At 70.7% G+C, this 45288-nt stretch carries 43 protein-coding genes; 16 read left to right on the top strand and 27 right to left on the bottom strand.

Features of this window, described 5'->3' with window-relative positions:
* Window positions 1-1130 precede the first annotated feature (1130 nt).
* From ABT245_RS39635 to ABT245_RS39620, 4 genes are all read left to right on the top strand, one after another.
* A complete protein-coding gene (locus tag ABT245_RS39635; protein ID WP_351744016.1) occupies window positions 1131-2528 on the top strand; it encodes a class II fumarate hydratase in 1398 nt (465 codons plus the stop codon).
* A 72-nt stretch (window positions 2529-2600) separates the two neighbouring features.
* Window positions 2601-3302: a cytidylyl-2-hydroxypropylphosphonate hydrolase gene (fomD, locus tag ABT245_RS39630; RefSeq protein WP_351744014.1), complete on the top strand. Its 702-nt coding sequence runs from the start codon at window positions 2601-2603 to the stop codon at window positions 3300-3302.
* A 280-nt stretch (window positions 3303-3582) separates the two neighbouring features.
* Window positions 3583-5676 (top strand): ATP-binding SpoIIE family protein phosphatase, encoded by a 2094-nt coding sequence (locus tag ABT245_RS39625; protein ID WP_351744011.1) that lies wholly within the window; start codon window positions 3583-3585, stop codon window positions 5674-5676.
* A gap of 98 nt (window positions 5677-5774) precedes the next feature.
* Complete coding sequence (locus tag ABT245_RS39620) at window positions 5775-7235, top strand: catalase (RefSeq protein ID WP_351744008.1); 1461 nt, start codon at window positions 5775-5777, stop codon at window positions 7233-7235.
* 163 nt (window positions 7236-7398) lie between these two features.
* Here ABT245_RS39620 and ABT245_RS39615 read toward each other — a convergent pair whose 3' ends face one another.
* Window positions 7399-9687: a transglycosylase domain-containing protein gene (locus tag ABT245_RS39615; protein WP_351744006.1), complete on the bottom strand. Its 2289-nt coding sequence runs from the start codon at window positions 9685-9687 to the stop codon at window positions 7399-7401.
* 215 nt (window positions 9688-9902) lie between these two features.
* On the opposite strand from ABT245_RS39615, the gene ABT245_RS39610 reads away from it, so the two are divergent.
* The 5 genes from ABT245_RS39610 (at window position 9903) to ABT245_RS39590 (ending at window position 14748) form a co-directional block, all read left to right on the top strand.
* Window positions 9903-10838 carry an SPFH domain-containing protein gene (locus ABT245_RS39610; RefSeq protein ID WP_351744004.1) on the top strand — a complete coding sequence of 312 codons (936 nt, stop codon included), beginning with the start codon at window positions 9903-9905 and terminating at the stop codon, window positions 10836-10838.
* Window positions 10835-11068: a type II toxin-antitoxin system antitoxin gene (locus ABT245_RS39605; protein ID WP_351744001.1), complete on the top strand. Its 234-nt coding sequence runs from the start codon at window positions 10835-10837 to the stop codon at window positions 11066-11068. The genes ABT245_RS39610 and ABT245_RS39605 overlap by 4 nt, the downstream gene beginning before the upstream one ends.
* A 94-nt stretch (window positions 11069-11162) precedes the next feature.
* Window positions 11163-11687, top strand: coding sequence for a PadR family transcriptional regulator (locus tag ABT245_RS39600; protein WP_351743999.1), 525 nt, complete (start codon window positions 11163-11165; stop codon window positions 11685-11687).
* A complete protein-coding gene (locus ABT245_RS39595; RefSeq protein ID WP_351743997.1) occupies window positions 11684-12373 on the top strand; it encodes an ABC transporter ATP-binding protein in 690 nt (229 codons plus the stop codon). Before ABT245_RS39600 ends, ABT245_RS39595 begins: the two co-directional genes overlap by 4 nt.
* On the top strand, window positions 12370-14748 hold the full coding sequence (locus ABT245_RS39590) for an ABC transporter permease (RefSeq protein ID WP_351743996.1): 2379 nt from the start codon (window positions 12370-12372) through the stop codon (window positions 14746-14748). Before ABT245_RS39595 ends, ABT245_RS39590 begins: the two co-directional genes overlap by 4 nt.
* Window positions 14749-14966: 218 nt before the next feature.
* Here ABT245_RS39590 and ABT245_RS39585 read toward each other — a convergent pair whose 3' ends face one another.
* Window positions 14967-15908, bottom strand: coding sequence for a LysR substrate-binding domain-containing protein (locus ABT245_RS39585; RefSeq protein ID WP_351744026.1), 942 nt, complete (start codon window positions 15906-15908; stop codon window positions 14967-14969).
* A 136-nt stretch (window positions 15909-16044) separates the two neighbouring features.
* Here ABT245_RS39585 and ABT245_RS39580 point away from each other — a divergent pair, with 136 nt between their 5' ends.
* Both ABT245_RS39580 and ABT245_RS39575 read left to right on the top strand, forming a co-directional pair.
* Window positions 16045-16599 carry a peroxiredoxin gene (locus ABT245_RS39580; protein ID WP_351743994.1) on the top strand — a complete coding sequence of 185 codons (555 nt, stop codon included), beginning with the start codon at window positions 16045-16047 and terminating at the stop codon, window positions 16597-16599.
* Between the two features lie 4 nt (window positions 16600-16603).
* Window positions 16604-17137, top strand: coding sequence for an alkyl hydroperoxide reductase (locus tag ABT245_RS39575; RefSeq protein ID WP_351743992.1), 534 nt, complete (start codon window positions 16604-16606; stop codon window positions 17135-17137).
* A 58-nt stretch (window positions 17138-17195) separates the two neighbouring features.
* Here the strand turns inward: ABT245_RS39575 and ABT245_RS39570 are convergent, their stop codons facing one another.
* The 7 genes from ABT245_RS39570 to ABT245_RS39540 all read right to left on the bottom strand — a co-directional run bounded on the left by ABT245_RS39570 (window position 17196) and on the right by ABT245_RS39540 (window position 25451).
* Entirely contained in the window at window positions 17196-18524 is a 1329-nt protein-coding gene (locus ABT245_RS39570; protein ID WP_351743990.1) for an AI-2E family transporter, read from the bottom strand.
* A 148-nt stretch (window positions 18525-18672) separates the two neighbouring features.
* Entirely contained in the window at window positions 18673-19380 is a 708-nt protein-coding gene (locus tag ABT245_RS39565; protein WP_351743987.1) for an aggregation-promoting factor C-terminal-like domain-containing protein, read from the bottom strand.
* 417 nt (window positions 19381-19797) lie between these two features.
* Window positions 19798-21123 carry an RNA 5'-3' helicase PhoH2 gene (gene phoH2 / locus ABT245_RS39560; protein WP_351743984.1) on the bottom strand — a complete coding sequence of 442 codons (1326 nt, stop codon included), beginning with the start codon at window positions 21121-21123 and terminating at the stop codon, window positions 19798-19800.
* A gap of 378 nt (window positions 21124-21501) precedes the next feature.
* Entirely contained in the window at window positions 21502-22275 is a 774-nt protein-coding gene (locus ABT245_RS39555) for an isoprenyl transferase (RefSeq protein WP_351743982.1), read from the bottom strand.
* Window positions 22276-23090: 815 nt separating this feature from the next.
* Window positions 23091-23891: a methyltransferase domain-containing protein gene (locus tag ABT245_RS39550; protein ID WP_351743979.1), complete on the bottom strand. Its 801-nt coding sequence runs from the start codon at window positions 23889-23891 to the stop codon at window positions 23091-23093.
* A 46-nt stretch (window positions 23892-23937) separates the two neighbouring features.
* Complete coding sequence (locus ABT245_RS39545) at window positions 23938-24474, bottom strand: GNAT family N-acetyltransferase (RefSeq protein ID WP_351743977.1); 537 nt, start codon at window positions 24472-24474, stop codon at window positions 23938-23940.
* A gap of 104 nt (window positions 24475-24578) precedes the next feature.
* Window positions 24579-25451 (bottom strand): LLM class flavin-dependent oxidoreductase, encoded by an 873-nt coding sequence (locus ABT245_RS39540; RefSeq protein WP_351743974.1) that lies wholly within the window; start codon window positions 25449-25451, stop codon window positions 24579-24581.
* Between the two features lie 125 nt (window positions 25452-25576).
* Here ABT245_RS39540 and ABT245_RS39535 point away from each other — a divergent pair, with 125 nt between their 5' ends.
* Window positions 25577-25954, top strand: coding sequence for a DUF192 domain-containing protein (locus ABT245_RS39535; RefSeq protein ID WP_351743972.1), 378 nt, complete (start codon window positions 25577-25579; stop codon window positions 25952-25954).
* A gap of 16 nt (window positions 25955-25970) precedes the next feature.
* Here the strand turns inward: ABT245_RS39535 and ABT245_RS39530 are convergent, their stop codons facing one another.
* From ABT245_RS39530 to ABT245_RS39465, 14 genes are all read right to left on the bottom strand, one after another.
* Window positions 25971-26603, bottom strand: coding sequence for an OmpA family protein (locus tag ABT245_RS39530; protein WP_502982279.1), 633 nt, complete (start codon window positions 26601-26603; stop codon window positions 25971-25973).
* A gap of 7 nt (window positions 26604-26610) precedes the next feature.
* On the bottom strand, window positions 26611-27192 hold the full coding sequence (locus tag ABT245_RS39525) for a hypothetical protein (protein ID WP_351743969.1): 582 nt from the start codon (window positions 27190-27192) through the stop codon (window positions 26611-26613).
* Window positions 27193-27224: 32 nt separating this feature from the next.
* A complete protein-coding gene (locus tag ABT245_RS39520; RefSeq protein ID WP_351744021.1) occupies window positions 27225-27824 on the bottom strand; it encodes a pilus assembly protein TadG-related protein in 600 nt (199 codons plus the stop codon).
* Window positions 27821-28051, bottom strand: coding sequence for a hypothetical protein (locus ABT245_RS39515; RefSeq protein ID WP_351743967.1), 231 nt, complete (start codon window positions 28049-28051; stop codon window positions 27821-27823). The genes ABT245_RS39520 and ABT245_RS39515 overlap by 4 nt, the downstream gene beginning before the upstream one ends.
* 113 nt (window positions 28052-28164) lie before the next feature.
* A complete protein-coding gene (locus ABT245_RS39510) occupies window positions 28165-28923 on the bottom strand; it encodes a response regulator (protein WP_351743964.1) in 759 nt (252 codons plus the stop codon).
* A gap of 14 nt (window positions 28924-28937) precedes the next feature.
* A complete protein-coding gene (locus ABT245_RS39505) occupies window positions 28938-30383 on the bottom strand; it encodes a sensor histidine kinase (protein ID WP_502982278.1) in 1446 nt (481 codons plus the stop codon).
* 33 nt (window positions 30384-30416) lie between these two features.
* Window positions 30417-31304 (bottom strand): DUF5936 domain-containing protein, encoded by an 888-nt coding sequence (locus ABT245_RS39500; RefSeq protein ID WP_351743959.1) that lies wholly within the window; start codon window positions 31302-31304, stop codon window positions 30417-30419.
* Window positions 31305-31356: 52 nt separating this feature from the next.
* Window positions 31357-32301, bottom strand: a complete 945-nt coding sequence (locus ABT245_RS39495; RefSeq protein WP_351743956.1) for a type II secretion system F family protein — start codon at window positions 32299-32301, stop codon at window positions 31357-31359.
* A 10-nt stretch (window positions 32302-32311) separates the two neighbouring features.
* Entirely contained in the window at window positions 32312-33649 is a 1338-nt protein-coding gene (locus tag ABT245_RS39490; RefSeq protein WP_351743954.1) for a TadA family conjugal transfer-associated ATPase, read from the bottom strand.
* An 18-nt stretch (window positions 33650-33667) separates the two neighbouring features.
* Window positions 33668-33985 carry a TadE/TadG family type IV pilus assembly protein gene (locus tag ABT245_RS39485; RefSeq protein ID WP_351743952.1) on the bottom strand — a complete coding sequence of 106 codons (318 nt, stop codon included), beginning with the start codon at window positions 33983-33985 and terminating at the stop codon, window positions 33668-33670.
* 673 nt (window positions 33986-34658) lie between these two features.
* Window positions 34659-35036 carry a TadE/TadG family type IV pilus assembly protein gene (locus tag ABT245_RS39480; protein WP_351743950.1) on the bottom strand — a complete coding sequence of 126 codons (378 nt, stop codon included), beginning with the start codon at window positions 35034-35036 and terminating at the stop codon, window positions 34659-34661.
* A 5-nt stretch (window positions 35037-35041) separates the two neighbouring features.
* The gene (locus tag ABT245_RS39475; protein ID WP_351743947.1) at window positions 35042-36286 is read right to left on the bottom strand and encodes a CpaE/TadZ family protein; all 1245 of its coding nucleotides are present in this window, start codon (window positions 36284-36286) and stop codon (window positions 35042-35044) included.
* Between the two features lie 12 nt (window positions 36287-36298).
* Entirely contained in the window at window positions 36299-37000 is a 702-nt protein-coding gene (gene cpaB, locus ABT245_RS39470; RefSeq protein ID WP_351743945.1) for a Flp pilus assembly protein CpaB, read from the bottom strand.
* Between the two features lie 73 nt (window positions 37001-37073).
* A complete protein-coding gene (locus ABT245_RS39465) occupies window positions 37074-37901 on the bottom strand; it encodes a hypothetical protein (protein WP_351744018.1) in 828 nt (275 codons plus the stop codon).
* A gap of 369 nt (window positions 37902-38270) precedes the next feature.
* On the opposite strand from ABT245_RS39465, the gene ABT245_RS39460 reads away from it, so the two are divergent.
* Entirely contained in the window at window positions 38271-39965 is a 1695-nt protein-coding gene (locus ABT245_RS39460; protein ID WP_351743943.1) for a chitinase, read from the top strand.
* 240 nt (window positions 39966-40205) lie between these two features.
* On the opposite strand, the gene ABT245_RS39455 is transcribed toward ABT245_RS39460, so the two are convergent.
* Together ABT245_RS39455 and ABT245_RS39450 are read right to left on the bottom strand one after the other, a co-directional pair.
* Entirely contained in the window at window positions 40206-40742 is a 537-nt protein-coding gene (locus ABT245_RS39455; protein WP_351743941.1) for an NUDIX hydrolase, read from the bottom strand.
* A gap of 46 nt (window positions 40743-40788) precedes the next feature.
* On the bottom strand, window positions 40789-42126 hold the full coding sequence (locus ABT245_RS39450) for an NsdA family TPR-like regulatory protein (protein ID WP_351743938.1): 1338 nt from the start codon (window positions 42124-42126) through the stop codon (window positions 40789-40791).
* A gap of 212 nt (window positions 42127-42338) precedes the next feature.
* On the opposite strand from ABT245_RS39450, the gene ABT245_RS39445 reads away from it, so the two are divergent.
* From ABT245_RS39445 to ABT245_RS39435, 3 genes are all read left to right on the top strand, one after another.
* Entirely contained in the window at window positions 42339-42671 is a 333-nt protein-coding gene (locus ABT245_RS39445; RefSeq protein ID WP_351743935.1) for a hypothetical protein, read from the top strand.
* The gene (locus ABT245_RS39440) at window positions 42668-42859 is read left to right on the top strand and encodes a hypothetical protein (protein ID WP_351743933.1); all 192 of its coding nucleotides are present in this window, start codon (window positions 42668-42670) and stop codon (window positions 42857-42859) included. Before ABT245_RS39445 ends, ABT245_RS39440 begins: the two co-directional genes overlap by 4 nt.
* Window positions 42860-43175: 316 nt before the next feature.
* Window positions 43176-43772, top strand: coding sequence for a hypothetical protein (locus ABT245_RS39435; protein WP_351743930.1), 597 nt, complete (start codon window positions 43176-43178; stop codon window positions 43770-43772).
* Between the two features lie 242 nt (window positions 43773-44014).
* Here the strand turns inward: ABT245_RS39435 and cyaB are convergent, their stop codons facing one another.
* Window positions 44015-44569, bottom strand: a complete 555-nt coding sequence (cyaB, locus tag ABT245_RS39430) for a class IV adenylate cyclase (RefSeq protein ID WP_351743928.1) — start codon at window positions 44567-44569, stop codon at window positions 44015-44017.
* Window positions 44570-44587: 18 nt separating this feature from the next.
* Window positions 44588-45193, bottom strand: coding sequence for an XRE family transcriptional regulator (locus tag ABT245_RS39425; RefSeq protein WP_351743926.1), 606 nt, complete (start codon window positions 45191-45193; stop codon window positions 44588-44590).
* Between the last annotated feature and the right edge of the window lie 95 nt (window positions 45194-45288).

Genomic DNA, 45288 nt, shown 5'->3' with positions numbered 1-45288 from the left:
GGACCTTCGACAAGCCCTATCGTCCCAGCTCAGAGGCACTCCTCGCTTATTTGATCAACACTCGGACGGTCCCCCTCGTGAAAGCCCGAGGTTAGAGATCACGGCGCAGATCGTACGAGGGTCCACGCAAGCTGAACAAGTCGAACGATTTCTTCCAGGATCCCGCGCCCAGCCGACGTTCACGTCGATTCCGGTACGGGGGCCTGGGCTGGCGTAGCCCCTCCGACACACGGCGGGGACGAACGCCGCCCCCGCCACCCCACCCGTCCCCTCCCCGGGGGCTCCGCCCCCTGGACCCGTTCGGCCCCGCACGGTCCTCGTCCTCAACCGCCGGACAGGCTGAGTGACACCATCGGACGAACAAGCCATCGAGGCACGCGGGGCCTCGACGGGCGCGCGTCACCGGCAAGGGGTGCTTTCCTCCACGCACGCGTGCGGCCGTCGGCGCCCGGCAGCTCCGCCGCCCCACCCGTCCCTCGCGTGCGGGGACGTCGCCTGCACGGCCGGCACCCGCACCCGGCGGAAGCCGCCCGCCCCCGCGCGCGGAGACGCCCGCGATCGGCAGCGTTGCTGTCCGGGCCGCCCGTCTCCCCCGGTCAGGACGTCCGTGATCGGTGACTCCCCGTCCGTCCCACCGTCATCCACACGGGGAGACGTCGCCTCGACGGCCGGCACCCGCACCCGGCCGAAACCACCCGCACACGCGCGCGGAGCCACACCCCGCCGAAACCACCCGGCACACGCGCGTGGAGACGCACACGGCGGGAGCCGCCCGTCGCCCGGGAGGGGAGACGCACACGGCGGGAGCCGCCCGTCGCCCCGGCGGGGGGACGCACACGGCGGGAGCCGGGCGTCGCCCCCGCGGGGGGACGCCCGTGTGGGCGCGAAGGGGGCGGCCCCCGGTCGTCGCGCACACGGCGGGAGCCGCCCGTCGCCCCGGCGTGGAAACGCACACGGTGGGAGCTGGCGTCGCCCCCGCGGGGGGAGGTCCGTGGGGGCGGCGAAGGGGGCGGCCCCCGGTCGTCGCCCGTTGGCGCGCTCCCGGGGCCCGGCGGAACGGTTGGGGGCATTCGTCGGGGTGGGAACAGGTGCCGTGTCGGGGGTGCTGTGACTGACGGAGGTGATCGGCAGTGGCCGACAAGGAGCAGGAGTACCGGATCGAGCACGATTCCATGGGGGAGGTGCGGGTTCCCGCCGAGGCGAAGTGGCGGGCGCAGACGCAGCGCGCCGTGGAGAACTTCCCGGTGTCCGGGCAGCGCATCGAGCGCGCCCACATCGAGGCGCTCGCCCGGATCAAGGCGGCGGCGGCGAAGGTGAACGCCGAGCTGGGCGTGCTCGACAAGGAGGTCGCCGGGGCGATCCAGGACGCGGCCCGCGAGGTCGCCGAGGGCAGATGGGACGGGCACTTCCCCGTCGACGTGTTCCAGACCGGGTCCGGGACGTCGTCCAACATGAACGCCAACGAGGTCATCGCCACCCTGGCGAGCGAGCGGCTCGGCCGGGACGTGCATCCCAACGACCACGTCAACGCCTCACAGTCGTCCAACGACGTCTTCCCCTCCAGCATCCACATCGCGGCCACCGCGGCCGTCACACACGACCTGATCCCCGCCCTCGATCATCTTGCGGACGCGCTGGCCCGCAAGTCCGCGGAGTTCGCCGATGTGGTGAAGTCGGGGCGGACGCACCTGATGGACGCCACCCCGGTGACCCTCGGTCAGGAGTTCGGCGGGTACGCGGCGCAGGTCCGCTACGGCGTCGAGCGGCTGCGCGCCACCCTGCCCCGGCTCGCCGAGCTGCCGCTGGGCGGCACCGCCGTCGGCACCGGCATCAACACCCCGCCGGGTTTCTCCGCCGCCGTCATCGAGGAGGTCGCCCGGGCCACCGGGCTGCCGCTCACCGAGGCCCGCGACCACTTCGAGGCGCAGGGCGCCCGGGACGGGATCGTGGAGGTCAGCGGGCAGCTGCGGACCATCGCCGTCGGCCTGACGAAGATCGCGAACGATCTGCGCTGGATGGCCTCGGGACCGCGGACCGGGCTCGCCGAGATCCGGCTCCCCGACCTCCAGCCGGGTTCCTCGATCATGCCCGGCAAGGTCAACCCGGTCGTCCCGGAGGCCGTCCTCATGGTCTGCGCGCAGGTCATCGGCAACGACACGACCATCGCCACGGCCGGCGCCGCCGGGAACTTCGAGCTGAACGTCATGCTGCCGGTGCTCGCCAAGAACGTACTGGAGTCGGTCCGGCTGCTCGCCAACGTCTCCCGGCTGCTCGCCGACCGGACGGTCGACGGCATCGTGGCCGACCGGGACCGGGCCCGCGAGTACGCCGAGTCGTCACCCTCCGTGGTCACTCCGCTGAACCGGTACATCGGCTACGAGGAGGCCGCGAAGGTGGCCAAACGGGCCCTGGCCGAACGGAAGACGATCCGTCAGGCCGTCCTGGAGGGAGGGTACGTGGAGCGCGGCGATCTGACGGCCGAACAGCTCGACGAAGCGCTGGATGTCCTGCGGATGACTCGTCCGTAACCGAAGGTTTCGGATACGAGAACCGTGTCGCCCGGCGCAGCGTCGTATGCCTCGGGCACCTAATATCTGTGCATGGCAGACGGCGGAGCGGTGAGAGGCGTGGCACGCGAAGGAGCGAGCGGTTCGGCGGGATTCTGGGCGCCGGGCCGTCACATCCTGTGGCGGTACCGGGAGAACGGCGGCGAGCACGTCCACATCGCCCGCCCCGTCACCGTGGTCCGGGACGACGCGGAACTGCTCGCGGTGTGGCTGGCGCCCGGCACCGAGTGTGTGAAGCCGGTGCTGGCCGACGGCACGCCCGTGCACGTCGAGCCGCTGGAGTCCCGGTACACCAAGCCCCGTGCCGTGCAGCGCGACCGCTGGTTCGGCACGGGTGTGCTGAAGCTGGCCCGGCCGGGCGAGCCCTGGTCGGTGTGGCTGTTCTGGGAACCGGGCTGGCGGTTCAAGAACTGGTACGTCAACCTCGAAGAACCGCTGGCCCGTTGGCGGGACGGGGTGGACTCCGAGGACCACTTCCTGGACATCTCCGTGAATCCGGACCGCAGTTGGCACTGGCGCGACGAGGACGAGTTCACCCAGGCCCAGCGGGACGGCCTGATGGACCCCGGCCTGGCCGAGCGGGTGCGGCGGGCGGGGCGGTCCGCGGTGGAGGTGATCCAGGCGTGGGGCCCGCCGTTCTCGGATGGCTGGCAGCACTGGCGCCCGGATCCTTCCTGGGCGGTACCGTCACTGCCGGAGGACTGGGACCGTACGCCCGCGCATATGTCCTCATGAGACTCTTGATGCACCCCGGGGCCACAACCGTAGGATCGTCCTCCGCAAGGGCGCACAGCAGCAACTCCGGGTACGGACGCCGAGTCTGACCCAACGTCACCGAGGGGCGGCAGGACGTGAGCGAGGGGTACGAGGGCAGCACCGGCCCGGACCGGAAACGGTTCGCCGGTGACACAGGAACAACCTCTGACCACGCGGGAAATCCGTTCCCGGGCCACATATTCCGGGTATCGGGACTTCTGCGGGACGAACTGCGCGCGCTGTGCGCGGCCCCGGACGGATGGATTCGACACGCGTGACGGAGCACCCCATCTCCTACGAACGCGCCCAGCCGGGCGCCGACCCCGCGGATCCCCGCGGGGCGCTCGTGCGTTCCCCGAAGTCCTACGGCGCCGCCGCCCTACCCGTACAGGCCCGCGCCGGTGAGACGCCCTGCTCGCCGGGTGCCGCCACGCCCCGCGGCAAGGAGAAGGAGCCCCCCGTCAACGGCCCCGAGCACGCACAGCCCGCCGCCGCGGAGAGCGACCCGCATCGTCCGCGTCCCACCCCGGCGCCCGACGGCATCCCGCCCCAGCCGGGCGGCGAGCAGGAGCGGGCGGCCGGCGGCCAGGAGCGACGTACCGGACGGGGGCTGTCGTCCGGGCGGCCCATGCCGATGCGACGGGACGGGGACCGGTTGCGGTTCGTGGGCGCGGCGACCCGGCGGATCGCCCGCGGCATCGACCTGGACGAGATCGTGATGGGGCTGTGCCGGGCGACCGTGCCGACCTTCTCGGACGCGATCCTCGTCTATCTGCGCGATCCGCTGCCGGTGGGTGACGAGCGGCCCACCGGCCCGGTGGTGCTGCGGCTGCGCCGCACCGACCGGATCCCGGAGGAACGTGACACCGACGGCGGCTTCCTGCCGGTGCCGCCGGAACCGGAGCCGCCCGAGCTGTCGGGTCTGTCCGCGCTGACCGCCGAGTTGTGCGAGGTGCGGCCGGGCGGCGCCCTCAACGAGGTGCTGCGCGGTGTCCGGCCGGTGTTCGCGGACGCGCCCGGCGCCCGCGCGGCGCTGCCCGAACTGCTCGGCGAGAGCGGCGAGTCGGTGGTGCCCGGCGGCCGGCACGCCATCCTCGCCCCGCTGCGCGGCCGCCGCCGTGTCATCGGTGCCGCCCTGTTCCTGCGCCGTCCCGAACGCCCGGCCTTCGAGGCCGACGACCTGCTGGTCGCCGCGCAGTTGGCCACCCACAGCGCCCTCGGTATCGACAAGGCGGTGCTGTACGGACGCGAGGCCTATATCGCCGACGAGTTGCAGCGCACCATGCTGCCGGAGACCCTGCCCCGCCCGACCGGTGTGCGGCTCGCCTCCCGCTATCTGCCCGCCGCCGAGACCGCACGCGTCGGCGGTGACTGGTACGACGCCATTCCGCTGCCCGGCAGCCGGGTCGCCCTCGTCGTCGGCGACGTCATGGGTCACTCCATGACGTCCGCGGCCATCATGGGCCAGCTGCGCACCACCGCACAGACCCTCGCCGGTCTCGACCTGCCGCCCCAGGAGGTGCTGCACCACCTGGACGAACAGGCCCAACGCCTAGGCACCGACCGCATGGCCACCTGTCTGTACGCGGTCTACGACCCCGTCTCGCACCGCATCACCATCGCCAACGCGGGACATCCGCCGCCGGTCCTGCTGCACCTGGGCGGGCGGGCCGAGGTGCTGCGGGTGCCGCCGGGTGCCCCCATCGGCGTCGGCGGAGTGGACTTCGAGGCGGTCGAGTTGGAGGCGCCCGCCGGGGCCACGCTGCTGCTCTACACCGACGGGCTGGTGGAATCCCGGCTGCGTGATGTGTGGACCGGCATAGAACAGCTGCGGGAGAAACTGGCCGCGACCGCGCAGCTGACCGGGCCCGACCATGCGCCGCCGCTGGAAGCGCTGTGCGACGAGGTGCTCGACATGCTCGGGCCGGGCGACCGCGACGACGACATCGCGCTGCTCGCCGCGCGCTTCGACGGAATCGCCCCGAGCGACGTCGCGTACTGGTTCCTCGAACCGGAGGACGCCGCGCCCGGCCGGGCCCGCCGGTTCGTCCGGCACGCGCTGGCCGGCTGGGGTCTGGAGGAGCTGACCGACTCGGTCGAGCTGCTGGTCAGCGAGGTCGTGACCAATGCCGTGCGCTATGCGTCACGCCCGGTCACGCTTCGTCTGCTGCGCACCGATGTGCTGCGCTGCGAGGTCGGGGACGATGTGCCGCAGCTGCCGCGGCTGCGGCAGGCCCGGGCCACGGACGAGGGCGGGCGTGGGCTCTATCTGGTGAACAAGATGGCTCGGCGCTGGGGCGCGACCCGGCTGAGCACCGGAAAGGTGGTCTGGTTCGAACTGAACCGAACCTAGACCCAGTCCAAAAGTTGCCGATATCGTGGTGACGGAGTTGACTGGCTGAGGTGAACGAAGCGACCTGACGGAACCCCCTGCACGACGGGAGGACGCTCGTGACGCAGACACCTCAGCAGACTCCGTACACCACCAACAACGCCGGAATCCCCGTGGAGAGCGACGAGCATTCGCTCACCGTGGGTTTGGACGGACCGGTCCTGCTGCAGGACCACTACCTCATCGAGAAGATGGCCCAGTTCAACCGGGAACGGGTCCCCGAGCGGGTGGTCCACGCGAAGGGTTCGGGGGCGTACGGCGTCTTCGAAGTGACCAACGACGTCAGCCAGTTCACCAAGGCGGATCTGTTCCAGCCGGGGAAGCACACGGAGATGCTGGCGCGCTTCTCGACGGTCGCGGGCGAGCAGGGCTCCCCCGACACCTGGCGCGACCCGCGGGGCTTCGCCCTCAAGTTCTACACGGAGTACGGCAATTACGACCTGGTCGGCAACAACACGCCGGTCTTCTTCGTGCGGGACGCGCAGAAGTTCCAGGACTTCATCCGCTCCCAGAAGCGCCGGCCCGACAGCGGGCTGCGCGACAACAACATGCAGTGGGACTTCTGGACGCTGTCCCCCGAGTCCGCGCACATGGTGACGTGGCTGATGGGCGACCGCGGCGTCCCGAAGACGTACCGCCACATGAACGGGTACTCCTCGCACACGTACATGTGGGTCAACGGCGGCGGCGAGCGGTTCTGGGTCAAGTACCACATCAAGACGGACCAGGGCATCGAGTTCCTCACCCAGGCCGAGGCGGACGAGATGGCCGGCGCCGATGGCGACATGCACCGCCGGGACCTGTTCGACTCGATCGCGTCGGGCGACGCGCCGAGCTGGACCATGCATGTGCAGGTCATGCCGTTCGAGGACGCCCCGGACTACCGGTTCAATCCGTTCGACCTGACCAAGGTGTGGCCGCACGGCGACTATCCGCTGATCGAGGTCGGCCGGATGACGCTGAACAGGAACCCGGACAACTACTTCGTCCACATCGAACAGGCCGCCTTCGAGCCGTCCAACATGGTTCCGGGCATCGGCCCGTCGCCGGACAAGATGCTGCTCGGCCGCCTCTTCTCCTACCCGGACACGCACCGCTACCGGATCGGCCCCAACTACGCCCAGCTGCCGCCGAACCGGCCGCGCTCCCCGGTCCACTCGTACGCCAAGGACGGGCCGATGCGGTACGAGGCCGCCGACACCGGTGCCGTGTACGCGCCGAACTCGTACGGCGGGCCGGCCGCGGACGTCGCCCGGTTCGGCGACATCGCCGGCTGGCGTACGGCGGGCGAGATGGTACGCGAGGCGTACGCGCTGCACCGCGAGGACGACGACTGGGGGCAGCCCGGCACGATGGTCCGCAACGTCCTCGACGACGCGGCCCGGGACCGGCTGGTCTCCAACGTCGCCGGTCATCTCAGGCAGGGCGTCACCCGGCCGGTGCTCGACCGTGCGCTGCAGTACTGGCGCACCATCGACAAGGAAACCGGCGACCGGATCGCTGCGCTGGCGCTGCGCTAGCTGGGACCGTCGGCAACTGCGCGTCCGCTGTGGCGCAGTTGCCTGCGGCCGCGCCGTGGGGGCTGGGGAACCGTCGGCAACTGCGCGTCCGTTGTGGTTGCTCGTTCCCGCGCGGCGGAGCCGCATATCGAGCACAGCCCCGCGCCCCTCGGGGCGCGTTGGGCTACTGGTCGTTGGCTGGGTTCTCGGGGGATTGGGAGGTTGGGTCTGTTGCTGTTTGTGACGGGAGGGGGGGTTCGCTGGTTGTGGGGGTTTGGGAGGGGGTTTGGGACGTAGGGGTCTGGGACGGGGTTTGCGTGGGGCTCTCGGAGGTCGGGGGGGTGGTGGTCGGGGTCTGGGAGGGGGTCTGGGACGGCGGTGGGGTGTAGGTCGGGGTGTCCGTCGGCTCGACGGCCGCGCCCTGCGTGGTGTCCAGGTCGAACTTCGCCTTCCCCGTGACGCCGAACGTGTAGGCCGCCCAGATCTCCGCCGGGTAACCACCGCCGTTGATACGGCCGCTGCCCGGTATCAGCCCGGTCGCGCCCATCAGCGTGGTGTGCCGGCCTGACTTGGCGTCCTCGCCGAACAGGCCGACCGAGGTGACCAGGTCGGGCGTGTAGCCGGTGAACCAGGCCGACTTGTTCTCGTCGGATGTACCCGTCTTGCCCGCCACCTGCTGGCCCTTGCGCAGCGGGTTGTTCGCCACCGAGGTCTTGGCCGTACCGTCGTCGACCACACCGGTCAGCACCGAGGTCACCGTGTCGGCGGCCGTCCGGCTGATCACCTGATCACCGATGGGGTCGGGCATCTCGACCGTACGGTTCCGCTTCTCCGCCGACTTGACGACCGACGGCGTCACCTTGCGGCCGTGGTTGTCCAGGGTGGCGTAGATCCCGGCCATCTCCAGCGGACTGGCGCCCATGGAGCCCAGCGTCTGCGCCGGCACCGCCTGCATGCCCTTGGTGTCCATGCCGAGGTCCTTGGCGGTGCTCATCACCTTGTCCATGCCCACGTCGACGCCCATCTGCGCGAAGACGGAGTTCACGGACTTGTTCATCGCCGTCTGGACCGTGATGTCGTCGTAGTTCTGGTCGTCCTCGTTGGGCGGGGCGAAGCCGACCTTGGTGCCGTTGTCCGTGACCTGGTGGCGGCTGGTGCCGTCGTAGACCGTGTCGGCGTTGATCTGCTTGCCGTCCTGCGTCTTGGCGTCGTTCTCCAGCGCGGCGGCGAGGATCACCGGCTTGAACGTCGACGCGGGCTGGTAGTCGCGGCGCGTGGCGTTGCTGAAGTAGTGCTTGTAGTAGTCCTTGCCGCCGTACAGCGCGACGACCGCGCCGGTCTTCGGGTCGACCGACACCGCGCCGGCCTGGACGTCCCCGTCGACCTTGCGCTTCTTCGCGTCGAGCTTCCCGGTCAGCTCGGACTTGACCGCCTTCTCAAGCTCGGCCTGCCGCTTCTTGTCGATGTTCAGGGTGATGGTCCAGCCCTGGTCGACGACCGCGCTCTCCGCCTGGGACTGGGTGAGTCCCTCCTGGTCCATCAGCTGCTGCTCCAGCTGCTTGTTGGCGAGGTCGACGAGATAGCCCTTCTGCCCGTCGAGGCCGGGGGCGCCCTTGGGTTCGTCGGGCACCGGGAACGTCATGGCGGCGCGCTTGTCCTTGCCGAGCCAGCCCTCCTCGACCATGTTGTCCAGGACGTAGTTCCAGCGCTGCTTCACCAGTTTCTTACCGGTCTCCGACGCTACCGCCCAGTCGTACTGGCTCGGCGCCTGGAGCAGTGCGGCCAGATACGCGCCCTGCTCGACCGTGAGGTCCTGGGCGTCGACCCGGTAGTAGGCCTGTGCCGCGGCCTGGATGCCGTAGGCGTTACGACCGTAGTAGCTGGTGTTGATGTAGCCCGCGAGGATGTCGTCCTTGGACTTCTGGCGGTCCACCTTCAAGGAGATGACCAGTTCCTTCAGCTTGCGCGTGACGGTCTGGTCCTGGCTGAGGTAGTAGTTCTTGACGTACTGCTGGGTGATGGTCGAGCCACCCTGCGTGCCCTTGCCCGAGAGGGTGTTGAGCAGACCGCGGGCGGTGCCCCTGAAGTCGACGCCGGAGTCCTTGTAGAAGGTCTTGTTCTCGGCCGCGACGAAGGTCAGCTGGACCTTCTTAGGCACCTTCGACAGGTCGACGATCTCCCGGTTGACCTCGCCCTTGCGGGCCAGGATCGTCCCGTCGCTGTACTTGTAGACATTGCTCTGGCGCTGTGCCGCCGCATTGCCCGCGGGAACGTCCACCATCAGGTACAGCACGATGAAGGCGCCGATGCCGAGCAGGCACAGCCCGAGGAACGTGCCGACGATCTTCTTCCAGGTGAACAGCCTGCGTATGCCGCTCTTGCCGGCCCCGTCGGCCGCCGGCGACGAGCGGCGCCTGGGCGCTGCGCGGTGGCCACCGCGCTGTCGCGCTCGTCTCTCTTCCGCTCGTCCCATGGATCCACTCGCTCCGCTTCGGTCTCGGTCAGCTCAGAAAGCTAACACCCGTCTCTATGACAAAGAGCCTTCGATCCGCTCCTTTGCGGACGTGACAATCAGCACCAGCCCCACCGGGTCCGACGACCCAGAGGCCTGGAGGGTTGCGTGCTTGGGTAATCTGTTATCACTTAGCTAGTACGCAAGCAGGCACCACGAGAACGGGGGGACCACCCATGTCCGCATATGAGACGCCCGCCACCGCCGACATCCCGGAGATGCCCGCCCCACGGGTGCGGGAGGTCACGGCGCACAGCATCGGCGGCGGGCTCGCCCTGCTGCTCGGCCTGGTCGGCCTGCTGGTCGGCATCGGGATGACCGTGAGCGCGACCGCGGTCGACGGGGCCGGAGCGAAGGCGGCCCTGATAGTCGTCGGCATCCTGGTGGCCCTCGGCGCCTTCCTCGCCATGTGCGGTCTGAACATGGTCGCGCCGGGCGAGGCCCGCGTCGTCCAGCTCTTCGGCCGCTACCGGGGGACGATCCGGCAGGACGGACTGCGCTGGGTGAACCCCCTCACCTCGCGCACGAAGATCTCGACCCGTGTCCGCAACCACGAGACCGCGGTCCTCAAGGTGAACGACGCCTACGGCAACCCGATCGAACTGGCCGCGGTCGTGGTCTGGAAGGTCCGGGACACCGCCCAGGCCGTGTTCGAGGTCGACGACTACGCCGAGTTCGTCGCCACACAGACCGAGACGGCCGTGCGGCACATCGCCATCGAGTACCCCTACGACGCGCACGACGAGGACGGTCTCTCGCTGCGCGGCAACGCCGAGGAGATCACCGAGAAGCTCGCGGTGGAGCTGCACGCGCGCGTGGAGGCGGCCGGGGTGCAGATCATCGAGTCGCGCTTCACGCATCTCGCCTACGCCCCGGAGATCGCCTCGGCGATGCTCCAGCGGCAGCAGGCCGGCGCGGTCGTCGCGGCCCGGCGGCAGATCGTCGACGGGGCGGTGGGCATGGTGGAGGCGGCGCTCGCCCGGATCGCGGAACGCGACATCATGGAGCTGGACGAGGAGCGGAAGGCGGCGATGGTGTCCAACCTGATGGTGGTGCTGTGCGGGGACAAGGCACCGCAGCCCGTCCTGAACACCGGGACCCTCTACCAGTGACGGACTCCGCCGAGACGCCGAGGCGTCGTCCGCAGCAGCGCAAGCAGGTGCTGCTGCGGCTCGACCCGCATGTCTACGAGGCGCTCGCCCGGTGGGCCGGGGACGAACTGCGCTCCGCCAACGCCCAGATCGAGTTTCTGCTGCGCCGGGCGCTGGCCGACGCGGGCCGGCTGCCGAAGGAGACCGGGCCGCTGCCACGGCGCGGCCGTCCGCCTGTATCGGAACCGTGACAATCGGCTCCCACCTGCGTACTCGTACGCCCCGCCACGATCACCGCACCGAGCGTATACACGGCGCGTATACACCGTGTGTAGAGTCCCCGGCATGTCCATCGGTCACACCCTTCTGGGACTCCTGGAGTCCGGCCCCCGACACGGCTACGACCTGAAGCGGGCTTTCGACGAGAAGTTCGGTCACGATCGGCCGCTGCACTACGGCCAGGTCTACTCGACGATGTCCCGGCTCCTGAAGCACGGGCACGTGGAGGTCGACGGGATCGAGGCGGGCGGCGGCCCCGAACGCAAGCGGTACGCCATCACGGACGCCGGGATCACCGACGTGGAACGGTGGCTGGCGACACCCGAGAAGCCGGAGGAGTACCTCCAGTCCACCCTCTACACCAAGGTCGTCCTCGCGCTGCTGACGCACCGCGACGCCGCCGTCGTCCTCGACGCCCAGCGCGCCGAGCACCTGCGCACCATGCGGATCCTGACCGACCGCAAGCGCAAGGGCGACCTCGCCGACCAACTGATCTGCGACCACGCGCTGTTCCATCTGGAGGCCGATCTGCGCTGGCTCGAACTGACCACCGCACGGCTCGGCAAGCTGCGAGAGGCGGTGGCCCGATGACCCCGCCGCCCGGTTCCCTGCTCGCCGCCGAGGACCTGCGCAAGGCGTACGGGCCGACCGTCGCGCTGGACGGCACCTCGTTCTCCATCCACGCCGGCGAAGTCGTCGCCGTCATGGGCCCCTCCGGGTCCGGCAAGTCGACGCTGCTGCACTGCTTGGCCGGGATCGTGCCGCCCGACTCCGGTTCGATCACCTACGCCGGCCGGGAACTCGCGACGATGAACGACGCCCAGCGCAGCCTGCTGCGCCGCTCCGAGTTCGGGTTCGTCTTCCAGTTCGGCCAACTCGTACCGGAGTTGACCTGTGTGGAGAACGTGGCGCTCCCGCTGCGGCTGAACGGCACGCCGCGCAAGGAGGCCGAGCGTGCCGCGCTCGGCTGGATGGAACGGCTGGAGGTCGACGATCTGCGGGCCAAGCGGCCCGGCGAGGTCTCCGGCGGCCAGGGGCAGCGGGTCGCCGTGGCCCGGGCCCTGGTCACCGACCCGCGTGTGCTGTTCGCCGACGAGCCGACCGGCGCGCTCGACTCGCTCAACGGCGAGCGGGTGATGGAACTGCTGACGGACGCGGCCAGGTCCACCAACGCGGCCGTCGTCCTCGTCACTCACGAGGCCCGGGTGGCGGCCTACTCGGACCGCGAGGTCGTCGTACGGGACGGGAAGTCCCGGGACATGGAGCGCGTCGTATGAGCGCCCGGCGGGAGCAGCCGCCCGGCGGCGCCGTGCCGCGGCGCTGGGGCAGGCTCCGGGATCTGACGCTCGGGGCCCGCTTCGCCGTCACCGGCGGACGCGAGGGCTGGGTACGGCTGCTGCTGACGGCCGTCGGCGTGGGGCTCGGCGTGGCCCTGCTGCTGCTGACGACCGCGGTGCCGAACGCGCTGTCGGTGCGGCACGACCGCGAAGAGGCCCGCGTGGACTACACCTACGGCACCACCGTACGGCCCCGCTCCGACGACACACTGCTGATCGCCGACGTCGACACGGAGTTCGGGGACAAGATCGTGCGCGGCCGGCTGGTGGAACCGGAGGGGCCGCGGGCCCCGCTGGCCCCCGGACTGGCCCGGTACCCGGCCAAGGGCGACATGGTCGTCTCGCCCGCGCTGCGGGACCTGCTCGCCTCCGACGACGCGCGGCTGCTGCGCGAGCGGCTGCCGTACCGGATCGTCGGCACCATCAAGGAGAGCGGGCTCATCGGCTCGCACGAACTCGCCTACTACGCGGGCGCCGACGGGCTCGCAGGCCAGATCGACGGCTCCCTGGTGGGCCGTATCACCGAGTTCGGCGACCCCAACCCGACGGACCAGCCCGCCGACCCGGTGCTGGTCCTGCTCGTCCTGGTCGTCTTCGTGGTGCTGCTGATGCCGGTGGCCGTGTTCATCACCGCGGCCGTACGGTTCGGCGGCGAGCGGCGCGACCGCAGGCTGGCCGCGCTGCGCCTGGTGGGCTCCGACAGCCGGATGACCCGGCGGATCGCCGCGGGCGAGGCGCTGGCCGGTGCGCTGTTCGGCCTTGGCCTCGGCACCGTCTTCTTCCTGATCGGCCGTCAGATAGCGGGCTCGGTCGAGATCCTCGGCATCAGCGTGTTCCCGAGCTATCTGAACCCCTCCCCGCTGCTGGCCGCGCTCGTCGCGTTCGCGGTCCCGGGCGCCGCGGTCCTGGTCACCGTGCTCGCCCTGCGCGGTGTCGTGATCGAGCCGCTCGGCGTGGTCCGCGCGACACGGCCCGCGCGCCGGCGCCTGTGGTGGCGGCTGCTGCTGCCGCTGGGCGGGCTCGCGCTGCTCTACCCGATGATCGGTCAGGGCCGGGACAACGGGGACTTCAACCAGTACCTGGTCACCGGCGGAGTCATACTGCTGCTGGTGGGCATCACGGCGCTGCTGCCATGGGTCGTGGAAGCGGTCGTCGCCCGGCTCGGCGCCGGCTCGGTGTCCTGGCAACTGGCCGTGCGACGACTCCAGTTGAGCAGCGGCACCGCGGCCCGCATGGTCAACGGCATCGCCGTGGCGGTGGCCGGCGCCATCGCCCTGCAGATGCTGTTCGCCGGAGTGGACGACGACTACACCAAGCAGTCGCGCAACGACCTGACCCGGGCGCAGATGCAGCTGACGATCGCGCGGGACATCGACCTCGCCGCGGCGGCCGGCCAGTTGGCGGCGACCCGGGGCGTGCGCGGGACAACGGCACTGGCCCAGTCCATGGTCAGCGACACATCATGGCGCAAGGACCCGGAGCGCAGCGCCGAGCTGACCGTCGGCGACTGCGCCGCGCTGCGCGAGGTCGCGGCGCTGCCCTCGTGCCGGGACGGCGACGCGTTCGCCGTGCGCGGCGTGGAATGGGACACGGACACCCCGAAGCTGTCCAAGCCCGGCGCAAAGCTCTACGTCGACTCCTCGTACGGCAACCGACCGGGCGGGAGCGGCATCGCGCTGACCGTGCCGGCGGACCTGAAGCAGGCACGGGCGATCGAGTCTCCGAACGGCGGCCTCACCAGCGGCTTTCTGATGACCCCGGGCGCGCTGCCCGCGAAGGCCACCGGCGTGATGGGCGGCACGGTCTATCTGTCCTTCGACGCGTCCGTGCCCGACGTCAAGGAGTACATCCGCAACACGGCCGCGCGGATCGACCCACGGATCGACCCGATGCTCTGGTCGGCCACCGAGCAGTCCACGAGGTTCACCTCCATCCGTACCGGACTGTTCGTCGGCGCCGCCTGTGTGCTCGCGCTGATCGGGGCCAGCCTGCTGGTCTCGCAGCTGGAGCAGTTGCGCGAGCGCAGGAAGCTGCTGTCGTCCCTGGTCGCCTTCGGCACCCGGCGGCGCACGCTGGGCCTGTCGGTGCTGTGGCAGACGGCGGTGCCGATCGCGCTCGGTCTGCTGCTGGCCTCGGTGGTGGGCCTGACCCTGGGCGCGGTGCTGCTGCGGATGACCGGAACCGCGGTGAGCGTGGACTGGGCGAGCGTGCTGTCGCTGACCGGCTTCGGCGCCGCCGTCGTCCTCGGTGTGACCCTGCTCAGCCTGCCGCCGCTGCTGCGGCTGATGCGCCCGGACGGGCTGCGCACCGAGTAGCGGGCGCGGCTCGCCGGCCCGGCTCCTTGCGCCACGAAACGTCGCTGACCATGGGCCGGGCCGGTGGCGTTGTCCCGCGCACGCCCCGGGTCGCCGCCAACTGATCGGCCGACGTGGCGAGTTCGATGTCCCCCGCCCCGTTCAGCTGCATCTGCGCCCGGGTGAGGTCGTCGCGCGACGCCGGCCCGGGGCGGGCCCCTTCCCGCGGGGAGGGGCCCTCAGCCGTGGGCGAGCAGCCGCACGGGCAGGGGGCGCAGCGCCTCCCGCAGGGCGGTGGCGAGTTCCCGGTACTCGGCGCCGCGGGCCGCGCCGCTGCGCATGGCGAGGGCGATCCGGCGGCTCGGCGCGGGATCAGCGAAGTAGCCGGTGCGGAGCCGGGCACTGCGGCTCGTCTCGACCTTGAGAGCGGTGCGCGGCAGCAGGGTGCAGCCGAGCCCGCCGGCCACAAGCTGGACGAGGGTCGAAAGACCCGCGGCGGTGGTCGCCACCGGGGCGTCCGCGCGGCCGGCCTCCCGGCAGATGTCCAGGGCCTGGTCGCGCAGGCAGTGCCCCTCGTCGAGGAGCAGCAGGTTCAGCTCCTTGAGCGCCTCGCGGGGAATGCCCTCCCGTCCGCCGAGCCAGTGCTCCGGGGGCGTGACGAGCACGAAGTCCTCGTCGAAGAGCGGCAGTTCGGTGACGCTGGGGACGCCGAGCGGGACGGCGAGCAGCAGCAGGTCGAGCCGGCCGCCGGTCAGCCCGTCGATGAGGCTGGCGGTCTGTTCCTCGTGCACCTGGAGGTCGAGGTCCGGGTACCGGTCGTGGACCAGCCCGAGGACGGTCGGCAGCAGATAGGGCGCGACGGTCGGGATCACCCCGAGCCGCAGCGCGCCGGTGAACGGCGCCCGCACCGCCTCCGCCTCCTCCAGCAGCGCGGCGACCTCGGTGAGCACCGCCTTGGCCCGTACGGCCAGCCGCTCACCGGCGGGTGAGAGCAGCACCTTGCGGGTCGTACGCTCCAGGAGCGTGACGCCCAGGGTGTCTTCTAGCGTGGAGACCGCCCCGGACAGCGCGGGTTGGCTCATGCCGATCGCGGCGGCGGCGTCCCGGAAGTGCAGATGCTCGGCGACGGCGGCGAAGGCGCGCAACTGGGACAGGCTGGGCTGCCTCCGCTTACCTGCGATCACTGATAGCTACCTCCGATCAACACGACTGAGTGTAGCTATTTCCCGGATCAATGCCGTCTGTGCCACCATCAACTCCGTCCAACCCATGGGAAACGCCCATGACCGGGGCGTTTCCTCGCTGCAAGGAGAGCGTGTGCTCACTGTCGGTGACAAGTTCCCCGAGTTCGACCTCACGGCCTGCGTCTCGCTGGAGAAGGGCAAGGAGTTCGAGAAGATCAACCACAAGACCTACGAAGGCAAGTGGAAGGTGATCTTCGCCTGGCCCAAGGACTTCACCTTCGTGTGCCCGACCGAGATCGCCGCGTTCGGCAAGCTGAACGAGGAGTTCGCCGACCGCGACGCGCAGGTCCTCGGCTTCTCCGGTGACTCGGAGTTCGTCCACCACGCCTGGCGCAAGGACCACGACGACCTGCGCGACCTGCCGTTCCCGATGCTGGCCGACTCCAAGCACGAGCTGATGCGCGACCTCGGCATCGAGGACGCGGAGGGCTTCGCCAAGCGCGCGGTGTTCATCGTCGACCAGAACAACGAGATCCAGTTCTCGATGGTGACCGCGGGCTCCGTCGGCCGTAACCCGAAGGAGGTCCTGCGGGTCCTGGACGCCCTCCAGACGGACGAGCTGTGCCCGTGCAACTGGGCCAAGGGCGACGAGACGCTGGACCCGGTCGCGCTGCTCGCCGGAGAGTGAGTCCGTGTCCCTCGACTCCCTCAAGTCCCGCGTACCGGACTACGCGAAGGACCTGAAGCTCAACCTGGGCTCGGTCATCGGCAACTCCGACCTGCCCGCCCAGCAGTTGTGGGGCACGGTGCTGGCGACAGCGATCGCCGCCCGCTCCCCCATCGTGCTGCGCGAGCTGGAGCCGGAGGCGAAGGCCAACCTCTCGCCCGAGGCGTACACGGCCGCCAAGTCGGCCGCCGCCGTGATGGCGATGAACAACGTCTTCTACCGCACCCGCCATCTGCTCTCGGACCACGAGTACGGCACCCTGCGCGCGGGCCTGCGGATGAACGTCATCGGCAACCCCGGCGTCGACAAGGTCGACTTCGAGCTGTGGTCCTTCGCGGTGTCCGCGATCAACGGCTGCGGCATGTGCCTGGACTCGCACGAGCAGGTACTGCGCAAGGCCGGTGTGGCCCGCGAGGTCATCCAGGAGGCGTTCAAGATCGCCGCGGTGGTCCAGGCGGTGGGCACCACCCTGGACGCCGAGGCGGTGCTCGCCGAATAACCCGCGCCTTTGCACAGACCGGCGCGAGCCAGGCGGTTCCCCGTGCTCCGGGCCCCGCTCACCCTGGGTGGGCGGGGCCTTCCGCGTCCGCAGGAACCGGCTCCTGCCGCACCGCGGCCGGCGCCGGGCGCGTCCGTCCGGCGCTGCGCAGGGCCTGCTCCTCGGAGTAGGTCCGCAGATAGCCGACCACCGTGTTGGTCACCGCCACCAGGGGTACGGCGACCACGGCGCCGCCGATGCCGGCCACCATGCCGCCCGCGGTGACGGACAGGACGACGGCCAGGGGATGCACCCGCACCGCGCGGCCCAGGATGAAGGGCTGCAGGATGTGCCCCTCGATCTGCTGGACCGCCAGGATCACCACCAGCGTCATGCCCGCGGTGAAGACCCCCTGGGTGACGAGGGCGACCACCACGGCCAGCACACCCGAGGCGACCGCGCCCACGAGCGGGATGAACGAGAACAGGAAGATGAACACGGCCAGCGGAACGGCCATGGGGACGTTCAGGAAGTAGATGCCAAGCCCGATGAAGATCGCGTCGATCAGGGCGACCAGCACCGTGCCGCGCACATAGGCCGTCAGGGTGCGCCAGGCGCGCGGGCCCGCGCCGGCCACGCCCGGCCGGGCCGCGGCCGGCACCAGCTTCAGCGCCCACTGCCAGATCCGGTCGCCGTCGTAGAGCAGGAACAACGTCGAGAAGAACACCAGCAGAATGCCGGTCAACGCCTCGACGACGACCTGAACTCCCTCCAGTCCGGCCGACGTTATCTGGTCGGTGTTGGCGCCGATCGCCTCCCGCAGACTCTTGGCGATCTGGTTGATCTGCTTGTCCGTGACATGGAACGGGCTCTGCAGCAGCCAGCGGCGCAGATCGTCGATGCCGCTCTGGACCTGGTCGGAGAGCGTGTCGATGTTCTCCATGACCTGCCAGGTCACGAACCAGCCGATCAGGCCCATCACGATGAAGCCGAGGATCGCGGTGAGTGCGGTGGCCGGACCGCGCGGCACACCGTGTCGTTTCAGCCGGGCCACCGTGGGCTGCAGCAGCGCGGTGACCAGCAGCGAGATGACGAAGGCGAACACCACGAGTTGGACGGAGCTGATGACGCGCATCAGCACCCACACCGTGCCGGCCAGCACCAGCAGCCGCCAGCCCGCCTCGGCCGCCACCCGTACGCCCCAGGGCACCGCCTGCGCGGGGTCCGGGCGGACGATCCGGACCTCGACCGCCTCCTGGTGGTCGTCGGGCAGCGGCTCCTCGGCGGGCGCCCGCGGTGGTTCCTCGGCGTGCTGTCGCTCCGCCGCCACCCGCCGCTCGTCCAACCGCTCCCCCATCTGCGTCAGTCCGGCTCCGATCCGGCCGAGCCATCCTGGCACTCGCGACATGATCCGTCCTTCTCCCGCATGTCCCCGGGTGCGCGCCACCACTCCTCCCAGGAATCGTCCGTCCGACCGTACACGGCAACAGCCCCTTCCCGTAGGACGGGAAGGGGCTGTGCAGGGTTGAGAGGGAGGCGGCGAACCGCTGTTCGTCTCAGTACCAGTGGTTGGCCTGCCAGAACGACCAGGCGTCGCAGGGACTGCCGTAGCGCTCGTTCATGTAGTTCAGGCCCCACTTGATCTGGGTGGCCGGGTTGGTCTGCCAGTCGGCGCCCACGGAGGACATCTTGGAGCCCGGCAGCGCCTGGAAGAGGCCGTAGGCGCCGGAAGAGGCGTTGACGGCACGGTAGTTCCAGCTGGACTCGTGGTCCACGATGTTGCTGAAGCACTGGAACTGGCCGCTCGCCACCATCTGCCGCGCCATCGCCTGGATCTGCGCGACCGAGTAGGAACTCTGGACGGGGAAGCTGGCGGCGCCGACGCTCTGGCTGCGGCTGGCTTCCTTCGCGGCCGCCGCGCGCTCCTTGGCCGCCTTCTCCGCCGCCTTGGCCGCCTTCTCGGCGGCCTCCTTCTTCGCGATCGCGGTCTCGGCGGCCGCCTTGCGGGCCGCCTCCTCGGCGTCCTTCTTGGCGCTCGCGTCCGCGGCGATGGCCTGTGCGTCCGCCTGCTGTGTCAGGGACGCGGTCTGCACCTGGGCCTGCTGACCCGCGGGTATGTCCGCGAGAAGCGTCATGTCGGTTGCCGTCGCCTCGGCGTCGTTGTTCTGCGCGACGCTGCCCGAGGCAACTCCGACGACGCTTCCGACGGCGGTGACCGCGGTGGCCGAGGCCACTGCGAATCCCCGGACCGAAATCCGGCTCACACGGTTTCCTTCCAGCGTCGCCCGCTTCGGTGACCCTGGCGGACGCAATCGTGCCCCTGACGCTGGCCTCCCAACTGCGGGGTCACGGGAGGCACGGGCCCGGTGGGCAACTCCCTGCACGGGAGCGCCGCATGGTGCTCGGGCGGCATACGACGACGCTATGGAGTTGACCGTGGTGCCTGGGTGCTGCCCTACTGCTGGGGGTACCGCTGTGTCGTATGCGGGGCCTGACAGGAGTGAGACTCTGCCGTAACCCCACGCCGATAGGCAATTCCGAGTTGCGTGTGAAAGCTCACATCCTGTTCGGCCCCGGCGTTTTCAGGAATCCTCCACACGCCACGGCGCCGCCCGGCTAGGCTCAGGCCTTTGCCGGACGGCGCCAACCAGCGAGTAACCGACCCGAATCGAGCATTCGGGTCAGATGTGTCCGTCCTCCAGCATTTCGGTCACAAGCGCGGCGATCTGGGACCTCTCGGACCGGGTCAGCGTGACATGCGCGAAGAGCGGATGCCCCTTCAGCTTCTCCACCACGGCGACAACACCGTCGTAGCGGCCGACCCGCAGATTGTCCCGCTGCGCCACGTCATGGGTCAGCACCACCCGCGAGTTCGCCCCGATCCGGGACAGCACGGTCAGCAGTACGTTCCGTTCCAGCGACTGCGCCTCGTCCACGATCACGAACGCGTCGTGCAGCGAACGCCCCCGGATGTGGGTCAGCGGCAGGACCTCCAGCATCCCGCGCGCGGTGACCTCCTCGATGACCTCACGGCTGGTGACCGCCGACAGCGTGTCGAACACCGCCTGCGCCCACGGACTCATCTTCTCGGCCTCGGTGCCCGGCAGATACCCCAGTTCCTGCCCGCCGACCGCGTACAGCGGCCGGAAGACCATCACCTTCTGGTGCTGACGGCGCTCCAGGACCGCCTCCAGACCGGCGCACAGCGCCAGCGCCGACTTGCCGGTGCCGGCCCGGCCGCCCATGGACACGATGCCCACGTCCGGGTCGAGCAGCAGATCGAGGGCGATCCGCTGCTCGGCGCTGCGGCCCTTGATGCCGAACACCTCCCGGTCGCCGCGCACCAGGCGGATCGTTCCCTCCGACGTCACCCGGCCGAGCGCCTTGCCCCGCTCCGACTGGATCGTCAGACCGGTGTGCACGGGCAGCCCTGCGGCCTCCGGCACCTGGGCGTGCCCCTCCTCGAAGAGGGTGTCCACCTGTTCGGCGGACAGGGTCAGCTCGGACATGCCGGTCCAGCCGGAGGAGTCCGTGATGGCCAGCTCCGCGCGGTACTCCTCGGCGAGCAGACCGACGGAGGACGCCTTGATGCGCAGGGGCAGGTCCTTCGAGACGACGGTGACGTCGAACCCCTCGGCCTGCAGATTGCGGGCGACGGCGAGGATACGCGAGTCGTTGTCCCCCAGGCGGTAGCCGGTGGGCAGCACGCTGGGATCCGAGTGGTTGAGCTCGACCCGGACGGTCCCGCCGAGGTCCCCGATCGGGATGGGGGCGTCAAGACGGCCGTACCGCACCCGGTAGTCGTCGAGCAGACGCAGCGCCTGCCGGGCGAAGTAGCCGAGTTCGGGATGGTGCCGCTTGGCCTCCAGCTCCGTGACCACGACGATCGGGAGCACGACCTCGTGCTCGTCGAAGCGGGCCAGGGCGTTGGGGTCGGCCAGCAGGACGCTGGTGTCGAGAACATAGGTGCGCCGGTCGGGCTTGTGGCGCTTTGTGCTGGTCACCACGGAAGGACGTACCCCCTCGGATGAGGTCGGGGAGCGACGGGACGGAAGCTGGGCCGGGAGGGCGGGAGTAACCAGGCCGGTCGCCGGCCGCGCCGCACACGCGCGGGCCGAGAACCGGCCCTCCGCGGCTGCTTCCGTGCGGTGACGGCACGGTCGGGCTGGTGCAAAGGGCCTCCCGGGCGGGCGGCCCCGTGCCGCCCGCTGAGATTCGACACCCGTGGTTCGGGTGTCGACCTGTTTGGCTTATGCCCTGGAAGATGCATTGCCATGCAAATGCATAGGACGGCGCACTGATGAACACCTCGTTGCCGCCGCCCCACCAGGCGCGTACGGGATGTTTGCCGCCCCGGGCGCCCGAGGGCCCCGTACCGCGCTCGTTCAGCCGCCGTAGCGCCGGTGCCGTGCCGCGTAGTCACGCAGTGCACGCAGGAAGTCGACCTTGCGGAAGGCCGGCCAGAAGACCTCACAGAAGTAGTACTCGGAGTGGGCCGTCTGCCACAGCATGAAACCGGACAGCCGCTGCTCGCCGCTGGTCCTGATCACCAGATCCGGGTCGGGCTGGGCGCTGGTGTAGAGGTGGCGCCCGATCATGTCGACGTCGACGGACTCGGCCAGGTCCTCCATGGTGACGCCCTTGTCATGGGCATCCAGGAGCATGGAGCGCACGGCGTCGGCGATCTCCTGCCGGCCGCCGTAGCCGATGGCGACGTTGACCAGTATCCCCTCGACATGGGCCGTGGCCTCCTCGGCCTCCTTCAGCGCCAGCTGCATCGGGGAGGGCAGCAGGTCCGGGGTGCCGACGTGGTGCACGCGCCAGCGGCCGTCGGCGGCGAGCGTGCGAACGACGTCCTCGATGATGCCGAGGAGCGGGACCAGCTCTTCCTCGGCGCGGTCGAAGTTGTCCGTGGACAGCAGCCACAGGGTGACGACCTCGACGTCCGTCTCGGAGCACCAGCCGAGGAATTCGCCGATCTTGTCCGCACCGGCCCGGTGGCCGTGGACGGTGCTGGATCCCGCGGCCTTCGCCCAGCGCCGGTTGCCGTCCATGATGACGCCGATGTGCTTGGGCACCTGAGCGTGGTCCAGGTGGCCTTCCACCCGGCGCGCGTACAGCCTGACCAGAAGGCCGCGCAGCTTGTCGCGCAGGTTCACGTGATGTCAGCCCCTCCGTACGGTGCGGGTGCTTCCCCGCGGGCCCGAAGCCTACTCCTGCGGGGCCTCGGCACGGTTTCCGGGTGCGCGCCGCGGTGGGTCGGTCGCGGTGGGTCGTACGCACCCCTGATGAGGGGACGGCGTACGACGGCCGAACGGTTCCGCCCTCGGGAGCGGGGGGAGCCTCGGGGCGGGCGCGGGCCGGGGAGCACGGTGGGCGCACAAAGAAAACGGGCCGGTCCGTGGGGGGGAGACGGACCGGCCCGAGGGGGGGTTTCCACCATAACCCTTCGTAAGGGATCCCGCGCGCATCGGCGTGCCACAATTACTCTCCGGAGTCGCCCGGCGACGCCCTGAGGGCGGCGGAACCCCTTGTTCAGCGCCGTTCCATGGCCGATTCACGGCGGATTCCCAGGCGACCGGGCCGCGCACCGGATGATCGACAGGCGCGGCGTGTCCCGAGGGCGCTGCGGACAGTCACCACGCCGTCCCTCCGATGGGCTACCCCGGCAGCGAACGGTGGCTTGACGGGCGCACGGGCGCATACCGGCACCGCGTAGCCCCCTCCGCCACGCGGTGCCGACCGCGTAGCTTTGCTCACGCGAATTGCCTTGGTCTGAACTTACGTGAGGGCACCCCGCAGATGCGAGCCGTTCGCGATAACGATGTGGAAACCTCGCCGCCGCGCCTGCCCCCGCATCGGTCCGCGGGCGCGTACGATGCCCCGGCCCCGCCACCGCCGCCGAAGCGCTCCCGAGCGGCGATTCCCGGCCAATTCTGCCGTCCGGCCCGCAGGCGCCGCGTGGCCCGGGCGGTCAGCGGTCCGCTCTACGGGCGTCGAAGAGGTGCCGGGTGCTGTGCGCGACGAAGGGCCCCTCGGCCTCGATCCGCTCGTGCAGGGCCCGGAGCCGGGGCCCGTACGCCTCGACGGTGAAGCCCGGGACCATCCAGACGACCTTGCGCAGAAAGTGCACGACGGCGGCGATGTCATGGAACTCCATGCGCAGCCGCTCGGCCCGCAGGTCCACGACCCGAAGCCCGGCCCGCTCGGCGTCGGCGCGCTCACGGTCGGGGTGGCGGGCGTGCCGGCTGCGCTCCGGTTGCGGCCCGAGGAAGAACTCGACCAGTTCGAAGACGCTGGCCGGCCCCACGTGCTGCGCGAAGTAGGTTCCCCCCGGGCGCAGCACCCGGGCGATCTCGTCCCAGTGCGGGCGCACGGGGTGCCGGCTGAGCACCAGGTCGAAGGCCCCGTCGGCGAAGGGCAGCGGCGCGTCGTCCGCCGCCGAGACGACCACGGCGCCGCGCGGGCGCAGCAGCGCGGTGGCCCGGGCGACGTTCGGCGGCCAGCCCTCGGTGGCCGCGACCGCTACCGGCCGGGCCGGGGCCGCCCTGGCCAGCGCGAAGTCAAGGACCTCGCCGCCCCCGGTCTGGATGTCCAGCGCGGCCGTGGCGCGGGCCAGCCGGCCGGCCGCCGAGCGTGCGTACCCCCAGGACGGCCGCTCCTCGCTGGCGCGTCCCTCGAACCAGGAGAAGTCCCAGCCCTCGGTGGGCACGGCGACGCCTTCCGCGACGAGGTCTTCGAAGGAACGGGAATCTCTGGGGTGTGTCCGGTCCATGAACGGATCGTCGCAGAGCACCGCCGGTGGGCGCCGCTGCTTTTTCTCACGGCGCGACCTCCCGCACCTCCCTGGCCACGTCCGGTGTCCCGGGTACGGCCGGGGTCCACAGGACGAGAAGGAGGTGTGCGTCGTCCCCGTGGCGTACCGTGCCGGCGTCCTCGAAGCCGTGCCGCCGAAGAAGGCGGACGGATGCCGTGTTGCCGGAGAACGGGTCGGCGTACAGGGGCCGGGTGCGCTCCTCGCGGAGGAAGCGTCCGAGGGCACGGGACCCCACGCCGCGTCCCCAGTACGCCCGCCCCAGCCAGTAGCCGATGAACCGCCGGTCGTCCTGCGGCCAGGAGACGATGTTGCCGGCCACCTCGCCGCCCACGGTGACGGTCCGCACCAGGTTGTCGGGGTCCGCCAGCACCCTCGTCCTCCAGTGGGTCAGGAAGGCGTCCCGCTCCCGGGGCGGGAACCTCGACCGGCGAACGGCCTCCGGATCGTGCTCGTAGGCCAGGAAGGTCTCCAGGTCGGCGTCGGCCACCTCGCGCAGCCCCACGGCACGGGGCTCGGCACCCCGCGCGGATCCCTCACTCATCTCCGCCCCCTTCGTCCCGGAGTCCGTCCCGGGCTCCGTCATGGGAAATCCGTCATCAGAAACGAGTGTGGCAGGACCCACTGACAATCCCGGGCGGCCGGCGTCTACGGCACCAGCGGCCGGACCTCTTCGGCGGCGAACCGTACGAAGCCCTCGGGGTCCGGCTCGTCCCCCGTCGGCTGCAGCACCACCGTGTCGGCCCCGGCCTCGGCGAGCCGCCGCACGGCCTCCGCCACGGCTCCCGCGTCCCCGGCGGCACCGAGACCCGGTACGGCGTCCAGCCCCTCGGCGACCAGGTCGGCACGCAGCCGGGCTGCGGCATCCGGCCCGGTGGCGGTGAGGAGGTAGACGACGACCCGGTGCGGCCCGCCGCGCCCGGCCGCGGCCCGTCCCTCGTCGATGAGCCGCCGGGCCCGGCGGACGCCGTCGGGCGGCGTGGCCGATGTGAGGATCGTGCCGTCGGCCGCCTCGCCGGCCAGCCGCAGCGTGCGGGGGCCGGTGGCGCCGGCCAGCACCTCCACGGCCCCCTCCGGGGGCCAGTCGAGCGCGACGCCGTCCAGCTTGACGTACCGTCCCTCGACGCTCAGTCGCTCACCGCGCAACAGGGCGCGCAGCGCCTCCAGATGTTCCCGCAGCAGCGTCAGCGGGGACTCGGCGCGGACGCCCACCTGCCCCATCCAGTGCTGCACCCCGTGCCCGACGCCGAGGACGGCGCGCCCCGGGAACATGCGGTGCAGCGCGGCGGCCTCCATCGCGGTGATCGCGACGTTCCGCAGCGGCACGGGCAACAGCCCGACACCGACCCGTGTCCGCTCGGTCCAGGCGAGCGCGGCGGCGGCCGTCGAGATCCCGCCCTCCCGGAAGCAGTCCTCCCACAGCCACAGCTCCTCAAGCCCCGCGTCATCCGCCGCCCGCGCCACACCCCGAAGCCGCTCGGGAGCCCACTGAGGCCGAAACACCGCACCAAGTCGAGTCATCCCCCCTTCCTAACGATCTCCGTCCCGCGCGACAACCCCGCCCGCACCGGCGCCCGACCGCGGTGTCGCACGGAAGGGTCCTGGTGGGGGCGGAGGGGTACGGTTCTCGGGGAGGTGGGGTGGGGATGCGGCGTTGGCGGGACGGGCGTGCGCAGTTGGCGGTGTACGGGCTGCACGGGGAGCGGGTGACGGTACCGCTGGAGATCGCGGTCTCCTATCGCGCCCGTACCAAAGGGTTGTTGGGGCGCGATGCGGTGGACGGGGCGATGCTGCTCTCCCCCGCAGGCAGTGTGCACACCTTTCGCATGCGGATGCCCATCGATGTCGCCTACCTCGACCGCGATCTCACCGTGATCGCCGTACGCACCATGCGGCCGGGGCGGCTCGGCCTGCCCCGGCCGCAGTCACGGCATGTACTGGAGGCCGCGGCCGGGGCCATGGCCGGGTGGGGGGTCGCGGCGGGGGCGCGGGTGAGTGTGGAGGTGGCGGGGGGCGATCGGTGAGCCCGGTCCGGGTGGGTCAGTTCGCCGAGCGGGGGAAGGAGACCTCGACCCTTCTGTTCTTCTTCCGGCCCGCCTCGGTGGAATTGTCCGCGATCGGGTACTGCTCGCCGTAGCCCCGTACCTCGAAGGTGACGTTCGCGTCGTTCAGGTCCTGCTCCAGAACCGCCTGTACGGCGTTGGCCCGCTGCTTGGACAGGATGTCGCCGTGGGCCGAGGAGCCCAGGTTGTCCGTGAAGCCGAACACCCGTACCTGTGTCGCCTTCTGGTTCTTGATCTCCTCCGCGATCGAGGCGATACGGGCCCTCGCCTCCGCGCTCAGCTTGGCGCTGTCCTTGCCGAACAGCACCTCGGCCTGGAGGGCGAACTTCACGTCCGCGTTGGTGTCCTCGCGGCGTTCGTCGCCGCTCTGGTCCTCCACCACGGACTTGATGTCGAGCACCTTGGGGGAGGCGAGCGTCGCACCCTCGGGCAGCTTCAGATCCGGGTCGTTGGGGTCGACCTCGACCGGCGCGGAGGCAGATGCCTCGGTACCCGGCGGAACACTGGGGTCGGACTCGTCGGCGCGGGCGGCGCCGGCGCCGTGGAGGGAGGCAGCAAGCAGCACGGTGACCGTGCTCACGGCCAGCGAAAACCGGGATGCGGTGATCACTTGCGCCTCACCCGGAGATCTGGATGGTGGCGGTGGGGAACGTGGGCAGTTGGAAGGTCACCTCGGTCGTGCTCGCCGGCGGCGCCGGGAACTGCAGGAAGACGGGGACGGTGTCCCCCGCCTTGACCGTCTGGACCCCGGTGGTCGTGAGGGGACGGCCGTCCGTGTCACGCAGGACGTAGTAGCGCTTCCTGCTCTTGGAGTCGACCAGGGTGGCCCCGCCGAACGACTGGCCGTTCTTCATGATTTCGGTCTCGTTGCCCGTGAGCTGTGACGAGAGCACGGCGTCCTTGCTGCCGTCGTTCTTCAGCTCCGCGTTCACAGTGACGAATCCGCCGGAATCCCTCTCGGCCGACGTGATCTTCAGGTTCAAACCGTCCGGGCCCCTGAGTTCGGCCAACGGCTCTTCCGACTGGCCTTCTTGAGCACTCGGCTCGGATGTGCCGTCCTGGGAAGCGGACGCCGACTTCTCCGGCTTCTTGTCGTCACCGCCACCCCCGCCGCAGCCACCCGAGCAGACGGCCAACCCCACCGCAACGGCCAAGGCGGCCGTCCCTCTGCGAGCCCTCGCAGTGAACCGAATGCTCATCGCTCCGCTTCCTTTGACTCGTCGTTCGCTTGTCAGCCGGCCAGGTGCACGTCGAAAAGGTCCTCGGGCCCCGGGAGTTCGGCCGGATCATCCGGATTCAGGTCCCAGTTTTGATGATCCTTGCAGGTGAGCTGCGGCAGCGCGCTGTCCTCGGCGTCTTCATCAAGCGGCTCGAAGGTGCAGGACGGCTCTATCACGGCCGTAGCGGATGCCGTCGACTTCATGTCCTCCGTACCGGGGACCACGGAGTGCCCGACGGGCTTGTTGGTCTCGACCTCGACCCGATAGGTGAGCGGATCGAGCGCCTCGCAACTCCGCACCGTCGCATCGTTCTGAGCGGCGAGTTGTTCGGCGCGCCAGCACGAGGGTTCCAACGCCACGTTGCCGTCGAAGACGTCCTGCCATGTGCTGGGATCGAGCACGTCCTCAAGCCATTTACCGGCGAGTTGGTCACGGGCGTTCTGAGCCGCGGCGAGCGCCGCAGCGTCCGCCGCCGTCTGGGCGCCGTTCCGGTTGGCCGCGGCCTGGCCGATCGCGAGATAGGCCAACGCAAGAAAGAGCAGACCCGCCACCACCGTGATGTAGATGGGGAAGGCCTGCCCTGCGTCCCTGGACCCGCGCCGCCGCGTCAGGTGATCTCGGTGATCTTGGCCTTGATCTTGTCGAGGATCGTCTTGCCGATGTCCGTGCCGGTGATCGCCAGAACGATGGCCACCACGACCGCGATGATGCCCAGATACTCGACCGCGGTCTGCCCGCTGTCGCCGGCGCGGCGCCGAACGGCTTCGACCGTCGTGTTCTTCCACCCGTTCAAGCGAACCTTCGCCGCCACGGCCGTCCTCAGCATCAGGTCGCTCATCGTGCTCCCCTCCGGGTTCGCCTTCGATCCGGTGAACGTACGATGCCGTGCCGCGCTCGGCACAGGGTCCCAGGGCCCATTGCCGGGCCCAACGTCCGTAGCGGTGAGTCATGTCAGGCCACCCCCAGCCATTTGGCGGCCGCCTGGGCGCGGCTGGTGCTGTGGAGCTTGGCGAAGATGCGGTTGATGTGGTTCTTGACCGTCTTCTCGCTGATGAAGCAGACGGCGGCGATCTGCCGGTTGTTCAGTCCGGACGCGACGAGGTCCATGATCTCCGCCTCCCTCGTGCTGAGTTGGTACCGCGACCGCACCGAGGGTCCCACAGCAGGTTGCAGTTGCGAAAGGTTTTGTGAAGAACTACGGCGAGAGTTGTGGGCGAGTTCAGGTTCGATGTGTGCAGATGCATGCGCTGGATGACGTAGGGGCGCCATCAGCGCCCCGGCCGCCGTGGGCGTGAAGTGCGGACGTCCCCGGGTGATGTCCCGTACCGCGGTGATCAGTTGGTCCACGGTGAACTCGCCGTGCACCAGATAGCCGCCCGCGCCCAGCCGCACCGCCTCCTGGACGATCTGTGTCTCGTGGCTGTAGGTGAGCATCATGACCGGGGCCAGCCGCACCAGGTGCGGCAGCGCGGAGAGTCCGTCGACGCCGGGCATGCGGACGTCCAGGAGGACGACGTCCGGGCGGTGCTCCAGGGCCGCTTCGTACGCCGCGCGGCCGTCCGCGGCCTCCGCCACGACCGTGGTGTCGTCGCGGCCGCCGAGGAGGGCGGTCAGGCCCGCTCGGACCACCGGGTTGTCGTCGGCGACCACGATCCGGAGCGGTGCGGCGGGCACGGTCGGGGGAAGGTTCTCGAAGGGGTTCACCGGCATCGGGGTGCCTCCTCTCATGCGTCTCGGGCCTCGTGGGCCGGTGCGGGGGTGGGCGGTGCCAGCGCCGCCAGCGGCAGTTCCAGCAGGACTTCGGTGCCCCGGGGGTGGTCGCCCCGTCCGATGCGCAGGCGGGCACCGACCGTCGCGGCGCGTTCGGCCATGCCGACCAGGCCGAAGTGGCCGGTGCGGCGCAGTTGTTCGAGGGTGCTGCCGGGGGGCAGGCCCCGGCCGTCGTCGTGCACGCTCAGCCGTAGCAGCCCGCCCCGGACGTCCGCCCGGACGTCCACCCGGTGCGGTGCCCCGTGGCGGTGGGCGTTCTCCATGGCCTCCGAGACGATGGCGAGGAGGTGCCGGGCGACCGCCGGCGGGACGGCGGGCAGGGGCCGCTCGCCCGTCCGGCGGCACTCGGCAGGCAGTCCCGTGCGGGTGCGGAACTCGGCCGTGAGCGCGGCCAGTTCCGGCAGCAGTTCGGTGCCGTGCCCGGGGTCGTTCTCGCGGCGCAGGTCGGTGAGCAGTTCCCGGGCCTCCGCCGCCGCCCGGCGGGCCGAACGGGACACCAGTTGCGCCTGCTGTTCGATCAGGGCGGGGTCCGTGCGGGCGCCCGCGGCGGCCGAGGCGGCGAGACCGTCGGCGGCGAGGGCGACGCCGTGCAGGGTCTTGGCCACCGAGTCGTGCATCTCGCGGGCCAGCCGGGCGCGTTCGGCGCTCACCGCCTCCGTGACGGCGAGCCGGGCCTGCACCGCCGTCAGGGCCTGGGTGGCGGTGCCGAAGCGGAGCATCAGGTTGCGCAGGGTGGAGCCCATGGCCCCGGCGATGACGCACAGGCCGGGCAGGAGCAGTGACTCGGCGACATCGGCTCCGCGGCCATGCTCCAGGGTCGCGTGGACCAGGAGCAGGATCAGGGACTGGAGCGAGGCGAAGCAGGCCGCGCCGCGCCAGCTGTAGAGGAGGCCGGCGAGGAGGGGGGTGCAGACGCTGACGTAGGCGAGGGTGGTGTCCGGGCCCGCCGAGACGAGGAGAAGGGAGCCGATGAGGGTGTCCGCCGCCAGCAGGGTGGGGTGGCGCAGGAGGAGCGGGCCGAAGCGGGCCCAGTCGCGGAACAGGACGTACGACACCATGAACGTGATGACGGCGGCGCCGCCCACCAGACGGGCGCCGAGGCCGGGGGACGCGTTGACCAGGGCGGCGGGGGCGGCCAGTGCGATCATCGCCAGCCGGAAGCCGAAGACCTGCCGGCACATCGCCTGCAGGGCGCGCAGTTGCAGTTTCTCGGGGGCGGTGTCCGGCCGGGGCATGTCCCCCGGCAGGCCAGGTGCACAGTCGGGTTCCCGGCCCGGTGGGTGCGGGCAGGTCTGCACGGTTCCGGCGGGGTCCGTCGTCCCGTGGGCCGGGGTCCGTCTCATCCACCCGGGCAGGCGAACGCGGCGGCGTCCGGCCGCACCGTCTCCCGTCACCGTCATCGCGCTCACCCCCCGCCCCGCCCGCTTCCCCGTCTACTTGCCCGTGATGGAACCGAAGTCCACCCCGGAGCCCAGCAGGAGTCCGGCGCCCAGCAGAAGCATCGTGGCCGGGACCATGAACGTGGTGATCATCAGCGTGGCCTTGGGCACCGCCCGGGCGGCCTTGCGGCGGGCGTTCTGCGCGTCGGTGCGGCGCATGTCCTTGGCGAGGGCCACGAGGGTGTCGACGATCGGCGCGCCCAGTTCCTCGCCCTGCTGCAACGCGGTGACGAACATGGCGACCTGCTCGGAGTCGTTGCGGCGGCGCAGTTCCGCGAAGGCCTGGCGGCGGCTCATACCGAGGTCCATCTGGCGCAGGGTGATGCTCAGTTCGTCGGCCCAGGGTCCCTCGTACTTGGCGGCGACCCGGTCCAGGGCCTGCCGGAAGCCGAGCCCCGCGCTCACCACCACCGCGAGGACGTCCAGAAAGTCGGGGAGCGTACGCTCGATGACGTCCCTGCGGATGCGGATCGCCGACCAGATGCCGACCTCGGTCCAGAACGCGCCGAAGGCGAGCAGGAGCAGCGCGAGGAAGTACTGACCGCGCATCACCATCACCAGGAAGCCGACGCCGCCGAGCGCGCCGTAGACGGCCCGTCGCGCCGCGTACCGGTCGATGGTCAGACCCCCCGGGTTGCCCGCGAGGTCGATCCTGCGGCGGTATCTGGCGACCCGTCTGGGTCCCATCAGACGCAGCACCAGGGGGGCGTAGCGCATGCCCATGCGGTCGACCAGCGAGCCGACAGCGCCGGTGCGGGTGGCGCCCACCTCCAGGGCCACGGCCAGGTCGCGCGGCAGCCTGGCCTCCGCCCGGTACATACGGATCCCGGCGAACACGCCCCAGACGCTGAGGCCCGTCACCGCCGCCAGCACAAGTCCCATGCCGATCCCCTCCTTCCGTTCCTTCTGCCTGCTTCTCCTTGCGGCCCGGCGCTCAGACGTCGATACGGCTCATCCGGCGGATGAGCACAAATCCGACCGCGTACATCGCGAACGCGATGACCACGCAGGCCTGGCCGATCGGCGAGCCGGTCATCCGGTCGAGTGCGCCGCCTTTGACGCCGTTCATGAGGAACAGCGCGCCCACGCCGAGCGCGGGGACGGCGTACGACGTCATGGTCACCTGGGAGAGCTGGGTGCGGATCTCGCGCCGGGTCTCCTTGCGTTCCTCCAGTGTCTCGGTGAGGTTGCGCAGCGCGCTGACCACCTGGCCTCCCGCGCGGTTCGACAGCACGAGGGTGGTGACCAGGACGACCAGCTCGCGTGAGGGCAGCCGGTCGGCGAGTTCGCTCAGGGCGTCGTCCATCGAGTGGCCGATCGCCAACTGGTCGGCCACCTTGGCAAGTTCCTCGCCAGCGGGGGCCTCAAGCTCCTCCGCGGCCAGGCCGATCGCGGTGCGCAGGGCGAGTCCGGCCTGGGTGGCGTTGGCCAGGATGCGGGCGAGTTCGGGGAGTTGGTTGATGAAGCGTTCGATGCGCTTCTGCCGCTGCCAGTTGAGGAACAGCAGGGCCGCCCACACACCGGCCAGCCCGGCCAGCGGACCGAAGAAGGGGGCGAGGACGGCCTGGCCGATCAGCCACAGGGCGGCGACCACGGCGAGCATGGTCGCGAAGAACTCGCCGGGTGTGACGTCCAGGCCGGTCGCCAGGAGGCGCAGTTCCAGGTTCCGGCCGAGCCGGGTGCGGCGCAGCCGGCGGTCGAGGGTGCGGAAGCGGCGTCGGCGGCCGGTGGCCGTGATCTGGCCGGTGTGGCTGAGGCGTTCGACGAGGGCGGCGCGCTGGGCCCGGCCCGAGGCGTAGGTGTGCCCGCCGACGACGGCCAGGACGCAGGTCAGCAGGGTGACGCCGGTGGTGAGCGTGACGAGCGTGTGCAGTTCCATGGGTGCCTACCTACCTGGCCTCTCGGGTGGCGAGCTGGTCCGCGCTCTGGGCGACGCCGAAGGCCTGCGGCAGGGGCTGGCTCGCCATGTAGAGGCGGTCGGCGGTGCGGCGCGGGAGGGGGAAGTACCGGAAGGTGCCGTGGACACGGCCGTCGGGGGTCATGGGCCGGGCGTCGAAGCGGGCCACGGTGGCCAGCCGGTACGGCTCGCCGCCGTGGCTGTCGAGCAGGGCGATCTCGGTGATGCGGCGGGCGCCGTCGGCGAACCGGGTGAGCTGCACGAGGACGTCGACGGCGCTGTTGATCTGGTCGTGCAGGGCTACGAAGGGGACCTCGACGTCGGACATGGAGGCGAGGGTCTGCAACCGGGTGAGGGCGTCCTCGGCGCTGTTCGCGTGCACGGTCGCCAGGGAGCCGTCGTGGCCCGTGGACATCGCCTGGAGCATGTCCAGGGACTCGCCGCCGCGGACCTCGCCGACCACGATGCGGTCGGGGCGCATGCGCAGCGAGTTGCGCACCAGGTCGCGGATGGTGACCTGGCCCTTGCCCTCGACGTTGGGCGGGCGGGACTCCAGGCGGACGACATGGGTCTGCTGGAGCTGGAGTTCGGCCGAGTCCTCGATGGTGATGATCCGCTCATGCGCCGGGATGAGTCCGGACAGGGCGTTGAGCAGGGTCGTCTTGCCGGTGCCGGTGGCCCCGGAGACGATGATGTTGAACTTCGCCTGTACCAGGCCCGCGAGCAGGAACACCATGTGCTCGTCCAGGGAGCCGAAGCCGATCAGCTCCTGGAGGGTGAAGGAACGCGGGAACCGGCGGATGGTGAGGATGGGGCCGGTGAGGGACAGCGGCGGGATGATGACGTTGACCCGCTCGCCGGACGGGAGCCGGGCGTCGACCATCGGATTGGACTCGTCCACACGGCGGTTGACCGTCGAGACGATCCGCTCGATCGTCTGCATCAGCTGGTCGGCGGAGACGAAGCGCAGCGGCAACTGCTCTACCCGGCCGCCGCGTTCCACGAAGATGGCGTCGGGGCCGTTCACCATGATCTCGGTGATGGACGGGTCCTCCAGCAGGGGTTCCAGGATGCCGAGACCGAGCGCCTCGTCCACGACACGCCGGATCAGCTGGGAGCGTTCGGCCGTCGACAGGACCGGGCCCTCGCGGCTGATGATGTGGCCGAGCACCCGCTCGAGGCGGGCCCGCCGCTCGGCCGCCGCGAGGGAACTCATCTCCGCGAGGTCGATCTCCTCCAGGAGCTTGGCCCGGTAGGTGGCGACCAGATGGCCGTCCTCGCCCCGGCTGCCGTGCTCCTCGGGGGAGTTGATGCGTGCCCGCAGGCTCATGGCTGGGCTGCTCCTCGTTCAGTGGTCGAGCGGCATGGTGGCGGACCTGCTGGCGTCCCCGAAGTTCCAGCCGACGACCGAGGGGATGTGGACGGTGGCGGTGACCTCGACCGAGTCGTCCAGCTCCGCGATCGCGCACTGCGTGTCGTCGGCGAGCCAGTCGCTGACCGCGCCCGCGCAGGCCTGGCCGACGTCCTGCCGCAACGAGGCGGCCCGCGCCCCCGCGCGCGCCGCCGTCCCCGCCTGCTGCGCGGTGTACGCGACGAGCCCGAGCTGAATGCCCGCGAGGGCGACGAGCAGCAGGACCGGGACGAACCCCAGATACTCGATGGCCACTTGCCCCCGATCCCGCCGTGCAACACGGAGAACACGGACGCCACGAACGCGGGCGCAAAGGCCCTGGTACCGGCGAACGCGCAGCGCCCTGTCCGCACGTCGCGCGCGCAGGGCGCGAAGGCGGGCGGCGACGTGGCCGAGACGGACACGGAGTGCGAGGCCGACACGGGAGGGGACCGCGACCCGGACGTCCCGGACGCGCAGGGCGAGGTCGCCGTGCCCGGCTGCCGCCACCGGACGGTCGGTGCGGCGGACGCCGGGACGACCGGGTCGGACGCGAAGGCCGAATCCGACGCCCGAGGACGCAGGCCCGGAGAGCCGAGAGCGCACGGTACGGAGGCGAACACGGAGGCCGGGGCCGATAGAGCGTTCGGGGGCGCCCCCGAGGGCCCGGAGCCCGGAACCGCGGCGCCGCACGCCAAGGCCACCCCCGGAACACCAGCCACGCCCCCCGCCGCCCAGACGCCGCACATCCAAACCGCCACCCCGGCCCGGGACCCGCACCCCGCCACTCCAGCGCCGCACATCCGAATCACCGCCCCCACGCCGAAAGCGCAGCCCTTCGCCCCCGCCTCGGGTGCCTGCTTCTTCGTCTGGGAGGGCGCCCGGAGGGGCTGGCTCGGGGCGGGGACCGGTGTCGCCGTTCCAGTCGCGGCCAGCGAAGTCCTGCATGTCAGTGTTTCGCCTCCTCCACCGCGCCCGCGTGGCCCTGGACGGTGACCGGGAAGGCGATGGTGCCGGGGAAGAGGACGGGCACCTTGAGGGACACGTCGGCGGTCACATAGCCGCTCCCCCCGCATGTCACCGTGGCATCCCCCTTCCACGCCTGCGGCAGATGCCCGAGTCCCGCCTGCTCGCAGGCGGCCGGCCGGTCGCCCGGCGCCGCGGCCGTCCCGGCCCGTACCGCCTCGTCGGCAGCGTTCCCCGCGAGCGTGTAGGTGTACCCCACGAGGACGCACTGCCACATCAGCACCAGGGTCAGCAGGATCAGCGGGGTCATGCCGAGGAGTTCGATGCTGACCTGTCCGCGGTCGTGTGCCGGCCGGTCCATGGCGTTCACTCCTTCCGGCGCCGGAAGCTCACCGCGCCCCGGTCGCCGCGCGGCCGGCCGCGGTGCGGCGGTGCCTCGGGCGCGCCGGCCAGGCCGAGTTCGCCGGCGAGCGCCCACAGGGCCTGTTTCACGGCGCTGCGGCTGTCGAGTTCGTGGACGCGTCCGGCGTCCACGACGCCCTGGAGTTCTTTGAAGCCCGCGGGCACCGTCGTACGGGCCAGCGCGGTGCCGGTGATGCGCTGGATCAGCTGTGGCTGGATCTCCGTGCTCCTGGTGTGGCGGTTGACGACGACGGTGGTCTCCTCCGCCTTGCGGATCTGCAGCCGGTCCCACATGCGCACGGTGCGCTTGGCGGCGCGTACGGCGACGACGTCCGGGGTGGTCAGCAGCAGGGCCGTCCCGGCCATCTCCACGGCGGTCGCGCCGGCGCCGCTGAGCTGGGCGCCGCAGTCCACCACGACCACCTCGTAGCGGGAGCGCAGGGCGCCGATGATCTGCCGGGCGGCCCGGTCGGTGACCTCTTCGCCGCGTTCGCCCTCGCCGGGGGCGAGCAGCAGGGCGAGGCCGGTGTCGTGGCGGAAGACGGCGTCGGCGAGGACACGCGGGGAGATGTCGGTGATGGCGGCCAGGTCGACGACGGAGCGGCGGAACTGGATGTCCAGGTAGGAGGCGATGTCGCCGGTCTGCAGATCGAGGTCGACCAAGGCGGTGGACCGGCCGGACGCCTGGGCGGCGAGGGCGAGTTGGACGGCGGCGAAGGTGGCGCCGACGCCGCCCTTGGCGCCGCTGACGGTGACGACGGTGCCGCCGACGCCGCCGAACGCGTCGGCGCCGTGGCCGAGATGGCGCCGTACGCCCTGGGACCACTGGGCCACCGCCTGCACCCGGCTGGCCAGTTCGTCGTAGCTCAGCGGGAGCGCGACCAGGCCGCGGGCGCCGGAGTCCATGGCGGCGGAGAACAGGCCGGGGCCGGCGTCGGAGGTGACGAGGATGACGCCGGCGGCGGGAAAGCGCAGGGCGATCTCGCGGACGAGTTCGAGGGCGGGTACGGGTCCGATGCGTTCGTGGACGACGACGACCTCGGGCAGTTCGTCGACGGACTCGGCGGCGAGCCGGGCGAGGGTGTCGACAAGCTGGGTGGAGTCGCCGACCGGCGGGAGCGGTTCGGCGTCCGGCAGTTGGCTGAGCAGGGTGATGAGGGAGCGTACGGCGTCCGGGTCACCGACGGCCGGGAGGATTCTGATGGGCATGGGGGCCGCCTCTCACTGGTCCGTCGCGAGTTCATAGGTGCGGTCCTTGTCCGGCACGGTGGTCTCGCTGCCGGGTGCCACCAGGGCGAGCCGGACCCGCTGGGCGAACGACTCGGCGTAGGTGATGCGCTGTGCGTCGATGGTGGACAGCGCGAAGGTGATCGGGACGGCGTCGGTGGGCTGCTGGTTCTTGTTGTCCGGCTCCAGGGAGGTCAGCTTGCCGACGTCGAGGACCCGGGCGTTGGCCACGATGATCTTGGACTGGTCGGGGTCGCTCTGCTCCTTGCCCTCGAAGGTGGCGTAGACGTTGACCCGGGAGCCGGGGGTGATCTTGCCGGCCACACCGGTGGCCGCGTCGATCATGATGGCGACCTCCTGCTCCCCCGGCCGCAGGGCCGGCTGGTCGACGATCATGTCGGTCTGCAGCAGGGAGCCCTCGCGCAGGGTGGTCACGGCGATCTTGCCGCGGATCTGCCGCAGGTCGGTGACGGCGTTGGCCGACAGCCAGCGCTCGGGCATCCGGATCTTCGCGAACTGGCCCGTGCTCAGCGGCGTGTACGGCGCCACGTTCGACTTGAGCCGGTAGGCGGTGACCTCGGGGCCGACCTTGGACTTCACGTCGTCGATGACGGAGAGCACGCCGGCGAACGCGCCGAGGGCGCAGAGGACCGACAGGACCAGGAGTATCACGCCGCGGCGCTGACGGGAGTTCATGAACCGTGCAACCTCATTGGGGGAATCGGTCGTGCGCAGTCGTATGGGTGAGCGGTGTCGCGGTGCCGGACGGTCAGGCGGGGGTCCGTTGTTCGAAGGCCCGTGGGGCGGGTGGCTCATGGCCGGGCGGGGTGGCGGAGCAGAAGACGCAGCGGTCGCCGATGACGTCGACGCCGCACCAGTGACAGGTGCTCCGCCGCACGGAGGTGACCAGTTGGTAGAGGACGGAGAGGTCGGCGAGATAGCTGCAGAACTCGATGATCCGGCCCGTCCCCCACCAGCTCGCGGACTCGGCCGGCAGCGGGGCCTCGCGCAGCCCGTGCGCACCCCAGGACTTGGCGAGCGTGCCGATCCACTCGGACTGCAACTGCCCCTTGGCGACCAGCATCCAGGTCCTGAACTCGGGTCCTGGCAGGGTCGCTTCGGGACCGACCCGCACAAGCTGCGGCTCAGGATGGGCGACCACCGCGAACTGGCTGCCCGGCACCCATGACCTGGCGTGCGCCTTCAGTCCCACGGGTATCCGGTCCAGCCTGGCGACCGAGCCGAGGACCGCGCCGGCGTGGATGTAGTGGGTGAGCAGCCGGCCCGCGGAGGCGAGCACGCCCGGACTGAGGTCGCAGGAGGCGAGCTGACGCAACTGGCGGGCCAGAACGGCGATTCCGAGGGGCGGCAGAGCCGGCCGGAACAGGGCGATCCGGTCGCTCTCCAGGAGCGAGCGCAGCGTGTGCAGCCGCTGGGTCACCGCCGCGGGGGCGGCCTGCGAGCCGACGACGATGAGATGCCCGTGCTGCTCGACGAGCCCGTTCAGCTCGGCGAGGGCGTGGTCGAGCGGCCGCTTGTCGAGGTCCCGCAGCACGACGGCGGGCACGGTCCGTTCGTCCTGCGCGGACAGCGCCATGTCGGCACTGGTCACGGCGATGGCAGTTGGCACGCGCAGCTCCCCGCTCTCCACATCCGTGGGCCCACCGGGGTGACTGCGGTGCGCCGGGACGACTTCACTGCGTGACTACGTGAGCACTGTATCCACGGCTCTGTGACCGGAGAACACCGTTTGTGCTGCCGGACGGGATCCGTCTTCACACAACTCCCTTCAAATCGGGACAGTTTGAACGTCCCGCACACAACGGGATTCTGGTCTGGACCTCTTGACACGAGATTGGTCTGGACCAAGTTGTTTCAGGCTGGCGGTGGCCACCGTCCCCTTTCTCCCCCCACTTCCCCCCGCCCACTCCCCCACCCGGAGGCCCCAGTGGACCGCGCACCAGGCATGCCCGGACGCAGCAGACGACGGATACGGACCTGGCCCGTGACGGCCGCGCTCGCCCTGTCCGTGGCGGGACTCACCGCCGCACCCGCAGCCGCGGCGGACGTCAACAACCTCAAGAACGCCGGTTTCGAGTCCGGCCTGAGCAACTGGACCTGCTCCGCGGGCAGCGGTACGACCGTCTCGTCGCCGGTGCACTCGGGCACCGGCGCGCTGAAGGCGACGCCGGCCGGGCAGGACAACGCGCGCTGCGCCCAGACCGTGGCGGTGCGGCCGGACTCGACGTACACGCTGAGCGCGTGGGTGCAGGGCGGCTACACCTACCTGGGCGTGACGGGCACCGGCACCACCGACGTGTCCACCTGGACGCCCGACTCGGCCTCCTGGAAGCAGTTGACGACGACGTTCACGACGGGCTCCGGCACGACGTCCGTCACGGTCTACACACACGGCTGGTACGGCCAGGCCGCGTACGTCGCGGACGACGTGTCCGTCCACGGCCCGGACGGCGGGGGCGGCGGCGACCCGGCCCCGACCGTCCCGGCCGCCCCGAGCGGCCTCACCGTCTCCGGGACGACATCCTCCTCGGTCTCCCTGTCCTGGGGCGCGGTGTCCGGCGCGACGGGCTACTCCGTCTACCGCAACGGCACGAAGGTGACGGCGGTGACCGGCACGTCGGCGACGGTGACCGGCCTCGCCGCCGCCACCTCGTACTCCTTCCAGGTGACGGCGACGAACTCGGCGGGCAAGTCACCGAAGTCGGCCACGGTCACCGGCACCACCGCCACGAGCGGTGACACAGACGGCGGCACGGTGCCCCGGCACGCGGTGACCGGCTACTGGCAGAACTTCAACAACGGGGCGACGGTCCAGAAGGTCTCCGACGTGCCGTCGGCGTACGACATCATCGCGGTGGCCTTCGCGGACGCGACGTCCACGCCCGGCGCGGTCACCTTCAACCTGGACTCGGCCGGTCTCGGCGGCTACACCGTCGACCAGTTCAAGGCGGACATCAAGGCGAAGCAGGCCGCCGGGAAGAAGGTCATCGTCTCGGTCGGCGGCGAGCGGGGCACCGTGTCGGTGAACGACTCGGCGTCCGCAGCGAACTTCGCCGACTCGGTGTACTCGCTGATGCAGACGTACGGTTTCGACGGCGTCGACATCGACCTGGAGAACGGGCTGAACGCGACGTACATGACGCAGGCGCTGCGCTCGCTGTCGGCGAAGGCGGGCTCGTCGCTGGTGCTGACGATGGCCCCGCAGACCATCGACATGCAGTCCACGTCGAACGGGTACTTCCAGACGGCGCTGAACGTGAAGGACATCCTCACCGTCGTCAACATGCAGTACTACAACAGCGGTTCGATGCTCGGCTGTGACGGCAAGGTGTACAGCCAGGGCTCGGTCGACTTCCTCACCGCGCTGGCCTGCGTCCAGCTCGAAGGCGGTCTCGCACCGTCCCAGGTCGGCCTGGGCCTGCCGGCGTCGACGCGTGCGGCGGGCGGCGGCTATGTCTCCCCGACGGTGGTCGACAACGCCCTGGACTGCCTGACGAAGGGCACGGGCTGCGGCTCGTTCAAGCCGTCGAAGACCTACCCCGACCTGCGGGGCGCGATGACCTGGTCCACCAACTGGGACGCAACCTCCGGCAACGCCTGGTCGAACACGGTGGGCCCCCACGTCCACGCACTGCCGTAACGCCACGCGGCATCCGGGGGGCGGCGGCTTCGGCCAACGCCCCCTTCCGCGTCTGCCCCGGCGGCCGGACGGTTACAAGTACGGCTCCGGCGGGCGTCCGCTGTGCCAGTGGTGCAAGGCCCCGGTCGTGGTGGCCTGGGTGGCAGACGGTGGGTTGAAGGCTGCCTCCCAGTACCTTCTTCGCTGATCGTCTGGCGCCTGCTGCCTTCGGCCGTGGGAGCCATTTCGTCATGCCCTCGATCACCCGAGGCGCAGATGGTGCAGCATCAGCAGCGCGGCCACCGCGTTGGCCGACCGCACCTCACCACGGGCGACCAACTCGGGCACCTTCGCGAGCGGCACCCACTCCCGCCGCGCGGACTCATGCGCATCCGCTGGCGCGGTGCGCACCTGCTCGGCGTGATCCGACCAGTACACCCGATGATGCGACGTCGAGATCCCCGGCATCGGGTCGACCGCCAGGAGCAGCCGCATCGGGCCGGGCCGCCACCCCGTCTCCTCCTCGAACTCCCGCGCCGCCGCAACCGCGGGGTCCTCGCCCTCACCGGTTCCACCCGACGGCAACTCCCAGCCCCACGCGCCGGTGATGAACCGGTGCCGCCACAGCAGCAGCACCTCGTCCGCCTCGTTCACGACCGTGGCCACCGCCACGGGCCGCAGCCGGATCACGGTGTGGTCCAGGTGCCGGCCGTCCGGCAGCTCCACGTCGGCCATGTTCACCTTGACCCACCGGTTCTCGTACACGGTGCGCTCGCCGAGGTTCCGCCACACTGACACGCTGCTGCCTCTCCTCCGGGGACGCGCCTTATCCGACCACAGTCGGCTACAGCGGGATGCGAAGAGTCTCGTCGATCCGGTCGACGACCTCGCGCGTGGACCCGCTACGGGTGGTGGCGAGGTTGCGGCGTACGCCGACGAGCCGGTCGTAGAGCCGATGCGACTCCATCCCCTCCACGGTGTCGAGCATCCGTACTGCGGTGCCAGCGGCACGGTCGACCTCCCCTGCCCGCAGTTCGCAGTCGGCGAGGGTGGCAAGCCGGTGCACCCGACCGCGGGCGTGGGTCTGGACGGCAACTGCCTCGGCGGCGTACTGCTGCGCAGGCCCGGTGTCACCAAGCCGCATCAGAGTGTCCGCCATCGCGGTCTCCAGCAGGCCGGGCTGGACGTACCCGGTCTCGTCCGGCTCCTCGTCCGGGCGGATCTGCCCGGATGCGATCTCCGCCTGCTGCATGGCCTGGTGGGCGGCCGTCTGGTCGCCCATGCGGGCGTACGCCTTCGCCTGCATGGCGTGCAGGTCGCAGGCGAGGGCCGGACTGATGGCGTGTCCAGCGGTGCGCAGCCCTGCCTCGGCGAACGCGACCGCCTGCCGGTACTCGCCCATGAAGAGGGAGTGGTTGACGAGGAGCGCTATCACGTACCCGCCGAACGCCCTGTCCCCGCTCGCCTTCGCCAGCCTCAGGGCCTGGTGGTAGTAGCGCTGCGCGAGGCCTTGGGCGTTGGAGTCGTAGGCGCAGATCCCGGCAACGGCGACGAGCCCGCCGACGGCCCGGAGCAACTCGCGGCCGGTGGCGTCCGTATAGGTGCCGCGCATCAGCGGCGCCGTGTCCTCTGTCAGGAACCGCAGGACACGGCCCCGAGTCCCGACGCCACCCGCCTTTCGGTACATCTGCTCGTAGTGCCGACGCGCGGTCCGCAAATGCTCGACGTCGGGCAGGCCCACGCGGATGGTGCCACGGCTGGACACGTCCACGTCGTCAGGCGGGTTCTCCCACTCCCAGACGGGGCCGACGGCGGGCAGGCCGGTGATCACGGGCGTGCGCTGGACGTCCTCGCGCTGCTGGTGGTCGCCGCGCCACAGTGCGGTCGCCCGGCCGATGAACCCCTCAAGCGGAGTCCCTGCTGGGTGCGGCGTAGATCGGGTGCCCATCCCGATGTCGTCAAGGCTGATGCCCCGGCCGAGCCGTCCGGAGAGGACGTCGGCGATCAGCTCGGGAGTGCGGCCCCGGGGCCGCTGGCCTTTGAGCCAGCGGATGACGGAGCTGTGGTCATAGCGCATCTGTGTTCCTTGTGCTGCTGCCGCGTTGTTGACGCGGGTGGCGAGTCCTAATCGGGACATTCCTGCCTCGTCGAGCAGCGCGTCAAGGAGTGTGTTCGGTTCCATGCGTGCCCCCGGATCACTCAGTGTGTGGAGCGTACCCCCACTCCGATCACACAGTGTGTGAAAGCGGTAACGCTGCTCACCCCTTGCACACACTGCCGCGCAGCAGGTCACGGCGGCACGATCGCTGCACGAACAACATGCACACCCAACCGGTTGCGCGGCCCCCGGCCCGGACCTGGTGTGCTCGTGCCGCTGCCCCTGGAGAGCACCCGATGAGCAGAACAGCCGTGGATATCCAGCTGGAAGTGCTGGACGTCCTGGCGCTCCCGGCCCTGCTCGGCCTGGACGAGGACCGCGCGGCCGGCCGCGTATGCATCTGGTGCGGCGGGCCTCTGACGATCGAGACGGCTGTCGACCTCGGCGAGCAGAAGGCTGACGCGGGTACGTGCTTCCCGCGCGCCTGCCGGAAGTGCGTCGCCGACCGTGCGCACCGCGGCCTGTTCGCCCACACGCCCACATGCGACCTCTGCGAGACGGAGGCGACAGCCGCCAACTGCACCGTCGGCCGCAGCCTGTACCGACTCGTCAGGGACAACCGCCGGTGACCCGCCGGCAGACGACCGCAGGGGCGCGGTCCCTGCACGCGAGCCCGCTGCTCAGCCACATGACCATGCGGGTCTACCAGGTGGACCGCTACTGGACGGTCTCCCGTGACAGCGGACGGGTCATCGTCCCGCCCACTCAGGGGCTGACGCCGACCACGGCCCGGGAGGAGCGTCAGCGATGCCCATGAAGCCGGACAGCCCGAAGGGCCAATTCTTCTACGCGCTGGCCCTTGCCGCCCTCATGGGCGCCCTCGTGGCCGGTATCGGCCGCTGACCCCATGACCGGCTCCGGTCGCTGACGCCCCAGGTGGCGACCGGAGCCCCACAGCGCCCGCCGACCTCCCGCTCCCGACTCTCCCCTGCGGGGGCCGGCGGGCCCGCCACCCTCGTCTCGGCACAGGAAGGTTCTCGATCGTGTTGCCTCCGGCACCGCCAGGTGTTGTCCCGTACATCGCCGGATGGAGTGAGGAAAGGCTCCTGTCGTGTCCGATCACCCGCCGCCGCGTGGCCCCGGGGATCGCCTACACGGATGAAACCCCGTACGACCGGGACAGCTTCGGCGTGCTCTGGGCCCGGTACGCCCTGCGGCCGAAGCGGCGCCGGGGCAGCCCACAGCTCCGCAACGTCCACCCCTACCGCCAGCGCCGGGCAATGCTGAACATGATGTGCCAGGTGTGCTCCCGCACGCCGCCCGACCCGCACGGCCCGCACCTGTTTCTCCTCCGGGACAGCGTCGGCGCGATCCGTGAAGGGGAACGGACCACCAGCCCGCCGGTATGCGTGCCCTGCGCCGGGATCTCCATCCAGCTCTGCCGTGCCCTGCGCGGTGGACGCTTCGTGGCGGCATGGGCAAGGCGTGTACCCGCGTGGGGTGTCGTCGGCCCCCTCCATCACCCCGTGACGCTCCAGCCCATCCCCGGATGCCACATGGAGCAGGTGAAATACGGGTCGGAGTGGGCTCCATGGGTCCGCGCCGCCCGCACCATGGTGGAACTCCGCGGAGTGACACCGGCGGACCTCGACCGCGAGTTCGCGGCCCTCGGCCACGACCGCCTGGAGGAAGAGTTCACCCGGATCGCGGAGCTGACCGCGGTCGCCTGACGGACTGGCCCGCGCCTCTTCGCACACGGCAGGTTCGCGCGAAACCCGCACTGCACGCGATGCCGTAAAGTCACGCGGCATCCGGGGGCGGCGGCTTCGGCCACCGCCCCACTTCCACATCGGCCCCCGGCGGCCGGGCGGTGCTATACGGATCACCGCGTCGCAGAACAGACAGTCGGGAACGTGCCTGATACAGCCGATCAATCGTCCGGCCCCCACTGCTTCGGGCGAATTCCAGGGGGTCAGCCACGCTGCGCGGCGACAGCCGCGGTGTACGTCTCCCTCGTCAAGTCGTCTGGTCCGATCCCCAAGTCGGCGAGGACCGCCCGGATGGTCTGCAAGGCCGGGCCCAAGTCGTCCTCGTCCACGATCGTCTCAACCTCGATGAACGTCCCGTCGATCTCCGGGACCCGCACGAGCGTGGCAAGAAGCCGCCGGCCACGGGCCACGAAGTCATAGTTGCGGCAGCGCTTCTCGAACGCGATGACCGGCACATACCCAAGTCCGCGAAGGATGGCGTGCGCCGCGTCCGCGTCCGCCACGGTCGTCTCGTGCTCGGGCTTGGAACCGGAGACCCCGTCGACCGCGGCATCCTTGAAGGTGAGAACCGTGCGCGTGCTCTCGGCTCCGTGCACCGTGCGGACCCTGAGTTCCTGGTCCGCCTTCTCCAGCGAGCCGTCGAGCCGGTCGTAGTACGTATCCTGGTAGACCTCCACCCGGGCCGTTGCACGCTCGTCGAGCCGCTGCATGACCGCCTCGGGTGCGTGAACGCGAGCCTTCAACTCTGCCTCGATCACGAACCGTTCCCTTCCCCTTCAGACTGTGCGCTCGGCCCCGTCGATGATCGCTTCGAACATGCGCCGGAACCCCCGGTACAGGGGCCCGTGTGGTGTTTCCATCACCTTGTACGTGGCCGACTCGTGTCCTTCCCATCCGGCGTCGAAGGCGCCGACGAACATGGTGGAGTCGGCTCGGATGATCCGCCAAGTAGGCAGCATCCGGTAGCGCCAGACACCGATGTCGCACGTACCGGCCAACTCCCGCAACCGTGCTTCGGCGAGTCGGACGCCGCTTGCCAGGGATTCGGGGGACTCGCCGATCTCGGCAGCCCGACGGGCCAGGGCGTCACTGTCGGGGTCCAGGAGAGCCACCCGGACTCTCAGACCTTTGCCGCCATGCCGACGCGTCAGGCAGGCCCGCAGCAGGCTGTCGTTGAGTCCGATCAGTCCAAGCCCGCGCACGGCGAGAACGTCCAACTGTGCCGCCTCGCGTGTCTGCTGTTGGATCTCTTCCGCTGCCGACCCCTGTGCCGCGTAGACACGAACCACCTCGGGGAAGGCAGCGAGGTCGAAAGCAGGGCCACCCGATCTCTTCTCCCGGCTCGCAGCCAGCCCGAGCAAATGCCGGGCGTCGTCGGGCATGTGACTCCACCCACGACTAAAGGTCGAGGGCTTCCTGGATCGCTGGCTAAGCAGCGTCGCAGAGGACCAGCCCGGCCCTGTGCTGGACGTTCAGC

Source organism: Streptomyces sp. NPDC001508, from assembly GCF_040298665.1.
In the GTDB taxonomy this organism is placed as follows: Bacteria; Actinomycetota; Actinomycetes; order Streptomycetales; family Streptomycetaceae; genus Streptomyces.
Note: the sequence above shows the minus strand (reverse complement) of the source record. Positions and strands in the feature narration are given on the sequence as shown.

Bases quoted from the DNA above. Each gene is read 5' to 3' on its own strand.
- fomD (WP_351744014.1), top strand. From the start codon at position 2,601: ATGGCAGACGGCGGAGCGGTGAGAGGCGTGGCACGCGAAGGAGCGAGC.
- ABT245_RS39625 (WP_351744011.1), top strand. From the start codon at position 3,583: ATGGATTCGACACGCGTGACGGAGCACCCCATCTCCTACGAACGCGCC.
- ABT245_RS39615 (WP_351744006.1), bottom strand. From the start codon at position 9,687: ATGGGACGAGCGGAAGAGAGACGAGCGCGACAGCGCGGTGGCCACCGC.
- ABT245_RS39610 (WP_351744004.1), top strand. From the start codon at position 9,903: ATGTCCGCATATGAGACGCCCGCCACCGCCGACATCCCGGAGATGCCC.
- ABT245_RS39600 (WP_351743999.1), top strand. From the start codon at position 11,163: ATGTCCATCGGTCACACCCTTCTGGGACTCCTGGAGTCCGGCCCCCGA.
- ABT245_RS39595 (WP_351743997.1), top strand. From the start codon at position 11,684: ATGACCCCGCCGCCCGGTTCCCTGCTCGCCGCCGAGGACCTGCGCAAG.
- ABT245_RS39590 (WP_351743996.1), top strand. From the start codon at position 12,370: ATGAGCGCCCGGCGGGAGCAGCCGCCCGGCGGCGCCGTGCCGCGGCGC.
- ABT245_RS39570 (WP_351743990.1), bottom strand. From the start codon at position 18,524: ATGTCGCGAGTGCCAGGATGGCTCGGCCGGATCGGAGCCGGACTGACG.
- ABT245_RS39550 (WP_351743979.1), bottom strand. From the start codon at position 23,891: ATGGACCGGACACACCCCAGAGATTCCCGTTCCTTCGAAGACCTCGTC.
- ABT245_RS39545 (WP_351743977.1), bottom strand. From the start codon at position 24,474: ATGAGTGAGGGATCCGCGCGGGGTGCCGAGCCCCGTGCCGTGGGGCTG.
- ABT245_RS39540 (WP_351743974.1), bottom strand. From the start codon at position 25,451: ATGACTCGACTTGGTGCGGTGTTTCGGCCTCAGTGGGCTCCCGAGCGG.
- ABT245_RS39535 (WP_351743972.1), top strand. From the start codon at position 25,577: ATGCGGCGTTGGCGGGACGGGCGTGCGCAGTTGGCGGTGTACGGGCTG.
- ABT245_RS39525 (WP_351743969.1), bottom strand. From the start codon at position 27,192: ATGAGCATTCGGTTCACTGCGAGGGCTCGCAGAGGGACGGCCGCCTTG.
- ABT245_RS39515 (WP_351743967.1), bottom strand. From the start codon at position 28,051: ATGAGCGACCTGATGCTGAGGACGGCCGTGGCGGCGAAGGTTCGCTTG.
- ABT245_RS39510 (WP_351743964.1), bottom strand. From the start codon at position 28,923: ATGCCGGTGAACCCCTTCGAGAACCTTCCCCCGACCGTGCCCGCCGCA.
- ABT245_RS39505 (WP_502982278.1), bottom strand. From the start codon at position 30,383: ATGACGGTGACGGGAGACGGTGCGGCCGGACGCCGCCGCGTTCGCCTG.
- ABT245_RS39500 (WP_351743959.1), bottom strand. From the start codon at position 31,304: ATGGGACTTGTGCTGGCGGCGGTGACGGGCCTCAGCGTCTGGGGCGTG.
- ABT245_RS39495 (WP_351743956.1), bottom strand. From the start codon at position 32,301: ATGGAACTGCACACGCTCGTCACGCTCACCACCGGCGTCACCCTGCTG.
- ABT245_RS39490 (WP_351743954.1), bottom strand. From the start codon at position 33,649: ATGAGCCTGCGGGCACGCATCAACTCCCCCGAGGAGCACGGCAGCCGG.
- ABT245_RS39480 (WP_351743950.1), bottom strand. From the start codon at position 35,036: ATGGACCGGCCGGCACACGACCGCGGACAGGTCAGCATCGAACTCCTC.
- ABT245_RS39475 (WP_351743947.1), bottom strand. From the start codon at position 36,286: ATGCCCATCAGAATCCTCCCGGCCGTCGGTGACCCGGACGCCGTACGC.
- cpaB (WP_351743945.1), bottom strand. From the start codon at position 37,000: ATGAACTCCCGTCAGCGCCGCGGCGTGATACTCCTGGTCCTGTCGGTC.
- ABT245_RS39465 (WP_351744018.1), bottom strand. From the start codon at position 37,901: ATGGCGCTGTCCGCGCAGGACGAACGGACCGTGCCCGCCGTCGTGCTG.
- ABT245_RS39460 (WP_351743943.1), top strand. From the start codon at position 38,271: ATGCCCGGACGCAGCAGACGACGGATACGGACCTGGCCCGTGACGGCC.
- ABT245_RS39450 (WP_351743938.1), bottom strand. From the start codon at position 42,126: ATGGAACCGAACACACTCCTTGACGCGCTGCTCGACGAGGCAGGAATG.
- ABT245_RS39445 (WP_351743935.1), top strand. From the start codon at position 42,339: ATGAGCAGAACAGCCGTGGATATCCAGCTGGAAGTGCTGGACGTCCTG.
- ABT245_RS39425 (WP_351743926.1), bottom strand. From the start codon at position 45,193: ATGCCCGACGACGCCCGGCATTTGCTCGGGCTGGCTGCGAGCCGGGAG.